The sequence below is a fragment of the Dolichospermum sp. UHCC 0406 genome (assembly GCF_009712025.1).
GTDB classification, from domain to species: Bacteria; Cyanobacteriota; Cyanobacteriia; order Cyanobacteriales; family Nostocaceae; genus Dolichospermum; species Dolichospermum lemmermannii.
The window spans coordinates 1-56085 of the sequence record NZ_VILA01000035.1 but is presented as its reverse complement, the minus strand read 5'-3'; the positions used below and the strand labels follow the sequence as shown (position 1 = coordinate 56085).

Annotated in this window: 62 protein-coding genes, 1 tRNA gene and 4 pseudogenes; 34 read left to right on the top strand and 33 right to left on the bottom strand. The window is 38.3% G+C overall.

What is annotated here, in order from left to right; translation table 11 throughout:
- Positions 1–88 precede the first annotated feature (88 nt).
- From FJR09_RS24185 to FJR09_RS24150, 8 genes are all read left to right on the top strand, one after another.
- Positions 89–1210, top strand: a complete 1122-nt coding sequence (locus FJR09_RS24185; protein WP_168652595.1) for an SUMF1/EgtB/PvdO family nonheme iron enzyme — start codon at positions 89–91, stop codon at positions 1208–1210.
- 502 nt (positions 1211–1712) lie between these two features.
- A complete protein-coding gene (locus tag FJR09_RS24180) occupies positions 1713–3302 on the top strand; it encodes an AAA family ATPase (RefSeq protein ID WP_168652594.1) in 1590 nt (529 codons plus the stop codon).
- 85 nt (positions 3303–3387) lie between these two features.
- Positions 3388–3762, top strand: coding sequence for a DUF1257 domain-containing protein (locus FJR09_RS24175; RefSeq protein WP_168632997.1), 375 nt, complete (start codon positions 3388–3390; stop codon positions 3760–3762).
- Positions 3763–3853: 91 nt separating this feature from the next.
- A complete protein-coding gene (locus FJR09_RS24170) occupies positions 3854–4066 on the top strand; it encodes a DUF2997 domain-containing protein (protein WP_015079055.1) in 213 nt (70 codons plus the stop codon).
- Positions 4067–4253: 187 nt separating this feature from the next.
- Complete coding sequence (locus FJR09_RS24165; protein ID WP_168650632.1) at positions 4254–4805, top strand: nucleotide exchange factor GrpE; 552 nt, start codon at positions 4254–4256, stop codon at positions 4803–4805.
- Positions 4806–4979: 174 nt separating this feature from the next.
- Positions 4980–6566, top strand: coding sequence for an Hsp70 family protein (locus FJR09_RS24160; protein ID WP_015079053.1), 1587 nt, complete (start codon positions 4980–4982; stop codon positions 6564–6566).
- A 207-nt stretch (positions 6567–6773) separates the two neighbouring features.
- Positions 6774–7610 carry a 4-hydroxy-tetrahydrodipicolinate reductase gene (gene dapB / locus FJR09_RS24155; RefSeq protein ID WP_168652593.1) on the top strand — a complete coding sequence of 279 codons (837 nt, stop codon included), beginning with the start codon at positions 6774–6776 and terminating at the stop codon, positions 7608–7610.
- A gap of 193 nt (positions 7611–7803) precedes the next feature.
- Positions 7804–8487, top strand: coding sequence for a phosphate ABC transporter permease (locus tag FJR09_RS24150; RefSeq protein ID WP_168650636.1), 684 nt, complete (start codon positions 7804–7806; stop codon positions 8485–8487).
- On the opposite strand, the gene FJR09_RS24145 is transcribed toward FJR09_RS24150, so the two are convergent.
- The 8 genes and pseudogenes from FJR09_RS24145 to FJR09_RS24115 all read right to left on the bottom strand — a co-directional run bounded on the left by FJR09_RS24145 (position 8391) and on the right by FJR09_RS24115 (position 12721).
- Positions 8391–8840 (bottom strand): hypothetical protein, encoded by a 450-nt coding sequence (locus FJR09_RS24145; RefSeq protein WP_168654217.1) that lies wholly within the window; start codon positions 8838–8840, stop codon positions 8391–8393. The two genes, FJR09_RS24150 and FJR09_RS24145, sit on opposite strands and share 97 nt — an antisense overlap.
- Positions 8812–9441, bottom strand: a complete 630-nt coding sequence (locus FJR09_RS24140) for a precorrin-8X methylmutase (protein ID WP_015079049.1) — start codon at positions 9439–9441, stop codon at positions 8812–8814. The genes FJR09_RS24145 and FJR09_RS24140 overlap by 29 nt, the downstream gene beginning before the upstream one ends.
- 130 nt (positions 9442–9571) lie before the next feature.
- Entirely contained in the window at positions 9572–10381 is an 810-nt protein-coding gene (locus FJR09_RS24135) for a TPM domain-containing protein (protein ID WP_148760737.1), read from the bottom strand.
- A 222-nt stretch (positions 10382–10603) separates the two neighbouring features.
- Positions 10604–10969 (bottom strand): annotated as a pseudogene (locus tag FJR09_RS24130) (hypothetical protein); the annotation flags it as partial.
- Positions 10970–10980: 11 nt separating this feature from the next.
- Positions 10981–11349 (bottom strand): YtxH domain-containing protein, encoded by a 369-nt coding sequence (locus FJR09_RS24125; RefSeq protein ID WP_168653659.1) that lies wholly within the window; start codon positions 11347–11349, stop codon positions 10981–10983.
- A 26-nt stretch (positions 11350–11375) separates the two neighbouring features.
- Positions 11376–11570: a hypothetical protein gene (locus tag FJR09_RS24120; protein WP_015079045.1), complete on the bottom strand. Its 195-nt coding sequence runs from the start codon at positions 11568–11570 to the stop codon at positions 11376–11378.
- A complete protein-coding gene (locus FJR09_RS25655) occupies positions 11515–11658 on the bottom strand; it encodes a hypothetical protein (RefSeq protein ID WP_254433206.1) in 144 nt (47 codons plus the stop codon). Before FJR09_RS25655 ends, FJR09_RS24120 begins: the two co-directional genes overlap by 56 nt.
- 88 nt (positions 11659–11746) lie before the next feature.
- Positions 11747–12721: a sucrase ferredoxin gene (locus tag FJR09_RS24115; protein WP_015079044.1), complete on the bottom strand. Its 975-nt coding sequence runs from the start codon at positions 12719–12721 to the stop codon at positions 11747–11749.
- Positions 12722–13446: 725 nt separating this feature from the next.
- Here FJR09_RS24115 and FJR09_RS24110 point away from each other — a divergent pair.
- Entirely contained in the window at positions 13447–14415 is a 969-nt protein-coding gene (locus FJR09_RS24110; protein WP_041457733.1) for an ROK family protein, read from the top strand.
- A gap of 54 nt (positions 14416–14469) precedes the next feature.
- Here the strand turns inward: FJR09_RS24110 and FJR09_RS24105 are convergent, their stop codons facing one another.
- Entirely contained in the window at positions 14470–17073 is a 2604-nt protein-coding gene (locus FJR09_RS24105) for a type I secretion system permease/ATPase (RefSeq protein ID WP_015079042.1), read from the bottom strand.
- Positions 17074–17105: 32 nt separating this feature from the next.
- On the bottom strand, positions 17106–17864 hold the full coding sequence (locus tag FJR09_RS24100) for a peptidylprolyl isomerase (protein ID WP_015079041.1): 759 nt from the start codon (positions 17862–17864) through the stop codon (positions 17106–17108).
- A gap of 445 nt (positions 17865–18309) precedes the next feature.
- On the opposite strand from FJR09_RS24100, the gene FJR09_RS24095 reads away from it, so the two are divergent.
- A complete protein-coding gene (locus FJR09_RS24095) occupies positions 18310–19650 on the top strand; it encodes a 16S rRNA (cytosine(967)-C(5))-methyltransferase (RefSeq protein WP_015079040.1) in 1341 nt (446 codons plus the stop codon).
- 227 nt (positions 19651–19877) lie between these two features.
- On the opposite strand, the gene psb35 is transcribed toward FJR09_RS24095, so the two are convergent.
- Both psb35 and FJR09_RS24080 read right to left on the bottom strand, forming a co-directional pair.
- Positions 19878–20072 carry a photosystem II assembly protein Psb35 gene (gene psb35 / locus FJR09_RS24085; RefSeq protein WP_015079039.1) on the bottom strand — a complete coding sequence of 65 codons (195 nt, stop codon included), beginning with the start codon at positions 20070–20072 and terminating at the stop codon, positions 19878–19880.
- Between the two features lie 83 nt (positions 20073–20155).
- A complete protein-coding gene (locus FJR09_RS24080; RefSeq protein ID WP_371416386.1) occupies positions 20156–22531 on the bottom strand; it encodes a transglycosylase domain-containing protein in 2376 nt (791 codons plus the stop codon).
- 263 nt (positions 22532–22794) lie between these two features.
- On the opposite strand from FJR09_RS24080, the gene folK reads away from it, so the two are divergent.
- Positions 22795–23283 (top strand): 2-amino-4-hydroxy-6-hydroxymethyldihydropteridine diphosphokinase, encoded by a 489-nt coding sequence (gene folK / locus FJR09_RS24075; RefSeq protein WP_168652902.1) that lies wholly within the window; start codon positions 22795–22797, stop codon positions 23281–23283.
- A 99-nt stretch (positions 23284–23382) separates the two neighbouring features.
- Positions 23383–23931, top strand: a complete 549-nt coding sequence (locus tag FJR09_RS24070; RefSeq protein ID WP_015079036.1) for an NUDIX hydrolase — start codon at positions 23383–23385, stop codon at positions 23929–23931.
- Positions 23932–23968: 37 nt separating this feature from the next.
- On the opposite strand, the gene FJR09_RS24065 is transcribed toward FJR09_RS24070, so the two are convergent.
- Complete coding sequence (locus FJR09_RS24065; protein WP_041457730.1) at positions 23969–24748, bottom strand: phosphate ABC transporter ATP-binding protein; 780 nt, start codon at positions 24746–24748, stop codon at positions 23969–23971.
- Between the two features lie 153 nt (positions 24749–24901).
- Between FJR09_RS24065 and FJR09_RS24060 the strand changes: the two genes are divergently transcribed.
- Entirely contained in the window at positions 24902–26128 is a 1227-nt protein-coding gene (locus tag FJR09_RS24060; RefSeq protein WP_168652901.1) for a lipopolysaccharide assembly protein LapB, read from the top strand.
- A 442-nt stretch (positions 26129–26570) separates the two neighbouring features.
- Here the strand turns inward: FJR09_RS24060 and FJR09_RS24055 are convergent, their stop codons facing one another.
- From FJR09_RS24055 to cysT, 3 genes are read right to left on the bottom strand one after another with little or no spacing between them, the layout of a single operon-like run.
- Positions 26571–26837 (bottom strand): NIL domain-containing protein, encoded by a 267-nt coding sequence (locus FJR09_RS24055; RefSeq protein WP_148760713.1) that lies wholly within the window; start codon positions 26835–26837, stop codon positions 26571–26573.
- A gap of 52 nt (positions 26838–26889) precedes the next feature.
- A complete protein-coding gene (gene cysW / locus FJR09_RS24050) occupies positions 26890–27729 on the bottom strand; it encodes a sulfate ABC transporter permease subunit CysW (RefSeq protein WP_168650888.1) in 840 nt (279 codons plus the stop codon).
- Positions 27716–28585 carry a sulfate ABC transporter permease subunit CysT gene (gene cysT / locus FJR09_RS24045; RefSeq protein ID WP_015079030.1) on the bottom strand — a complete coding sequence of 290 codons (870 nt, stop codon included), beginning with the start codon at positions 28583–28585 and terminating at the stop codon, positions 27716–27718. Before cysT ends, cysW begins: the two co-directional genes overlap by 14 nt.
- A 201-nt stretch (positions 28586–28786) precedes the next feature.
- Here cysT and FJR09_RS24035 point away from each other — a divergent pair, with 201 nt between their 5' ends.
- Complete coding sequence (locus FJR09_RS24035) at positions 28787–28936, top strand: hypothetical protein (protein ID WP_168650918.1); 150 nt, start codon at positions 28787–28789, stop codon at positions 28934–28936.
- Here the strand turns inward: FJR09_RS24035 and FJR09_RS24030 are convergent.
- A complete protein-coding gene (locus FJR09_RS24030) occupies positions 28920–30032 on the bottom strand; it encodes a sulfate ABC transporter substrate-binding protein (protein ID WP_168652904.1) in 1113 nt (370 codons plus the stop codon). The two genes, FJR09_RS24035 and FJR09_RS24030, sit on opposite strands and share 17 nt — an antisense overlap.
- Before the next feature lie 484 nt (positions 30033–30516).
- Between FJR09_RS24030 and FJR09_RS24025 the strand changes: the two genes are divergently transcribed.
- Positions 30517–31407, top strand: coding sequence for a sulfate ABC transporter substrate-binding protein (locus tag FJR09_RS24025; protein ID WP_174782881.1), 891 nt, complete (start codon positions 30517–30519; stop codon positions 31405–31407).
- Between the two features lie 599 nt (positions 31408–32006).
- On the opposite strand, the gene FJR09_RS24020 is transcribed toward FJR09_RS24025, so the two are convergent.
- Complete coding sequence (locus FJR09_RS24020) at positions 32007–32780, bottom strand: class II glutamine amidotransferase (protein ID WP_015079027.1); 774 nt, start codon at positions 32778–32780, stop codon at positions 32007–32009.
- A 252-nt stretch (positions 32781–33032) separates the two neighbouring features.
- Between FJR09_RS24020 and msrB the strand changes: the two genes are divergently transcribed.
- Both msrB and FJR09_RS24010 read left to right on the top strand, forming a co-directional pair.
- Positions 33033–33527, top strand: coding sequence for a peptide-methionine (R)-S-oxide reductase MsrB (msrB, locus tag FJR09_RS24015; RefSeq protein WP_015079026.1), 495 nt, complete (start codon positions 33033–33035; stop codon positions 33525–33527).
- A gap of 136 nt (positions 33528–33663) precedes the next feature.
- A complete protein-coding gene (locus FJR09_RS24010) occupies positions 33664–34002 on the top strand; it encodes a hypothetical protein (protein WP_015079025.1) in 339 nt (112 codons plus the stop codon).
- Positions 34003–34248: 246 nt separating this feature from the next.
- Here FJR09_RS24010 and FJR09_RS24005 read toward each other — a convergent pair whose 3' ends face one another.
- From FJR09_RS24005 to FJR09_RS23995, 3 genes are all read right to left on the bottom strand, one after another.
- Complete coding sequence (locus FJR09_RS24005; RefSeq protein WP_015079024.1) at positions 34249–35010, bottom strand: phycobilisome rod-core linker polypeptide; 762 nt, start codon at positions 35008–35010, stop codon at positions 34249–34251.
- 207 nt (positions 35011–35217) lie between these two features.
- Entirely contained in the window at positions 35218–35946 is a 729-nt protein-coding gene (locus FJR09_RS24000) for a phycobilisome rod-core linker polypeptide (protein WP_015079023.1), read from the bottom strand.
- Between the two features lie 140 nt (positions 35947–36086).
- Entirely contained in the window at positions 36087–36830 is a 744-nt protein-coding gene (locus tag FJR09_RS23995; protein ID WP_015079022.1) for a phycobilisome rod-core linker polypeptide, read from the bottom strand.
- 80 nt (positions 36831–36910) lie between these two features.
- Between FJR09_RS23995 and FJR09_RS25650 the strand changes: the two genes are divergently transcribed.
- From FJR09_RS25650 to FJR09_RS25640, 3 genes are read left to right on the top strand one after another with little or no spacing between them, the layout of a single operon-like run.
- Positions 36911–37054 carry a hypothetical protein gene (locus FJR09_RS25650; RefSeq protein WP_168654215.1) on the top strand — a complete coding sequence of 48 codons (144 nt, stop codon included), beginning with the start codon at positions 36911–36913 and terminating at the stop codon, positions 37052–37054.
- Between the two features lie 32 nt (positions 37055–37086).
- Positions 37087–37230, top strand: coding sequence for a hypothetical protein (locus FJR09_RS25645; protein ID WP_158310545.1), 144 nt, complete (start codon positions 37087–37089; stop codon positions 37228–37230).
- Positions 37175–37351, top strand: coding sequence for a hypothetical protein (locus FJR09_RS25640; RefSeq protein WP_235081952.1), 177 nt, complete (start codon positions 37175–37177; stop codon positions 37349–37351). The genes FJR09_RS25645 and FJR09_RS25640 overlap by 56 nt, the downstream gene beginning before the upstream one ends.
- Here FJR09_RS25640 and FJR09_RS23975 read toward each other — a convergent pair whose 3' ends face one another.
- The 8 genes from FJR09_RS23975 to FJR09_RS23940 form a co-directional block, all read right to left on the bottom strand.
- Positions 37352–38188, bottom strand: a complete 837-nt coding sequence (locus tag FJR09_RS23975; protein WP_015079021.1) for a phycobilisome rod-core linker polypeptide — start codon at positions 38186–38188, stop codon at positions 37352–37354.
- A 37-nt stretch (positions 38189–38225) separates the two neighbouring features.
- A complete protein-coding gene (locus FJR09_RS23970) occupies positions 38226–38825 on the bottom strand; it encodes a HEAT repeat domain-containing protein (protein WP_015079020.1) in 600 nt (199 codons plus the stop codon).
- 85 nt (positions 38826–38910) lie between these two features.
- A complete protein-coding gene (locus tag FJR09_RS23965) occupies positions 38911–39741 on the bottom strand; it encodes a HEAT repeat domain-containing protein (protein ID WP_015079019.1) in 831 nt (276 codons plus the stop codon).
- A 16-nt stretch (positions 39742–39757) separates the two neighbouring features.
- Positions 39758–39997 (bottom strand): phycobilisome linker polypeptide, encoded by a 240-nt coding sequence (locus FJR09_RS23960; protein ID WP_015079018.1) that lies wholly within the window; start codon positions 39995–39997, stop codon positions 39758–39760.
- Between the two features lie 49 nt (positions 39998–40046).
- On the bottom strand, positions 40047–40907 hold the full coding sequence (locus tag FJR09_RS23955; RefSeq protein WP_015079017.1) for a phycobilisome linker polypeptide: 861 nt from the start codon (positions 40905–40907) through the stop codon (positions 40047–40049).
- A 313-nt stretch (positions 40908–41220) separates the two neighbouring features.
- Complete coding sequence (gene cpcA / locus FJR09_RS23950; protein WP_015079016.1) at positions 41221–41709, bottom strand: phycocyanin subunit alpha; 489 nt, start codon at positions 41707–41709, stop codon at positions 41221–41223.
- 82 nt (positions 41710–41791) lie between these two features.
- Positions 41792–42313 carry a phycocyanin subunit beta gene (locus FJR09_RS23945; RefSeq protein WP_015079015.1) on the bottom strand — a complete coding sequence of 174 codons (522 nt, stop codon included), beginning with the start codon at positions 42311–42313 and terminating at the stop codon, positions 41792–41794.
- Between the two features lie 617 nt (positions 42314–42930).
- A complete protein-coding gene (locus FJR09_RS23940; RefSeq protein WP_015079014.1) occupies positions 42931–43866 on the bottom strand; it encodes an RluA family pseudouridine synthase in 936 nt (311 codons plus the stop codon).
- Positions 43867–44092: 226 nt separating this feature from the next.
- On the opposite strand from FJR09_RS23940, the gene FJR09_RS23935 reads away from it, so the two are divergent.
- The 13 genes and pseudogenes from FJR09_RS23935 to FJR09_RS23875 all read left to right on the top strand — a co-directional run bounded on the left by FJR09_RS23935 (position 44093) and on the right by FJR09_RS23875 (position 53440).
- Positions 44093–45133, top strand: coding sequence for a response regulator (locus FJR09_RS23935; protein ID WP_168653552.1), 1041 nt, complete (start codon positions 44093–44095; stop codon positions 45131–45133).
- Between the two features lie 247 nt (positions 45134–45380).
- On the top strand, positions 45381–45605 hold the full coding sequence (locus FJR09_RS23930) for an AbrB/MazE/SpoVT family DNA-binding domain-containing protein (RefSeq protein WP_015079012.1): 225 nt from the start codon (positions 45381–45383) through the stop codon (positions 45603–45605).
- Entirely contained in the window at positions 45602–45994 is a 393-nt protein-coding gene (locus FJR09_RS23925; protein WP_015079011.1) for a type II toxin-antitoxin system death-on-curing family toxin, read from the top strand. Before FJR09_RS23930 ends, FJR09_RS23925 begins: the two co-directional genes overlap by 4 nt.
- Positions 45995–46190: 196 nt before the next feature.
- Positions 46191–46775, top strand: coding sequence for a Uma2 family endonuclease (locus FJR09_RS23920; protein ID WP_168651033.1), 585 nt, complete (start codon positions 46191–46193; stop codon positions 46773–46775).
- Positions 46776–46784: 9 nt separating this feature from the next.
- Positions 46785–47021: pseudogene (locus FJR09_RS25635) on the top strand (site-specific integrase); the annotation flags it as partial.
- A gap of 318 nt (positions 47022–47339) precedes the next feature.
- Positions 47340–48176, top strand: coding sequence for an EcoRI family type II restriction endonuclease (locus FJR09_RS23910; RefSeq protein WP_015079009.1), 837 nt, complete (start codon positions 47340–47342; stop codon positions 48174–48176).
- Between the two features lie 12 nt (positions 48177–48188).
- On the top strand, positions 48189–49205 hold the full coding sequence (locus tag FJR09_RS23905; protein ID WP_015079008.1) for an adenine-specific methyltransferase EcoRI family protein: 1017 nt from the start codon (positions 48189–48191) through the stop codon (positions 49203–49205).
- Positions 49206–49526: 321 nt separating this feature from the next.
- The gene (locus FJR09_RS23900; protein ID WP_015079007.1) at positions 49527–49844 is read left to right on the top strand and encodes a DUF433 domain-containing protein; all 318 of its coding nucleotides are present in this window, start codon (positions 49527–49529) and stop codon (positions 49842–49844) included.
- A gap of 42 nt (positions 49845–49886) precedes the next feature.
- Positions 49887–50246 (top strand): DUF5615 family PIN-like protein, encoded by a 360-nt coding sequence (locus FJR09_RS23895; RefSeq protein WP_015079006.1) that lies wholly within the window; start codon positions 49887–49889, stop codon positions 50244–50246.
- 519 nt (positions 50247–50765) lie between these two features.
- Positions 50766–51694 (top strand): annotated as a pseudogene (locus tag FJR09_RS23890) (IS982 family transposase).
- Between the two features lie 202 nt (positions 51695–51896).
- Complete coding sequence (locus FJR09_RS23885; protein WP_015079005.1) at positions 51897–52136, top strand: hypothetical protein; 240 nt, start codon at positions 51897–51899, stop codon at positions 52134–52136.
- Positions 52123–52548: a type II toxin-antitoxin system VapC family toxin gene (locus FJR09_RS23880; protein WP_015079004.1), complete on the top strand. Its 426-nt coding sequence runs from the start codon at positions 52123–52125 to the stop codon at positions 52546–52548. Before FJR09_RS23885 ends, FJR09_RS23880 begins: the two co-directional genes overlap by 14 nt.
- Before the next feature lie 79 nt (positions 52549–52627).
- Complete coding sequence (locus FJR09_RS23875) at positions 52628–53440, top strand: Rpn family recombination-promoting nuclease/putative transposase (RefSeq protein ID WP_015079003.1); 813 nt, start codon at positions 52628–52630, stop codon at positions 53438–53440.
- 204 nt (positions 53441–53644) lie between these two features.
- Here the strand turns inward: FJR09_RS23875 and cobA are convergent, their stop codons facing one another.
- Genes cobA through FJR09_RS23860 form a run of 3 tightly spaced genes read right to left on the bottom strand, consistent with a single transcriptional unit; the run spans position 53645 to position 55569 of the window.
- The gene (gene cobA, locus FJR09_RS23870) at positions 53645–54400 is read right to left on the bottom strand and encodes a uroporphyrinogen-III C-methyltransferase (RefSeq protein WP_015079002.1); all 756 of its coding nucleotides are present in this window, start codon (positions 54398–54400) and stop codon (positions 53645–53647) included.
- Positions 54393–55205, bottom strand: a complete 813-nt coding sequence (locus FJR09_RS23865) for a sirohydrochlorin chelatase (protein ID WP_015079001.1) — start codon at positions 55203–55205, stop codon at positions 54393–54395. Before FJR09_RS23865 ends, cobA begins: the two co-directional genes overlap by 8 nt.
- The gene (locus FJR09_RS23860; RefSeq protein WP_015079000.1) at positions 55189–55569 is read right to left on the bottom strand and encodes a DUF4359 domain-containing protein; all 381 of its coding nucleotides are present in this window, start codon (positions 55567–55569) and stop codon (positions 55189–55191) included. Before FJR09_RS23860 ends, FJR09_RS23865 begins: the two co-directional genes overlap by 17 nt.
- 120 nt (positions 55570–55689) lie before the next feature.
- Here FJR09_RS23860 and FJR09_RS23855 point away from each other — a divergent pair.
- Positions 55690–55762, top strand: a tRNA-His gene (locus FJR09_RS23855).
- A gap of 33 nt (positions 55763–55795) precedes the next feature.
- On the opposite strand, the pseudogene FJR09_RS25630 reads toward FJR09_RS23855, so the two are convergent.
- Positions 55796–55963 (bottom strand): annotated as a pseudogene (locus tag FJR09_RS25630) (RNA-guided endonuclease TnpB family protein); the annotation flags it as partial.
- Positions 55964–56085 lie beyond the last annotated feature (122 nt).

Sequence of the window (56085 nt, the reverse complement as noted above, 5' to 3'; positions counted from 1 at the left end):
CAATATTAAAATTATGTAAACAAATAACAAAATTATCCAAATATGCTATTTTATATACAGCATACATGAAACCAACGATTAACGAATCATGAATAATCCACAACAACCGCGAGAATACGATGCTGTGCTTGGTGGTAATAGTCCATCACTAGAAGGTGCTGCCGTTTTAGGTGGTATTGAAGGGGTAAAATTACGGTTACAAAATCCAGATGCACAGGTGAAAATCGCTGCACTTGAGCAAGCTGTGAATTATGGAGAACAGGGTTTAGATTTGGTGATTGCAGGTTTAAAAGATAAATCTTGGGATATTCAAAATGCGGCTTATTTAATATTAAATTCTAGAACAGAACCAAGAATTAAGCAACTATTACAAAATCCTTATCAACAAGGTTTAAAATTAGAACAAATTGAAGTAGTAACAGTTAATAAATCTGGTAGAATCATTCAGCGTCAGCAGCGTATAGCCAGATATTTTATAGAAGATTTGGGTAATGGTGTAACTTTAGAAATGGCTGTAATTCCTGGTGGTACTTTTATGATGGGTTCACCAGAAAATGAGGAAGGAAGATGGACTGCTGAAAGTCCCCAACATCAAGTGACTGTTCCTAGTTTCTTCATGGGAAAATATCCAGTAACACAAGCACAATATCAAGCTATTATGGGAACTAACTCTTCTTATTGCAATGGTAGTAATCGCCCCGTTGAAAGCACTAATTGGAATAATGCGGTGACTTTCTGTCAAAAGTTGAGTAAAAGGACAGGAAAAACCTACAGATTGCCAAGTGAAGCCGAATGGGAATATGCTTGTCGAGCAGGAACTACCACACCATTTCACTTTGGAGAGACGATTACAACGGATTTAGCTAACTATAGTGGTAACTACACTTATGGCGGTGGGATTAAAGGAATTTACCGAGGCAAAACAACAGAAGTAGGCAGCTTTGAAGTAGCGAATAATTTTGGCTTATACGATATGCACGGCAATGTCTGGGAGTGGTGTCAAGACAGTTGGCATAGTAGCTATAAAGGTGCGCCGACAGATGGAAGCGCATGGCTAGATACTGATACCAATGTAAGGCTGCTGCGCGGTGGTTCGTGGAACAACTATCCTGAGAATTGCCGTTCTGCTTATCGCAGCAACCACAATCTCGGCTACAACGACTACAATATTGGTTTTCGGGTTGTGTGTAGTGGTGCGGCGAGGACTTAATAGCACTATGCGCTTTTGCCCTCTTGCTCTTTTCTTGTCTTATCCCTCTCGCATAGCGAGAAAAATTTTTTTGTCTGAATCAGGATATCCAGGATTAAAGGATTGACAGGATTGTTATTTGATGGTTGATAGATGAGATTCATATATTTATTCTTCCATCTCACTTCATAAATATTTCACTTTTCTCTAAACTAATCATCAACAACTAACGAATAATCAAACAATCACATCCTGTACATCCTTAAATCCTGGACATCCTGATTCTGACAATAATCTTCCATCTCACTTCATAAATATTCAATTTCCTCTATACTAATAACAACTAACCAATAATCAAACAATCACATCCTGTACATCCTCAAATCCTGGGCATCCTGATATGGCTTACGCCACGCTACGCTATCAGACAAAAAATTTTCTTCTTTGCGTCTTTGCTCCTTGGCGACTTTGCGCGAAATAAAAACCCCAATAAACTAACAACTAACTCCCTTATTTATACATAATGAATAACCCCCATCAACAACTACTCCAACAAATAGACCTCATGCTTCGCGCCCGCTATCCCCTACTATATATAGTCGGAGTCGAAGAAGAACCAATAGAACAAGTCCTCCAACAACTCACCCAAATATCCCAGACACCACGACAACTATTATTATGGGATATCGTCACCGGTTGGGATGACAACGGAACTGATAAAGGTTCAGTCATGGGTGCATTATCAAGAATTACCAAAACCCCAGAAAATACAACCACAATATTTGTATTGCGAGACATCCATTTTATCCTCAAAAACCCCGAAACAGAAAAAAATGCTCCCGTAATTCGGGCTATCAAAAACCTCACCCGTCAACTCAAACGCACACGTCAAACCCTCATCCTCACCAGTCATACATTAACCATTCCCCCAGAACTACAAGAAGAAATTACAGTAATTGATTTTCCCTTACCCAACATCCAAGAAATTGATTATTTAATTCAGCAATTAATAGTACCTGAAAAACTTAACTTAAATGGACTAGGAAAAGAACAATTAATCAAAGCCTGTCAAGGATTAAGTCGCGCCAGAATTAGAAGAGTTTTAGCCGCCGCTTTAGCAGCCAAAGGACAAGTCAACGAAACAGATATTGATAGAGTTTTAGAAGAGAAAAAACAAGCAGTTCGCCAAACCGGAATCTTAGAATTTTACACCGCCAATGAATCATTAAAAAACGTCGGTGGCTTAGAAAATCTCAAACAGTGGGTGCGAATGCGTCAAGATGCTTTTACCGAAGAAGCACGACGTTATGGAATACCCAACCCCAAAGGCGTTTTATTAGTAGGAATCCAAGGAACAGGTAAATCATTATCAGCTAAAACTATCGCCCATGAATGGCGTTTACCATTGTTACGTTTAGACGTGGGCAGATTATTTGGGGGAATAGTCGGAGAAAGTGAAAGTCGCATTCGCCAAATGATACAATTAGCAGAAGCAATATCACCCTGTGTATTATGGATGGATGAAATAGATAAGGCATTTGGTAATATTAATAGTGGTACAGATGGTGACTCTGGCACATCGCGCCGGGTATTTGGTACACTCATTACCTGGATGCAAGAAAAAACCAGTCCGGTGTTTATGGTGGCTACTGCTAATAATGTGCAAATATTACCAGCGGAGTTATTAAGGAAAGGGCGATTTGATGAAATTTTCTTTTTAAATTTACCCACGGAAAAAGAACGCCATGATATTTTTAAAGTCCATTTGCAAAAAATCCGTCCTTCCCGACTGCGAGATTTTGATTTACAGAAACTTGCAAGTCATAGCGAAAATTTTAGCGGTGCGGAAATTCAACAGGTAATTATTGATGGTATGCACCGCGCTTTTGGTAGTTTAATTGATGGTAATAGGCGTGATTTTCACACTGAAGATATTTTAGCGGCGGTGTCGGAAACTGTTCCTTTGGCGGCTATTGCTAAGGAACAAATTACTAGTTTAAAACGCTGGGCTGCGGAAGCTGGCGCAAGAACTGCTTCTGTTGATACGCTGTTAATTGAGGAGTTGAAGGTTTATTCTCAGCAGCAGGGTTTGGGTCCTTTGGAGGTGGATTAAATAATAAAAGAAAACGAACCGCAGAGGCGCGGAGGACGCGGAGGGAAGAGGTTTTGGAGAGATTTTTCGTAGGAGTTGATTTTTTATGTCTCATTTTACAACTATCAAGGTGCAAATTAAGCAGGGTGAAGTTTTGCTTCAAGTATTAAAGGAGTTGGGTTATCAGGTTGAACAAAATACTCAGGTTCGGGGTTATATGGGTGATACAATTAATGCTGAATATGTGATTAAGCAATCTAATGGTTATGATTTGGGTTTTCGTCAAAATGGAGAAGGTTATGAGTTAGTGGCTGATTTTTGGGGTGCGAAAATTAATCAGCAGGAGTTTATTAATAATATTAGTCAAAAGTACGCCCATAAAACTTTGATGGAAACCATACAAACTGAGGGTTTTAGTGTGGAAGAAGAGGAAGTTTTAGAGGATGGTACGGTGCGGGTTTTAGTTGGTAGATGGGTTTAAATAAGATCCCCGACTTCTTTTTAAGATTTTATCAATAAATGATTAAATAAGGTAAGAAGTCGGGGATCTGAGGACAAAAGGAAAAATCATTATGGCTGAATATCAAAAAGTTGAATATCGCATTGGTAAAGATGGTAAAATTGTGGAACGGGTTTTAAATGCAATCGGTTCTAGTTGTGTGGAAACAACAAAAGGGTTAGAAAAGTCCTTGGGAGAAATAGAATCTCAGGAATTGTTACCGGAATATTATCAAGATGATGAGTTAATTACCACTTCCGAAAATCAATCCTTACAACAGCAGTAAACCATAAATACTCGTTCCTTGTCTCTGACAAGGAATGCAGTATAGAGGCTCTGCCTCTTCTGATAAAATAGAGGTAGAACCTCTAGGATTGCATTCCCAGTCTGGAGACTGGGAACGAGAAACGAGAATTGCATTCCCAGTCTGGAGACTGGGAACGAGAATCAAACCAGCTACATAAACAAATAATATGCTAGAACAAATTAATCAAGTTGCTTTTGCTGTAATTCTCGTAATCATTGTTTATATCATTCTGCGGTTTTTATTCCCAGCAAATAATCAAAATACATCTATTAATAATCAACCTGTAACTTCTCCAGACACAGAACAGAAAATCAAAGATTTAGAAATTCAATGTCAACGACTCAGGGAGGAATTAAAACAACAATCTCAACAATTACAAACTGATTTTCAACAGGAAACTTTCACCCAATTACAAACTTTACTCAGCAATTATCCCACAGTTAAAAAAATGGCTTTAGCTAAACCTGAATTACCTGCTAAAAACCTAACTTTCCTATTTACATCTTTAGATAATTTAATTACCAATTGGGGTTATACTGCTATTGGTGAAACTTGGAAACAGGTTAATTATAATCCCCAATTACATCAAGCTGATAGTGATGATATTCAAGAAGGGGAATTAGTATATATTCGTTTTATTGGTTATCAAAATGGTGATAAAGTTCTCTATCCTGCAAAAGTTAGTCGCACTCTACCCGGAGGATTTGATAATAATTAAATATAAATCTGTTAGCTTCCTTACCCGCCCAGAAATGAATTTTTGGGCTAATAGTTAAAGTAAACTAAAGTTTACTAAAAATTTTTGAGCTATTTAGTCATCTTTAGATGACTTTAGCTATGAGACTGGGAATTCATTCCCAGGCGGTATTTCTGACTCCTGACTCCTCAAATTATGACAACTATCGCAATTGATTTTGGTACAAGTAATACTGTAATTAGTATTTTAGAAGCTGATACTCAATTACCTAAAAGTTTACGTTTTCCTAATTTATCCCGTTTGTTTTTGGGTGTCAATCCTCAAGGTGAAAGATTAGAATATCCCGTTATTCCTAGTTTAATGTTTATTAAATCAGGTAATAATATCATATTAGGTGAAGGTGTGAGAAGTCAAAGATTAGGACTTTCTCAAAGTTATCCTCCTGAAAGATTATTTAAAAAGTTTAAACGCGATTTAGCTGGAGATTATCAACCACCAGCAATCCAAATTGATGGGATAAATTATAATGCTATTTCTGTTTCTGAGTTGTTTATCCAAACTATTTGGACAGAAATAAAAAGGCAAAATATCCAACCTAGTCATTTAATTTTTACTGTTCCTGTTGGTGCTTTTGAACGTTATTTAGATTGGTTTCGAGATTTGGGGACAAAATTAAATGTTTCTCAAGTATCAGTTATAGATGAATCTACAGCAGCAGCTTTAGGATATGCTGTAAAACGCCCTGGTAAGTTAATTTTAGTAGTAGATTTTGGTGGGGGAACTCTCGATTTGAGTTTGGTTAAAACTGTGAATAATTCTCATGAAAATAACAGTTTACGCGCTGAGGTTTTAGCTAAGTCGGAAGCTTATGTAGGTGGTGAAGATATTGATGTTTGGATAGTTGATGATTATTTACGTTCTCAAAATCTAACACCAGAACAAGTTGGGAAAATTGGTTATCAAAATTTATTAGAAATTGCGGAAAGGTTAAAAATTCAATTATCAAAAAATCAATCCGTGGCTGAAAGTTGGTTTGATGATGAATCTTTTATGTCTTATGAATTAAAAATCAATCGTGAAAAATTAGAGGAGATTTTAGAATATAGACAGTTTTTACAACAGTTACGAGATACCTTAGATGAAGTTTTAGCTTCTGCTTTGCGAAAGGGTATTAGTAAAAATGATATTGAACAAGTTTTATTAGTGGGAGGAAGTTGTTTAATTCCCGCAGTTCAACAATTAATTATTTCCTATTTTGGTAAAAATAAAGTAAAATTAGATAAACCTTTTGATGCTGTGTGTCATGGTGCATTAGCAATAACGCAGATTACCGAAATAGATGATTTTCTCCGTCATAGTTACGCGATTCGTTTATGGGAAAATTATAGCAAAAGTTATATTTATCATCGCTTATTTACCAAAGGTGAAAAATATCCTTGTCAACGTCAAGAATGGTTAAATCTGCAAGTTGCAAATAATGGACAAAAAGAGATTCGTTTAGATATTGGTGAATTAGGTGATATGTCACAAACAGAAATTGCGTTTGATGCTTCGGGAAGAATGACTTCTAGCACTCTCCAACATCAAGAAAGTTACCGTTCCCTAGATAATCAAAATCAACAGGTTTGTGTGGCAAAACTTAACCCACTAGGTGAAGCAGGAATGGATAGAATATCGGTGTTATTTGAGGTAGATTCTCGACGGATTTTATTAGCAACTGTGAAGGATTTATTGACGGGAAAAGTTCTAATTAATAGGGGAGAAATTTATAAGTTGACATAAATAAAATAATACAAGTGTTCCTATGATAAGAAATGCAATGCTTCTATAATTTTAATCATATCTATAATAATATAATTATATTGTTACTTAACTTTTTTGACAAGATCAATTACTATTGATGGTTGCGTAGTCGAAAACAAATCAATTTTATAAAACTTGCATTTGTGAGACAATTTCTCTGTTCAATTAAAAATAATTGTTAAATCTATGAGCAATCAAGGTTCTATTCCCGTTATCGTTAACGGTGCTGCTGGTAAAATGGGACGTGAAGTAATTAAAGCAGTAGCCCAAGCGTCTGATTTGATTTTAATGGGTGCAATTGACACAACTCCCGAACATCAAGGTAAAGACGCGGGGGAATTAGCGGGTTTAAGTGAACCCTTGGAAGTACCAATTACCAATCAATTAGAGCCAATGTTGGGGTATGTGGCTGGGGAAAGACAGATGCAACCGGGGGTATTAGTTGATTTTACCCATCCTGATGCAGTTTATAATAATATTCGCAGTGCGATCGCCTATGGAATTCGTCCAGTGGTGGGAACTACAGGTTTAAGTCCCGCACAACTGGAAGAATTAGCCGATTTTGCGGAAAAAGCCAGTACCGGTTGTTTAGTTATTCCTAACTTTTCCATTGGTATGGTACTACTCCAAGAAGCCGCTGTGAGAGCTTCCCAGTATTTTGATCATGTAGAAATTATCGAACTCCATCATAACCAAAAAGCAGATGCTCCCAGCGGTACAGCCATTCAAACCGCTCAACTATTAGGTGAAATGGGTAAAACCTTTAACACTGCTATTGTGGAAGAAACGGAGAAAATAGCCGGAGCTAGAGGCAGTTTAGCAGATGAAGGGATTAGAATTCATAGTATCCGCTTACCGGGACTCATTGCCCACCAAGAAGTGATTTTCGGTGCAGCAGGGCAAATTTACACCTTACGTCATGATACCAGCGATCGCGCCTGTTATATGCCAGGAGTAATATTAGCCATCCGCAAAGTTAATCAGCTAAAGTCATTAGTATATGGATTAGAAAAAATACTTTAAAAGCAAGGAGTCAGGAGTCAGGAGTCAGGAGTCAGGAGTCAGAATAATAATAAATATAGAGAGAAGTGAAATTTTCTCAACCTCATCAAAGTTGACTCCAAAAGCCATTATTATCTTGACTTCCATATTCTCTATTCTGAATCCTTACCTTGAAAATTGCGATTTTTCCATCTCCAAGCCAAAAGCCAAAAATATGCTCGTTCCCCTAACTCGCCAAAAATTTGAACAAATCATTCCCCTGGTTGCCTCTGGACCACAATATAAATACTATTGGGGAAAGTTAAGCAATTTTGTGCAGCGGATACTAATTTCTGTAGTTACCTTAGCTGTGCTATTGCTCATGCAATTCTTGTTTAGATTGGAATTTGGGTTAATCTTCTTTTTTGGAGTATTTGGTGCTTTCTTTTGGCTTTGGTATCCCGTATTTCAAGCAAGTATCCGCAATGGAAAATGCCGCCGTTATAAATACAGTGGCTTTTTCCGGGGACGAGTGCTAGACTGGTGGATTACAGATAAGTTAATGGGCAAACAGGAAACCGTTAACGGCAAAGGTGAGTTAGTCATCATCGAAAACCGTGAAAAGCGCATTAACTTAGAAATAGGCGACGACACAGGATTTAGTGTGGAGTTTGAAGCCCCATTACGCAACGCCCACAAAGTCATTTCTCGTGGTCAAATAGCTGAAATGGTGGTTATGTCAAATAGTTCTGATTTAAGCACAATTGAAGAATTCAGCGATATATATATTCCTAGTCGTGATCTATGGGTAAGCGATTATCCTTATGTCCGCAAAGACTTTTTTAATGAAGTTAGTGTCCGCTTGCGTGCAAACCAGGAAAGAAAACCCCGCCGCCGTTCACCGAAGACAGGGAAGTAGGTGATTGGTGATTGGTGATTGGTGATTGGTGATTGGTGATTGGTGATTGGTGATTGGTGATTGGTGATTGGTGATTGGTAATTGGTGATTGGTGATTGGTGATTGGTAATTGGTGATTGGTGATTGGTGATTGGTGATTGGTGATTGGTGATTGGTGATTGGTGATTGGTCATTGGTAATTGGTGATTGGTGATTGGTGATTGGTCATTGGTGATTGGTAATTGGTGATTGGTGATTGGTAAAAATCTTCTCCCTACTTCCCCAACCTCCCCAACCTCCCCAACCTCCCCTACCTCCCCAACCTCCCCTACCTCCCCTACCTCTTCAACCCCCTCCAGTTCTATCCTGTCCATAGGCTTGCCAAGCCAAGTCTACTAAGCCGTCAACAATGGCAGCAGCTACGACAGCGTTACCCTTGCGACCTTCAATAGTGATGTAAGGAACTAGAGATTCTTGTAATCGTGCTTTTACTGGTTCTAAATTGGCAAAACCTACGGGGGTAGCAATGACTAAAGCGGGTCTAATTTCTTCGGCTGCAATTAATTCAACCAGTGCAGTTAATGCTGTTTGTGCTTGACCAACTACAAATATTCCCTCTGGATAACGCCTAGCTAGGGTTTCAATCCCCCAAGCAGCAAGGGTTTTTTCTTTTTGGGGTCGTGTTAGTGCTTCCATACTGCAATACACTGGATTAGCAAATGTATTTTGAATATCATGGGCTATGGCTGCTTGTACCATTGGTGCATCTACGACAATGGTAGTACGTGCTACTAGGGCGGCTGCTCCAGCTTGTAATGCTTGTTCTGAAAACCGGATTAAGGATTTATACTCTAAATCTGCTGTAGCATAAACTACGCGGCGGACGATTTCATACTCTGCTGGTGAAAAAATATGATCACCAATTTCAGTATCAATAATTGCCAAACTTTGAGCGTCAGTTACGTGCCATTCCATTGTTATTTAATGTATTAGTTTTTAGCTTATCAGTTTCCGTGCGTAGTCTTTGTTGATTGGTAATTGGCAATTAGTAATTGGGCAGAATTTATTTCTAGTTGCCAGTTACCAGTCAGTATCCTATAACTTTTCAGGATTCAGCGTTAGAGGAAGTCCGACTAAACACGGGGGATAAATAAGCTACTAAAGCACCAATGGCAAAAGCGGAAATATTGCGGACGAGAGGCAACCAATCGCTTGTCCGGGTAATAACTGGAGCAATACCGAAGGCAATAAATAATATTCCCCATAAAGGTGAGAAAATTAACGCCCATTGCCAACCAAGTATCTTTTTGTCGCCGCGCGGTTGGGCAGCAAAACCACAAATAATCCCCCCAACAGCAGAGGTAACAAGGGTGAGTATCCATTGTTCTCTAGGGAGTCCAGGAACGACGTTACAACCGCCTTTGAGTAAGCAACCTTTCACTGAATTTAGAGCCTGGAGAATGGCTTGATCTTCTCCTTCTTCACGGACAAAGTATAAGTTACCAAAGCGGGTTTGTAGTTCAATCCAGAAGGTGCGGGGTAAGAATTCATAAACGGCATCACCAACACTAAAGCTGAGGATGTTACCACCACGAGCATCTGCTACTAGGAGGATGCTTTTATCATCTAAACCCCAATATTTGATTACTGCTCTCCCTGGGGTGCGGTCGTATTGGGTTAAAACGCGCAATTTCCAACCAGTATCAGTTTCAAACTGCTCTAATTCTTTAACTAGCTTTTCTTCTTGGGGGTCAGGGAGAGTTTTTGCTAAATCTACTACTGGGGTGACAAAGCTGGGTAGCAAATCGGGATTTTCATAAGCTAGGGCAGATGGAGAATTAATTGCCCAAATTGAGCCAATAAAGCCAAATACGGCAATTGATACTAAAATTCGTCGCCAAAAACACAGGTGCATGAACGTTCTTATACTATTATCTAGGGGAGAATGTAAAAAGTGCTTTTCAAAGATTAATGTAAAAGTGATACTTCTTTACACTTCTTTACCTTACTCTAATATTAGATATCTCAGCAAAATCTGATGGAGAAATTAGGAATTGGTGACTACTCGCTGTTGATCAGTTTTGGCAGTGTTTAATCCCGTTCTCAATGATCAGCGTTTTCGCATTTCTCCTGGTTTTTTTTTGCGAGCGAAGCTTGTCCAAGCTGCTTTAAAGCCGACGAAGACACTACGGGTGCTAATTTGTAGATTTTCTGCTTGTTTTTTGGCGGTATCTAGACTTTGATCAAATTGTTTGACAACTTGACCGGCACTTTTAACACCTTCACTAACATCATCGGTTAATTCGGTTATTTCTAAGGTGGTGTTGCGGATAGCGTTGAGAGTGGGTGGCAACTCCCGTGAAAGGGTATCAAAGAATTTTTCGGCACTGCGAGCAGCATGGGCTACTTCCTGCAAAGCGGGTATGGCTGCCACCAAAACGGCTGTTAGACTAGCAGCAACTAGGAGGATGGATAGTCCCAGCCAAAACAAAGGATCAATCACGGTTATGCCACTTATGAACGTTCTAGTTTTTCGGTCAAAGGATCAGTATCGTTTGTGATGCTGCTGACATCAACAGTATTTTTTTTGTTTAAGTTTTGGCTTTCGCGCTGGGTAGCGTCTATGCCAACTGCGATCGCATCCCGCAGTCTGTCTACGGTTTCATCCCAGTTTTGCAGGGTGCTATTAGAAAGACGATCTGCCTGAATTTGCACGCTGGTCGTGATATCTTCTGCTAATTCGGGGATAGCATTGGCAGATTTTTTGACAAGTTTACGGGTTTCCAGTCCTGTGCGGGGAGCAACTAATAAACCTGCTAAAGTGCCAATAGCTGCTCCTAACATCAAACCACCAATAAAGATTCCAGAACGGTTGTTAGACATTTTTTGATTTTTCTACTCCATAGAATTTATCTTATATCTTGCACTGGGTATTGAGAAGTTGCGGTGACACAATTAAAACTTCTTCTTTCTTCTTTCTTCTTTTTGACAACTGACAACTGTACGGGCGAAGCATTTGGAGAACTATTTTTGGCAATGACCGATAATTTATCTTCCAAATGCTTCGCCCCTACTGACAACTGACAACTGTACGGGCGAAGCATTTGGAGAACTATTTTTGGCAATGACCGATAATTTATCTTCCAAATGCTTCGCCCCTACTGACCACTGACAACTGTACGGGCGAAGCATTTGGAGAACTATTTTTGGCAATGACCGATAATTTATCTTCCAAATGCTTCGCCCCTACTGACCACTGACGACTGACTCTTAATATATATTAGCTATAAGTTGCTACTTTTTTAGCTACAAGCCAAAGATTAGATACAGCATATTTCACATATACTACCTCTCTTGAAGCATCACAAGAACCTTTGAGGGTTTGTGTTTTTATATCATCTTTTACAAGTTTGGCCTGGTAAGTATAGAGAGTTCCAGAAGGTTGTTCAAAACTTAACTCACCTAAAATTGTCTGATTATCTAGGCTTTTCTCCAGAATTTTCCCTGTGACTTTATAGTTAAACCAATCCCAACCTAAACGCAGCATGAGTTCTCTTTCCAAAATTTGCAAGGGATTTGGTAAAATTCCCCAACCGCGATAAACTTTATTTAAACATTCTATATTTCCAGTTTGGGTAAGAATTGATTTAAAGGTATCTTGATCCAGAACTCCGTAATATCTGCCTTGGGGAAAATCTATGGCTGTGGGTGCAAATCTATGTCCACCAAAGTGACTTGATCTCCAAATTCTGAGATGATTTAACTGTAAATCAAAGATGGTATTTTGAGCATGAAAGTAAAAAGGATTGCCATATTTTGCACAACATTGATCATGGCTACCATGGGTACAAACTAATATATCTCTTGTGGTATTGGATGCTATTTCATCATCAACACTGACTCCAGTTAACCATTTCCTGACTACTCCTGCTACTTGTTCAATATTTGGTAATTTAAATTCTTGTTTTCGGTATCCGTTACTTGATCCCTTTTCTTGCTGATAAATTAATAAAGTTGTTTGTTCTTCCCTGTGTGTTTCATCATTAGCAATTAATAGAAAATGAATTGATAATTTAGCACGTTTGACATCTGCAACCAAAATCCGTAAATTATCTGGAACCCATTTAGAATTAAAGGCTTCAGAAACCCAAGGGGTAGGACATTCTACTAATATATAGGTTTGGTGGTTGGTAGCACTACCAATAACATCTTCTTGTATTTCTCGTGAATGATCAGCACAAAAAAAATTATTCATTGACACTTACTCAAATATATATTTTATGAACAATTGTTAACAAAAATCTAGGTAGACACTTTATCAAATTCTGATTTTTCCCAGTCTTTCCGGTTAAATAAATGCTCTTTCCCAAAATGTTAAGAATTCAAAATATCATTTTTTTTACATTTAACAGGGAGATTTTCGAGAATATCTGGAGCTAATTTATCGCTTTTTCGATTAGTATTCTTCATCCTTAGTCTTAATCGCTGAATTCTGAGATTTAAACTTTTCCCTAAATGATCTAAATAGAAAATCCGATCCTTTGTCTGTATACTTAATGACATACATTCACTAGCTTTTAAATTATAGCTAAATTTATCCATATTGCGAAATATTCTCAATTGATTGTGAAAAAAATATAAAGGCTACAAACTTTCTTTTGATCTAATCACGTATTTTGACTCTAACCCAACTCAATTGCTAAAGCAACTATTTTCTTAAATAAATTCTACAAAAATATATCTTTACATTAATTTATCCTTCATAAAAATTAATAATATTCATAATCTAACAAAAACCGATCATAAGTATCATTGGATTTACAAATGTAATAAATAAGATTATACATAAGTTACAAGAATAATTAATACAGAAATATTTTTATGCAGACAGTAAAGATGGTTTCATCGTGAACTACAACAAAATTGTGATTAAGTAATAATGGTGAATGGTTGTTTTGTCAATTCCCTATTTTTAATTATATGACATTAATTTTAGCTCTGGATTTTGGTGGCACAAAATTGGCAGCAGCAACAGTAAAGGGTGGTGCGAAGGAGTGGTTGTACCATGAATCACGGTTTTCACCCGCAAATGGTGATGCTTTGACTGATTTAGAAATTATGCGATCGCTCATTGATTCCGTGCTAAAAGGAAGGAAACCGGATGCCATTGGTGTCAGCTTCGGTGGTCCAGTAGATGCAACCACAGGCTTAGTCCGCTTATCTCATCACGTTCCTGGCTGGGAAAATGTTCCCCTCAAACAAATACTCGAAGAAGATTATTATACACCTGTCAGTATAGATAATGATGCTAACGTTGCTGCTGTTGGTGAACATCGCTTTGGGGCTGGACAAGGATATGATAGCCTATTTTATATTACAATTAGCACTGGTGTCGGTGGAGGGTGGATACTTGACGGCAAGCTTTGGCGGGGTGCATTAGGCATGGCGGGAGAAATTGGACACATGGTAGTAGATCCTAGAGGTCCCTTATGCTTATGTGGAAAACGGGGATGTGTAGAACGTTTAGCTTCGGGTCCCTACATGGCGCAAAATGCCCGGGAAATGCTGGAGAAAGAACCACCCAGTGCTAACGGCAAAGTCAGGGGAGACGTACTTAGGTATTTGACAGGTAATGATCTCAACTTACTTACAGGCAAAGTCATTAGTACCGCCGCAGCCAACGGAGATGAAATAGCACAAGAGGTATTATATCGGGGTGCTTGGGCGTTGGGAGTCGGTATTGGTAATGTAGCCAATTTGATGAATCCCCAACGGTTTGTTTTGGGTGGTGGTGTCACCAAAGCTGGGGATAATTTCTGGACTGTGGTGCGGAAAGTAGCTAGGGAAACCGCACTCCCAGAGGTGAATTTTGAGATTGTGCGGGCATTGTTGGGTGATGATGCACCTTTGTGGGGGGCTGTGGCTTTGGGTTTGAATGTGTTAGATTAAATTCTTTTTCTCACGCAAAGGCGCAAAGACGCAAAGAATAATCAAGAGTTTCCTTTAAATATTCGCTTGTTGTCTTTGATAAAGTGACCAGTACAAACCTTTTTGTTTTAAGAGTTCTAAATGTGTTCCTCGTTCGGCTATTACTCCTTTTTCCATGACTAATATTAAATCGGCTCGTTTGAGGGGGGCAAAACGGTGGGCAATTAAGAATACTGTGCGGTTAGAGGAAACATTTTTGAGGTTTTGTAATACTTGTTGTTCGGTTTCACTATCTAAGGCGCTGGTGGCTTCATCTAATATGAGAATTGGTGCAGACGTTAGAAATAATCTGGCTAATGCTATGCGTTGTCTTTGTCCTCCAGATAATGCTGTTCCTCTTTCTCCTACGTTGTTTTCATAACCGTAAGGTAGTTGACTAATGAAGTCATGGGCTACTGCTAATCTGGCTGCTTCGACAACTTGTTCGGAGGTAATATCTGGATTTCCTAATGTGATGTTTTCTAAGATTGAACCATTAAATAAAAAGTCTTCTTGGAGAACTACACCTATTTGTTGTCGTAAGGATGCTAAGTCAGCACTTTTGATATCAAATCCATCAATTAGAATCCGTCCTGATTCAATTTGATAAAGTCGTTGAATAATTTTGGAAAGGGTACTTTTTCCTGAACCACTTCTGCCAACAATGCCTACAAATTGTCCGGGTTCAACATTAAAAGAAATTCCTTTTAATACTGGTTCGGTGTTGGCATTATAGCGAAAGAAAACTTGATCAAAGTTGACTTCACCTTTGAGGGGTGGTAATACTAATCCTGTTCCTGCTTCTGTTTCTGGGGCAGCGTTGAGAATATCACCAATTCTATCTACTGATAATAGAACTTGTTGGAGATTTTGCCATAACTGCACTAGCCGTAATAGTGGGCTGGTCACTCTTCCTGATAACATTTGGAAGGCGATTAATTGACCAATTGTTAGTTGATGATCAATTACTAATTTTGCCCCAACCCACAGGATGATTAAGGTGGAAAAGTTAGTCAGAAAGTCACCAATATTACTACTAATATTGGATGTAGTTGAGGCTTTAAAACTGGTACGAATAAACCGGGCAAATAAACCTTCCCAGCGTTCTCTTGCTATTGGTTCGGCTGCATGGGCTTTAACTGAATGAATGCCGGTGATTGTCTCGACTAAAAATGATTGACTGTCCGCACTGCGGTTAAAGGTTTCATTTAGCCAATTTCGCAAAATTGGTGTCGTGACGATGGTTAAAGTCGCAAATAATGGTAATACGGCTAAGGCTACAAATGTCAGGGGAATGTTGTAATAAAACATCAATCCCAGGTAAACTACAGCAAAGATACTGTCAAGAATGACGGTTAAGGCTGTACCTGTGAGAAATTGGCGAATTTGTTCTAATTCCTGGACTCTAGCGACTGTATCGCCCACTCTCCGCGACTCAAAATAAGCTAAAGGTAAACGCATTAAATGGCGAAAAAGTTGGGCGGATAAACTCAAATCTAAACGCCGGGCTGTGTGGGTAAATATGAATAGCCGCAGCATACCCAGAATAGATTCAAATGTCGCCACTAGCAAGAGAGCGATCGCCATCACATCTAAGGTGGCTAAACTCTCCTGTACCATCACTTTATCAATGATGACTTGAGTAATTAATGGTGACGCTAATCCCAATAATTGCAAGGTAAATGAAGCTATTAAAACCTCACCTAACAAACCCCGATATTTCCAAACTGCGGGAGTAAACCAAGCTAAATTAAATTTCTCTTGTTGGGAAATTAATTCAGCTTGCCATAATGTCCCATTCCAACAATTTTCTACTACAGATTGCGGTAATTGTTCACAACTATAATCAGGATTTTGGGGATTAGCAATAATTAAATAATTGCCTTTCATTTGATATGCTACTACCCAATTTAATTGGTTATTTTTACCTTCCTGATTACTTTGATTCCACAACAACAAAGCGGGAAAAGTTAATTGGCGTAAATCACTCCAACTAACCTGCAATTTCCGCAACACTAACCCTACTTTTTCCGCAGCTTCTACCAGATTTTTGGGTTTTTGTCCCCGCAGTTGGCGTTGTACCCATTCCAATTGCACAGGATTTTGTAAATGTTGTGCCACCATTGTTAAACAAGCTGCACCTGTATTCCCACTTCCCACAAAGGGATAATTGGAAATTATCGGTGGAGAAGGTGGGGAAGGAGGTAGAGAAATGGGAGAATTAGCAACTGGTAAAATGGCTTCTGTTTCCTCTACCTCTAGTGAATTTGTCCAAAATTCATCAATTTGAGAATTGACAAACTTTTTCCATACAGCCGAATTCCAACACACTACTACTACTTCCTTGCTGGTAGCGATAGCTTTACAATCAGCAAATATTTGTTGACAGTTACCAAACCAATCTCCTGTTTGTAAAGTAGCTACAGTTTTATTTTCTTCTTCTTCTCGTAACCGGACTTTACCAGTGACAATGAAGAACTGATAACTTCCCTCGTCAAAGGCATCACCACCTAATTTTTGTGACCAAATTTTTTCGCCAAGTTTGTAATTACGAATTTCCGCTTGCTGTTTTAATTCGCTTTTTTCTTCAGCATTTAGCCAGGATAGCGGCGGTTCATTCCAGGGTAAATTGTTTAACACATTTATTAGTTAAAATTGATTATTGAAATGTTTTAATCTACTTGAATTCTGACTGTAAGATCCTGAATTTTATCCCCTAGCCATTTCTCAAATAGCTCATTTTTTAGTGATTGTTGTAATTGAGGATCTTCTAAAGATGCTGGGAGAATTTGTTCTAATCTAAATAAGGCAAAACGTCCTTCTATGTCTATGGGATTGATCAATTTTCCTGGGGTGGTTGCGTCTACAGCCGCACGTAATACATCTGGGATAGTTCCCCGACTAATTGGTCCCATCATGCCATTGAATACTCGTTCATCTGCTAATGAATACTCTTTTGCTAGTTGTTCAAAACTACTTCCTTCTTCAATTTGAGTTTGTAGTTCTTCGGCTAATTCCCGACTATCAACTAGAATCCGTGAAAGGATGACTCTATCTAAGTAAATCTTCCTTTCAATAAAGTATTCTGGTAATTTTGATTCTGTGACTAATGCTTTGAGTTTCTCTAATTGAAAGCTAAAGGTAATAGATGTATGAAAAGTTGTATAATCTGTACTATTACTTATTAGCCATTCTTGAAATTTTTGTGGATCAGTTAGTTGATTTTTTAAGCGAAAATCAATAATTGTCTGTTCAATTAATGCCGAACTAATTTCGATATCTGTTCTGGTATTAATTTCTTGTACAATTACGTGCTGACGCAAGACATCACCAATAAAATTCCCCAGTTTACCCGATATTTGTAGATATTTAACTACTTCAGCGAGGGCAATTCCTTGGTCATTTACAGTCAAAAAAGATGAAGATTCCATGAAGTAATTCTGAGCATAAAACTAAAACATCTATAAGACTTTCCATTAAATAATAGAGAAAACAGTAGGGAATGATATCTAGGAATAATAAAGATTCGATAAATTAAATATGTAATTAATATTTGGTGATCAAATATTCTAATTTTTTGATTAATAGTGAACTCAATGATTTTAGATGATTACTATTTTTTATCTGTAAGCAATATGACCAAAATCAAAATGATTTTGCTGTCACTCAATCCAACATCAGACATTAGAGGTATGTTAAAGAAAGTGCTAAACTATCTCTATCTGGGTATATTTTCTTCAACTTACAACCAATTTCCATATAAAGTTTTACTATCGTTTTTATACTTCCAATCTTGTTTGGTAATTGTGATAAAAATATCTTGTATTCCTGTAACCTTTTAGCTAACCTGCAACTTACTTAATTTAAGTTAATTTCATGACCAATCCCCGTCAAGTGGCTTTTATTGCTCTCAAAGAAGTTCATAAAGGAGCTTATGCTGATGTTGCTTTAGATAGAGTGCTACAAAAGTTTAAGTTACCCGACAATAATCGGCGGTTAATGACAGAATTAGTTTATGGGAGTGTGAGAAGACAACGCACCCTTGATGCTATCATTGAGCAACTTGCTACTAAGAAAATTCAGCAACAGCCAAAAGACCTCCGCACCATTTTACATTTGGGTTTTTACCAACTGCGTTATCAAGAAAGAATTCCCGCTTCTGCGGCTGTAAATACTACTGTTGAATTAGCAAAGGAAAATGGTTTTCCTGGTTTAACTGGTTTTGTCAATGGTTTATTACGTCAATATCTCCGACTTGCAGAAAAATCTTCAGAACCGCTAAATTTACCGGAAAATCCGGTCGAAAGATTAGGTATTTTCCACAGTTTCCCTAATTGGATTATTGAAGTTTGGTTAAAAGAATTGGGTTTTGAAGAAACAGAAAAACTCGCTAATTGGATGAATCAAACCCCGACAATTGATTTACGGGTAAATATTCTTCGCAGTTCTTTAGAAGAGGTACAATCAGCTTTTGAATCTGCTGGTGTTTTAGTCAAACCCATTCCCCATTTACCCCAAGCTTTACGATTAATTGGTCATAACGGGGCAATTCAAAATCTACCTGGTTTTAATGAAGGTTGGTGGACTGTCCAAGATAGTAGCGCTCAATTAGTTGGTCATTTGCTTGACCCTCTGCCGGGGAATGTAGTGATTGATGTTTGTGCGGCACCAGGGGGAAAAACTACCCATATTGCCGAATTAATGGGAGATAAAGGCAAAATTTGGGCTTGTGATCAAACTGCTTCCCGGTTACGCAAATTAAAAGAAAATGCCCACCGTCTAAATTTACAATCTATCGAAATTTGTGCAGGAGATAGTCGCAACTTACCGCAATTCTACGATTCTGCTGACCGTGTATTAGTTGATGCTCCTTGCTCCGGTTTGGGGACTATGCACCGTCACGCTGATGCGCGTTGGCGACAAACACCAGATTCTGTGCAAAAACTTTCCCAACTCCAAAAAGAACTCCTATCACATAATGCAGGTTTTGTCAAGGCTGGTGGTGTTTTAGTTTACGCAACTTGTACGCTGCATCCAGCGGAGAATGAACAGGTAATTACGGAGTTTTTAGCCGCAAATCCCCATTGGCAAATTGAACCTCACTCTTTTGATTTATTTAATGATACTGCTCCTGGTTGGTTAAAAGTCTGGCCTCATCAACAGGATATGGATGGTTTTTTCATGGTGCGCTTAAGAAAAACTCAGGATTTCGAGTGAATACCAATACTGATTGTAAGATTTAACAGTTTTGCGTAATTCCCCACCCTCAATGTACTCCTCTCCCAATTGGAAGAGTTGAGCAAGTCTAGTGCAACTAATCCAGTAGCCTACACTACACTGCTCAAACAAATTCAAACGCTTTACCGTTTTTGGGTTGACCTACAGAATTAGGGAGGCAGGAGGCAGGGGAGAATATTTCTTGCCTATTGCCTATTGCCTATTACCTACTCTTTTTCAACCTTGGGGATAATGTTGGGACGATCTTTATTTTCCCAACCGGGGGGACGTTTGGAGTTGTACCAAGCAATTGAACCGATGGTGACAGCAGCGATAAAACCCACCACATACACCAAAGTAAACGCTAAGGGAAAGTGATTTCCAGTGTCTAGCACTGGGACTTGGAGCAATAAATAACTCATGATTATATTCGGCTAATGTAGGTTACAGTTCTTCATAAAGTATAAACTCAGCGAATCCCCTACATCTACCCTAGGAAAAATCTTTACGGTGAAGAATTGGGCTTGAGTCTTTCCCTCCAGGAAGGTTGTGATGATGAAGATCCTTGAGAATTATTCTCTACAGGGGAAGATGACTTTACCTGACCTGATTCTTTGCTGCTCCTGCGTCGTGAACGAGATGATTTAGGAGTAGAGTCGCTATTAGATTCTTTCCTGCGATTGCTTCGTCTTCTGCTCGAGGAAGCCAGTGGATCATTATTTTGTTGACTATAGCGTCGTTTCCGTCTTGGTCTACGTTCTGATGAATTTGCCGAATCTTCCGACTGATTATTGGTTCTTCTGCGTCTGCGTCTGGTTGATGAATCAGAATTGTCGGTATTGTCCTCATCTGATTTTTGATTATAATCATCAACCGATTTATGGAGAATTTTTTTCGGTTTGAGAGGTTGGGCTTTGATAGTACCTTTGCGATTTTCTAAATTAGGTCGGGGTGGAAATTTTTCTACCGGCATTCCCTCTACGGCTTTTTCCATAAACTCATGCCAAGCATAAGCTGCACTACCACTATTACCATAGGTAGGGGTGTTATCATCATTCCCTAACCACACCCCAGCCACTAACTGAGGAATATAACCAATAAACCATAAATCACGGGATTCATCGGTAGTGCCTGTTTTGCCGGCAACTTGTCTATCATCTAATTGAGCCGCAGCACCAGTGCCATCGGTGACAACATTTCTTAACATCCAAGTCATGATGGCGCTAGTATCAGGATCTAAAACTTGCTTAGATTCATATTTGGCTGACCAAATGACATCTCCTTCGCGGTTGAGAATGCGCCGAATGCCATGAGCTTCTATATAATTTCCTTGGTTGGTAAATGTACCATAGGCGTTGGTTAATTCTAATAAGTTGACTTCATTAGAACCAAGAGCCAAGGAATAGTTAGGTTTGAGTTCTGACTTAATGCCCATGTCATGGGCAAGTTTAATGGTGGGTTCAAAACCTATTTCTATTAAGAGTTTTACCGCAATTGTATTGATAGACTTGGTGAGAGCGTCTCTGATATTTAACCAACCAGAGAATTTGTTATGGGAATTTTTTGGCTCATAACCATCTATTGATAAAGGTTCATCTAAATAACTATCGTAGGGACTTTTACCAGTAGCGATCGCTGTAGCATAGACGAAACCCTTAAAAGTAGATCCTGGTTGTCGTTGGGCTTGAGTTACACGATTAAACTGGTTTTTGCTAAAGTCTTTACCACCTACCATGGCCTGAATTTCCCCACTCCGAGGATCTATGGCAACCATGGCCGCTTGTTTAAAGTTTTGCCACTGACCTTCATTTTTTAATATTTTAGCAACTGCGGCTTCTGCTGCTTGTTGGGAAATGGGGTTTAAGGTTGTTTCTACTACTAAACCACCACTAGCTAAGACATCAGCGCCCAGGTACTTGGGCAATTCTTTCTGAACATAGCTAGTAAAGTAGGGAAAATTAACTTGTAACCGTTTGGGTAAACTGCTGTTAACTATTAATGCTTCTTGTATAGCTGCTTGTTTTTGTTCCGGTGTAATTATGCCATCTTCTAGCATCCGCTGTAACACCAAATTTCGCCGTTCTGTAGCTATTTTGGGGTTTTTATCGGGGCCATAGACGTTAGGTGCAGGAGCTAAACCAGCCAGGGTGGCCATTTCTGATAAAGTCAGTTGATCTACGGATTTACTAAAGTATACCCAAGCCGCATCTCCGACACCGTAAGCTCCAGAACCTAAATAAACGAGATTTAAATAACGTTCGAGAATCTGATCTTTAGTCAATTGTCGCTCTATTTTTTGGGATAACCGGACTTCTTTGAGTTTACGCCAAAAGGTTTTTTCTGGTTTAAGGAAGAGAATTCGCGCTACTTGTTGGGTGATGGTACTACCACCTTCTCCTATATTTTGCGATCGCAAATTATTGATAACTGCTCTGGCAATTCCTTGGGGATCAAATCCATTGTGTTGATTAAATCTTCTGTCTTCTGAAGCAATAAAAGCTTTTTTTAAAGTATCTGGTATTTGCTCTATTTTCAGCACTTCTCTGGTAGCTTCTCCCTGCTGTTGTAGAACACTACCATCACCAGCTTTAATTGTCAGAGTTTGCTCTCGTACCAATGCTCTGAGTGCAGACTGATCTGGTAAATTTTTATCTATTTCTAAGATTGTGTAATGGAAAGCAATGATCCCACTACCAACACCTAACCCAGCCCAAAACCAAAAACGACGATAAAAGGGTTTATCGCTGCTGGCAATTTTGCCCAAGATTCCCGATGATAGAGTTGTCATCTGGGTGATTAACTGCTTTGCCTTCACCTGCATTCTCGGTAGTAAGTTTTCATTTGTGGACTCGTCATTTTGTTGATGATTACCTAATGGCAATGGCAGTTTCTCCTGTTTGGTTTGAACGCAACATTTCTGCGTTAATATAATAACCCATATAATACCTCATAAATCATTAACTTAATTCAGTGGTAATATATGTTTTCTACAAAGCTATATTATTGATATTAATATCATTTATGACAATTAAATCATGCAATTTTTGCATAAGAGAACTCCGAAAATCACAGAATCATCATGAATTTTCCTCCCTGTGTCTCCCTGCTCCCTTCAGTTCAACAATTAACTAGGAGTCCGATAGAATGCTAAACAATGCGGCTAGAACTGCGATCGCTCTCGGTAGTAACATTGGCAATTCCCAAGGCATTTTAGCAGGAGCTTTAGAAGCTTTAGCTCAAATATCAGGCATAACTATAGAAGCCAAATCGAGTTGGTATCGCACTAAAGCCATAGGACCAACTCAGCCTGATTACTTAAATGGTTGCGCGATCTTACTTGTGCAAATGTCACCACAGACTTTATTAGAACAACTACTAACAATTGAACAAAAGTTTGGGCGTGAGCGTCAGGAGCATTGGGGGCCACGCACCCTAGATTTAGATTTGTTATTATATGATGACTTAATTTTACATCAGCCAAACCTGCAAATTCCCCATCCCCGCATGACTGAACGAGCTTTTGTTTTAGTTCCTTTAGTCGAAATTGCTCCAGATTGGATAGATCCTATATCTCAAAGAGTAATTCGAGATTTACTGCTAGAGATAGACACGAATGATGTACATTTATTGTAGCGGGTGAAAAAATTACCATTTTTGCCACCCAAAAAGAACTGATAACCACAAAAAACCCCCGTATACGTTCTCTGTATTCACAGACGGTAGAATTTTACTATGCCATTAGGTAGAGAATTACCACAGTTGCTGAAGCAACACTTATTTTATAAAGGACGCAAATTTAACTTTGAAGTTAATCGTTTGCGTTTACCCAACAAATCTGAAGGGGAATGGGAATGTATTCGTCATCCCGGCGGTGCTTTGGCTATACCCATAACCGCAGAAGGTAAGCTTGTACTTGTGCGTCAATATCGGTTTGCAGTCCAGGGAAGACTGTTAGAATTTCCGGCGGGAACTGTAGAACCCAATGAAGATCCTTTAGAAACAGTTAAACGGGAAATTGAAGAAGAAACTGGTTATCATGCTCGTCAGTGGGATAAGTTAGGAGAGTTTTTTCTTGCTCCTGGTTATTCCGATGAAATTATCTATGCTTTTATTGCTAGAGATTTAGAAAAGCTGGAAACACCACCAGAACAAGATGAAGATGAAGACATAGAAACAGTATTACTAACTCCTGAAGAATTGGAAAAAGCCATTTTGACAGGAGAACCTGTAGATGCTAAATCTATTGCTAGTTTTTTCCTGTTGCGTTCATTTTTAAAGTAGGGAACAGGGAACAGGGGGCAGGGAGAAGAGGCTATAATTATCGAGAATAACTACCAGCGTAATCGCGGATACGATAATCTGTGGCTTGAGCTAAAACTTTTTTAGTTGATGCAAATTCTCGTAATTGTCCCACATGATTTTCATTGTATTGAAATAAAGCTGTAAAATCTGCGAGACGAGAGACTTGCTGGATGTTTTGAGAGATAAATATAATTGTCAGTTCAGAACGCAAACACTCAATTAGTTCTTCAATTTTTGTGGTGGTAATGGGATCAAGTCCACAACAAAGCTCATCCATCAGAATAACTTGAGGTTTAACGGCTAAAGCGCGAGCAATGCACAACCTTTGTTGTTGTCCACAAGAGAGTTCCAAAGCTGGTTTATAGAGCTTATTTTTGACTTCTTCCCAAATATCCGCAGATTTAAGAGCTAACTCGACAATTTCATCTAATTCTGATTTTGGTCGCCAGCCAATTAATTTTACACCGTAAGCAACGTTATCATAACTGCTCATGGGAAAAAGATTGGGTTTGGAGTAAATTGTACTAATTTGACGACGGAGACGATTGAGATTAATCCGCCGTTCATAAATATTTTGCCCAAAAAATTCGATTTTTCCTTGGGTTTGGACTTCTCCCTCTAAGTCACTCATGCGGTTGAGAGACTTCAAAAAAGTAGATTTCCCGCAACCACTAGGTCCCATAATGGCAATAATTTTATTTTGGGGAATATCCATTGACAGATTTTCCAGAATTTTTTGCTTATTGTAGTAAAAACTAAAGTTTTTGACACTTATGGCGGGAATTATTTTACTCATATTCAAGAAGAAGGATTTAAGAGGAAGAAAGAAAAAAGCCGAAAATTTGGCATCAGAATACTTGTAAAACTTGATATTTGCCTATAACCTAAATTATGCCCTCTATTGATCTACAATGCTGCGTTTAATTAATGTAAAAAAGGTAAATTAACCATGATACAGCGGTTTATTTTCATCATTACTACTATCATTGTCTGGCATTTGTGTATTTCTAACACATTAGCCAAAGAAAAAAAAATTGAAGATTTGGATAAGTTCCCTCCTAGTCCCTTAGAAATAACTATAACTGACCCGATATTGCCAAATTTACCAGATAAACGGGAATTAACATTAACAGAATTGGAAAAATTAAAGACGGATTTAGATGGATTAAATCAAGAGGCACAGGTGACACTACAAGGAGAAGATAAAAAGAAAGCCTTTGAGATTTGGAATCGTGAACTAAGATTGAGACGCTTTTTAGGCACATTGTCTGAGGTAGAAGCGTTATCAAGAGTGGGAGAAATCGCTTGGAATCAAAATGAACGGGAACAGGTGCGATATATTAGTCAGCGATTACAAGTAATTCAAAGCGAGATAGGAAAACAGAAAAGTACCGATTTACAATTATGGCAATCCCTGGGGAAAGCTTATCAAAAAATCCGGTTTCCTAAATTGGGAATATTGGCTTATGAACAAATTTTGATCTTAGTAAAACAACAACAAGATTCATCTGGAGAAATGGAGACTTTAAAAAATATTGGAGAATTACATTTAAGTTGGTTTGATTATCCCCAAGCTGCTAATACTTACCAAAAACTGTTAAATTTAGCAATTAATCAGGGTGATAAAACTAATGAATTAGGATATTTACAACAGTTAGCTTATATCTATTCCCAAGGAAAACAACCACAAGCAGCAATAGATATATTAAATAAATTAGTCCAAGTTTATACTCGTGAACAAAATTTGAGTCAAATTCCAGCTTTGAAATTAGCGATAGCTGCAAATTATGAATCTCTAGCTCAAAAAGATCCCAATTTAAAACAACAGGCTTTTGATAATTATCAAGCAGCTTATACTGGTGCATGGCAATTAGAACAATACGCTAAAGCTGGAGAAGCATTAGAGAAATTAATTACTTTTTATCGTTCACAAAAACAGATAGATGCGGCTTTACAAACTAGCCAAATTCTCATAGAAACACAAACATTAGCTAACAATTCTTATGGTTTAATGTCAGCTTATGACCAAATTGGTGACTTATATTTAGAACGCCGAGAATCTACACAAGCATTAACAGCATTTCAGAAAGGATTAGAAATAGCTCAACAACTTAAATATCAAGAATTATACTTTACTCAAAAAATTGAAAAGTTAAAACCTGAGATAAAAATGTAGAGAATATCAAGATAAATAAAAAAGTCCGCTAACGCGGACTCTGGACATTGGATAAGGTTAAGTTGTCACCAAGAGAGCCTACAAGATGTTAGACTTATTTATATTTTTACTAATTGATTTGAGAAAATCAAGTGGTTTGATTTAAGAATTAGGACATAATTCCGATATTTATGTCTGAAAAAAAAGGAGTTTATTGATGATTATTTTTACAGATGGATATCTCCCATTGCTTAAAAAGGTGAGGAATCTGAGAAATTGCGGACATAACTAAGATTGTTTTGTCTAAGAGGATGCTTGAAAAGTCTTTGGTCATGTATCCAAAATCTTGATATCCCCCTAAATCCCCCTTAAAAACGGGAGTTAGGGGGGATATTGATACAACTGAGCGATAATTCTCCTCCATCTCCTGTGGCTCTGTTGCTTAACCTAAGCTACAATTTTTTCACCAATCACTAATGCTATTTTCATCCCAAACTTGCAATTTCAATTCTTGTAAATAGGTTAACCCATTGTGAATTTGTCCATTTGTTCCTTGTAAATCTAAATCAAACCAACCATCACCTACAGCATCCTGTCCGAGAATTGCGGCTTTGATATTCACAGTCAAGCCATATTCTGAAACTAGGCGAGAAATTACAGGTTCTTGATGATGATCTTGGGGAATTCTGACGCGAATTCGCTTGTTTATCAGGGTATTTTCACTACTCATAACCACCTCTAAGATGTAATTTAATAGTTGTCTAGAAATTACCTATTACCCATTATTCAACTTCTTTAATTTCAGTTTTTCGTTCTATGATTTCCTTCAGAATCAAGGTGATAACTGCCAGAAATGCTAACAATACAGCAGCAGAAAAAGCAGCTTCTGTTTCATATTGTTTGTAAGCATCTTCCACAAATAATGGTAAAGTCTGGGTTGTATTGGCAATGTTACCAGATACCACAGAAACTGCACCAAATTCACCCATGGCTCTGGCATTTGTCAAGATTAAACCGTAGAGTAACCCCCAACGAATACTCGGTAAAGTTACCCGCCAAAAAGTTTGCCAATCGTTTGCACCTAATGTTCTGGCAGCTTCTTCCTGATCTTTGCCAAATTCTTCTAAGACAGGAATTACTTCTCTGGCCACAAAAGGCATACTCACAAAAGCGGTAGCCATAAGCATCCCTGGAAAAGCAAAGACAATTTTAATATCATGGGCTTGTAACCAAGGACCAAACCAGCCCTGTCTCCCGTACAATAAGACTATCATTAGCCCAGCGACGACTGGGGAGATGGAAAAGGGCAAATCAATGATACTGAGAACTATAGCGCGTCCAGGGAATTTATGTCGAGCGATCGCCCAAGCCGCGCATAATCCAAATACTGCATTTACAGGGATAGAAATCGCAGCTAGTAATAAAGTTAACCAAGCTGCGTGGAGAAATTCCGGTTTTGCCAGGTTAGATAAAAATGGTCCAGTTCCCTTTTTGAAAGCTTCAAAAAAAACATTAATAGCTGGAATATATTGAACCAGAAATAGGTAGGAAATTGCCACGCCAATTAAAACTGCCGGTACCCAACTCTGTTTTTTTGGTTTTCTGATTTTATCTATTGTCATATCTTCTTGCCCAAGCTTGTAAGAAATTAATTGCTAATAACATTACCAAAGAAATTCCTAATAAAACCACACCAATTACAGTTGCACCAGCATAGTCATATTGTTCCAACCGCTGGAAAATTAACACAGGTGCAATCAAATCTTTATAGGGTGTATTAGAAGAAATAATTACTGTTGAACCATACTCCCCAACTGCGCGGGAAAAACCCAAAGCTACACCAGTTAAAATTGTCGGAAATAAAGGCGGTAAAATCACTTTCCAAAAAGTTTGCCATTCAGAAGCACCTAAACTCCAAGCAGCTTCTTCAATTTCCGATTCCATTTCTTGCAGAACAGGTTGCACAGTTCTTACTATAAAGGGTAACGATATAAATATCATTGCCACTCCTACCCCCAAGCGAGTAAAAGATACCTTAATCCCCATTGGTGCTAACAATGAACCCAACCAACCATTCTCACTGTAAACTGTTGCCAGTGTTAAACCTGCTACGGAAGTTGGCAAAGCAAAGGGTAAATCTACTGTGGCATCAATAATCCGTTTCAAAGGAAAATCGTAACGCACTAATACCCAAGCAATCAAAGTTCCAAACACACCATTCAGCAAAGCTGCAAATAATGAAGTAACAAAGGTAACATTATAAGTTGCTAATGCTAACTCGCTGGTGGCAATTTCCCAAAACTTCGCAGGAGCTACCGTACCAGCTTTGAGAAACATGGCCACAATGGGAATAAATAACATCACAGTTAGATATCCCAAAGTAATCCGCCAAGTCCAAGGAAGATGAATCAAATTATCTACAAATACCTTCCAAATGGGAGGTTTAATATTAGTTTTTACAGCCGCAGATTCAGTCATAATTTTGTTAGTTGTCAGTTGTCAGTTGTTAGTAGGGGCGAAGCATTTGGAAGATAAATTATCGGTCATTGCCAAAAATAGTTCTCCAAATGCTTCGCCCGTACAGTTGTTAGTTGTTAGTAGGGGCGAAGCATTTGGAAGATAAATTATCGGTCATTGCCAAAAATAGTTCTCCAAATGCTTCGCCCGTACAGTTGTTAGTTGTTAGTTGTTAGTTGTCAATTACCAATTACCAATTACCAATCACCAATCACCAATCACCAATCACCAATCACCAATCACCAATTACCAATCACCAATCACCAATTACCAATTACCAATCACCAATTACCAATTACCGTTTATTTTTAGCTTGAATTTGGTCAAAAATTGCCCCATCATTAAAGAACTTTTTCTGAACAGCATCCCAACCACCTAATTCTTGAACTGTACCTAAAGTTTTTATTTGGGGATATTTGTCAGCAAATTCTTTAATCTTAGCTACTGTTTCATCTACAGGACGAAATCCTACTTTAGCAAATTCCCGTTGTGCTTCGGGGGTAAACAAATATTTAACAAAAGCTTCTGCTACTTCACGATTACCATGTTTATCAACATTTTTATCCACAACAGCAATAGGATTATCAATGGAGATATTTATATCAGGAAGAATGTAATTTGTTTTTTCGCCCTTGTCTTTTGCCAAAACAATTTCATTTTCATAGTTAATCAAAGCATCACCTTGACCTTGTTTAAAAAATGCGTCTGTAGCTTCACGAGCATCTTTGGTTAATACAGGGACATTTTTATAAACTTTGGTCACAAAATCAATAGCTTTAATTTCATCTCCACCAGTTTTAATGACTGAATTCCAAAGGGCGAGAAAATTCCACCGCGCTACCCCAGAAGTTTTGGGATCTGCGGTAATTAGTTTAACATTATCTTTGGCTAAATCAGCCCAATTCTTAATCCCTTTGGGGTTGCCTTCACGAGTGACTAAAGCTGCAACAGACTTAGAAACAATACCATTATTAGGAAATTCTTTCTCCCACCCAGGTTGAATTAATCCCGCTTTTTCAATTTTCTGCGTATCTAAAGCCAGGGCTAGATGAACAATATCTGCTTCTAAACCATCAACCACCGCACGAGTTTGCGAACCGGAACCACCATAGCTCTGTTTAAATACTACAGTTTGGTTATGTTCCTTTTGCCATTTTTCCACAAATTTGGGAATAATAGTAGCGTGAGCAGCTTTAGTAACAGCAAAGGATACAAGGGTTAATTCTACATTCTGTTTTTTACTCGTATCAGTAGTTGCATTCGGGGAACTACTGTTGTTTGTTCCAGTGCAAGCAGCAAGAGATACACTCAATACTGTCCCTACTAAGAAAAGTGATACAAAGCCTTTGAGCGAATTTGGACTAAACCTCAGTTGTAGTCGTTTTCGTAATTGTTGCCACAAATTCATCTTTTGTCCTTCTGTGAGACTACGGTTAATTAATGAAAATACCATTATTGCAGGTATCCGGTTATCAAAACTAGTAAAAACTGCATATTGACGATAGGGAATATGGTGATTTTACCAGTTTCAAGAAAAATTACAATGCCTTTCAATGACAAGTATCAATTTTTAATTATCTTTATGGAGTTACGATGGGAAATTACTTAATTAATTTTCAGTTTTTAATACTTTACTTAAATAAATATTTGAAAATAAATATAGAGTTTAATCTGTTAAAAGATTTGCCATATAAACTTTATAGGCATTAAAAGCCGAAAAATATATTTGCAATATTTAATACATACAATACCCGATGGGAAAATAGTTGTTTTTAAGTGCAAAAACTATTGATTTTATTTATGACATCTGGTACGCTCTTTCTCTAGAGGTTAAATACGTTATCTTTACAGAGTTACCGTAGATTATATTTAAACCAATTTTAGGACATCCCATGACAGATAATTCTGCCAACACCGCAAAATTTGTTCCCATAACAAAGCCGTTTTTTCCGGCTTTATTCTTAGCAACAGGTTTAAGTATAAGCACTATTTTGCCTGTATTTGCAGGTACAGCCCAAAAGACGCAACTAATCAGTCAAAGTGGTAAAAAAGTTGAACTTACCTTAGTCACTTACGCAGTCACCAAAGCGGCTTACTCAAAAATTATTCCCGATTTTGTGGCAAAATGGAAAAGAGTAGTTACCCTGGAAACTCGCGCTGGTAATCCCAAAAATATCAAAAATTGGACTGATTTAACAAAGCCTGATGTTAAAATTATTACTGCAAATCCCAAGACATCTGGTGGGGCTAAATGGAATTTTCTCGCTTTATGGGGTTCAGTAGTTAAGAATGGCGGAAATGATGCCCAGGCGTTAAAGTTTGTAACAGATGTGTTTAAAAATGTAGTTGTATTACCCAAAGATGCCAGAGAATCAAGTGATGCTTTTTACAAAAAAGGTCAGGGTGATGTATTAATAAACTATGAAAACGAAGTCATTTTAGCTGCACAGCAAGGCAAAACAGATACTTCTTACATAATTCCTCCAGTAAATATTTCGATAGAGGGACCTGTTGCAGTTGTGGATAAAAATGTTGATAAGCATGGAAATCGTGAGGTTTCTGAAGCTTTTGTCAAGTTCCTTTTCACTCCAGAAGCACAACGTGAATTTGCTAAAGTTGGTTTTCGTCCAGTTGACCCAACTGTGTCTAAAGAAGTAAAAAGTAAATTCCCTTATATTGCCCGACTCTACACTGTAGCTGATCTTGGCGGTTGGAGTGGTGTCCAGAAGAAATTCTTTGCAGATGGTGCGATTTTTGATAAAATTCAACGGGGAAGACGCTAAATATAGCAATTCTTGATTGATTGTCATATATTCTTGGGTCACGGTGTAGACAAAGTTTTTGTAGCGATGCAGGATTTTTGCAACCGTGATTTACAGCACTTTCCGGTGTTATGAGGTACATATCCAGCGGGCAAGATGCCCGCACTACAAGAGTTTCATAATTCAAGTTTGTACCTCATGAGAGCGAAATCTGCTGTAAGAACAATTACGACGGACTTCTGTTTTTTCCCAAGTGCCAATTATTATATTAACTAGTAGTGATGGAGCTTTTGATCGAGTTCGGGCTAAGAGGATGTTTTAAAAGTTTTTAATGTGTAAACAGACCCCTCTCCAAACCTCTCCCCTGGTAGGGGAGAGGCTTTAAAAACCCCCTTCCCTACAAGGGAAGGGGGGAAGGGGGGTTAGGTTTTTGGAGATTATGGGTTTCATATAATACTTTTCAAACAACCTCTAAGGTATTTGGGGCAACTGATTTTATTAATAAACCTATCAAAAAGGAGCAGATATTTACAATATTAAATAAGCATTTACTAACAAGTTCTAGAAATGAATATCTCCAGAATTTTGCTTTGTCTTATTAATAAAATAGTTGTCAAAAATTAGGCAAATTTTAGGGGTAAACCATCCTGAAATATGAGTAATTCTCCGGGTTGTATTTGTGTCCAAACTTCGTTATCAGTTAGGGGTGTAGTCACAATCACAGCCACGCGATCTTTAGATGTAGTCAATTCACTAAAATCTACAGTCATCTCTTCATCAATTAAATGAGCCGCAGCAAAAGGCGCTTGTCTAATAATGTAGCAAAGTTTAGTTGAGCAATAGGTGAAAAAATGCTCACCATCTGATAATATGTAGTTAAAAGATCCAAAGGCTGCTATTTCTTTGGTAATTTCATGTAATGTCTGATAAAGTTCCTTTAGCGGTGGTTGTTCTTGAGGAAAATGCGATCGCAAAGTATTGAGAATTAAGCAAAATGCTTTTTCGCTGTCCGTAGTCCCCACAGGTTGAAAAATACCATTATTTTCCGGGTTAAAGTCTGGTAAATTACCATTATGAGCAAATACCCAATATCTTCCCCACAGTTCCCGACGGAAAGGATGACAGTTTTCCAAGGCTATTTTGCCTTGAGTAGCTTTGCGGATATGGGCAATTACATGAGTAGAATGAATGGGATACTGACGGATAAAATCGGCAATTGGTGACGCGATAGAGGCTTCAGCGTCTAGAAAAATTCGACATCCTTTGCCTTCAAAAAAAGCAATTCCCCAACCGTCGCTATGTTCATCTGTTTTTCCTCCCCTGGCAGAAAAACCTTCAAAGGAAAAGCAAATGTCTGTCGGTACGTTGCAATTCATTCCTAGCAGTTGGCACATTAGTTTTGTAGTTGTAAAGATCAACTAAAGAATAACTGATTATTTTTGATGGAACAGGTACAATTTGGACATTTAATTATCAAATATTAATAAAAACCTGTTTGGAGAAACTCATCGTGGTAATTAGTATTACATATTCTTTTTCACTAAGCAAGACGTTTTTAGGTGATTTTCATCAATTTCTCCTGGAGGATTTAGAAATTTATGGGAGTTTCTTGGTCATGGAAGCAAAAAATAGCAAATAATAGAATAATGAACAAACGCCATTTTTTGCAAATCAGTACAGTTTTAATCGGTACAGCCTTTTTTTCCCGTTATATCAATTGGAGTTCAGAATCTATGGCACTTTCTAATCCAGAGTTTACAGTGACAAAAACAGAGGAAGAATGGAAGAGTATCCTCACACCAGAACAGTTTCGGGTATTGCGGAAACATGGTACAGAACCCTCCCATACCAGTTCTCTCGATAAGCAATATGAACCTGGTACTTATGTCTGCGCTGGGTGTGGACAAGCTTTGTTTACTGCTGATACTAAGTTTAATAGTGGTACTGGCTGGCCAAGCTTTTTTAAACCCATAGAGGGGGCGATCGCTACTACTACAGATAGAACATTTTTCATGACCCGAACTGAAGTCCATTGTAGTAATTGTGGTGGACACTTAGGCCATGTTTTTAATGATGGACCAAAACCAACTGGTCTCCGTTACTGTATGAACGGTGTATCTTTGCAGTTTACACCTGCGTAGATCACTAATACGGTTCACTTTTTAAACTCTCTCAAGGGGTGCAAACCCCTTGTTTTATTCTGTCAAAAGCAGGAAATTGGAATATAGCAGGTAGAGTTTACATAAAATTGTCGAAAACAAGGATAAGGATTAGATAATGCAAGTTCTCAAAAGATCCATCAAACCAGAAAGTTATATATCGTTTCTCCACATTTACCAAACTACTTGGGGGACTGCTGGTGATATTTGTTTAGTTCGGGAATCTGTAGCTGAATCTAGTGCATCTAAGTTTGTGGGTCGCAGAATTAAATTAGCTCTCCCTAAAGGTATGGAACGTGATTACTTAGTGAATATTCCCATCATTAAAATTGCAGGTTACGTAGGTGAAGGGCATCCTAAAGATCCCCAGTCTGAATGGGAGGCTTATGATGGTATAGATCCAGAAATAGCGATCGCAGTTTTAAAAATTTGGGACTTCAAGTTAATTGAGTTATAGGAGATTCTACCTCAAGGTACATCTTTAAAGGCAAAAAAATTCCTGTTTGCAAAAACTATGGGAAGCAGCGCAAAAAATTGAGAGTGCGTCAAGAATTATCTTCCTAACGCACCCTATAAATTGAAATTTTTTTGGTAGACTTAGTACACAACAGCGGAAGTTAACTAACTATTAAAAATAACTAAAAGCAGATATTACCAGCTTTTTTAATTTTTAATAATTAATTTTTAATTCCGCCTTGCGCTACTAGCGTTTACCACGGTAAGGAACAGCATTGAGGTAATCAATGTCAAAAGAAGATAACTTTTGAGCATAGTTACCTTTACCAGATACAGAAGCAGCCATATCTGCAAATTTAGCAGGATCGCCTTCTTTTAAACGCTTTGCTTTTGCCTTAGCAGTGTAGAAGTTTTCCAAGGTAAAGCGCCAGTCGGTTTTGACTGTACCGGCTGTTTCTTGGAAGTCGGCACCGTAACGAGGAGTTACCAAGTTAAAAGGACGATCTACAAACCGCTTGCGTTGGTAAGGTACGGTATTATCACCAAAGTTTTGGGTGTATTCTGCGCTGTCTAATAAAACATCAACAAAGCCGCCAAAGCCCTTGTTACAAATAACAATTGACCAAGCAATTTCTTCTTTTTTATTGTAAGCACAACGACCCAATAAACGCTTGAGGGTGATGTCTACTAAACGGTAGTTGTTGTTAACAGAGACAACTAAACGATAGAAAGCTTCAGATTTAGCTAAACCCCGGATAAAGTCACGAACTGACAAAGAACCGTTTTTAAGTTGAGACTCTAAAGTAACTTGACGGTTAAACTTGAGAATTTCATGTTCGCTGAAAACTTGACGATAAGCAGCCCAAATGATGTTTGTCATGTCAGTGTAAGAACTAACATCTTCAATCCGATAGATATAAGGTGTATCTTCATTTTGGTCAGCAACGCCAAAGCTGGCCACCCGGTGATTTTGACTACTTGGATTGTATTGAAGTAATGGCAATGCCATATTAATTTTCTCCTTTTATGATCAAATTAAACAAAGAAAGATTTCGTTCTAGAAATACCCCGCCCAGAACTGAAGTTTAGGGCTAATAACTAAAGTCCGTTAAAACGGACTATAAACTTTTTTTTCAGTCGTCTTGAGACGACTTTTGCTATTAGACTCAGAATTCATTCTGAGGCGGGATTACTTACTTATTTTCCCCTCAAAAGGCTAGTAGATATCACTAATTCCTAACCAATTGAGAATCAACAAGAAAGTAATGCCTGCGGTTATTACCAGTAATACAGCAGACAATGCCCCCAAATCAACATTTTGCCCAGAGCCTGGGTAGAAACCTCCACGCCATTGACGAAGATACGGCCATTTTTGGACAATACCTGCCCGGTCACGATAATCAGCACCATAGCGGGGAGTAAAACTGATTGGGCGGTCTGTGGTCATCCGTTTGCGTTGATAGGGTACGGTATACTCGCCAAAGGCTTGTTCATACTCACTACTATCAATCAAAACATCCACAAATTTTCCCCAACCTAAAGTAGCAATTTGAATTGACCAGGCAATTTTTTCTTGCTCATTGTAGGGAGAACGACCTAAGATCCTTTTCAGGAACATTTCTACCAACCGATAGTTGTTATTTGGTGTCACAACTAGCTGATAAAATCGCTCTGATTTCACCAAACCACGAATGAAGTCTTTAACCGTAATTGACCGATTTTTGAGTTGAGTTTCTAAGGTAATTTGGCGGTTAAATTTGAGAATCTCCTGTTCGTTGAAGACTTGGCGATAAGCAGCCCAAATTAGTTGTTCAATTTCGCCGGCAGAGTTAGCATTTTCAATGCGGTAGATATAAGGATTGTCCTCGTTAATATCTGCCGTACCAAAGCTGCTAACTCTTTGGTTTTGAGTTGTAGGTTTGTATTCAAGTAAAGGAATTGCCATTTTAAAGAACCTGCCTTTTGGTAAATTTGGCATTTCAAAATGCTCTAATACTTAGCAAACTAACTAAAATTAAAATCCTTAAAAAAATACAAACGTTATCACTTTTGTAACCGAGATTACCCAGCTAGTTAAAAAACTATCTAGCGTCCGGGAAACCCAGCACTAGGACTAATAGAAACAGGGATACCTGTTGATGTCGTTTCCTTGGTAGTGTTAGGAATTTGGATATTGGCAGTGCTAACTGGTGTGTAAGTCACTGTTTTAATCTTAATGGAATTTGCCATATCCAAAAAGTTTTTAATGTCACCCCATTTATAACGAGCTTCTTCAAGTTGGTCGCGCCAGTAATCGCTGTATCGTGGTGTTACCAAATTAAAGGGTCTATCCTTATAACGTCGTCTTTGGTAGGGAACGATATTTTCCCCAAAGTTGCTTTGATATTCTTCAGAATCGAGCAAAGCGTCAACAAAACCACCCCAACCTTTGGTAGCAATCACAATTGACCAAGCGATTTCTTCTTTGTTGTTGTAAGGTGCGCGACCTAATAACCGTTTCAGCCCAATTTCTACTAATCTGTAATTAGAATTACTCTGAATTACCAAACTTTGGAAAGCGTCAGATTTAGCTAAACCCCGGATAAAATCGCGGACGGTAATAGCTTTGTTTTTTACTTGGGATTCTAAATGAACTTGGCGATAAAATTTGAGAATGACGTGTTCGCTAAAAAGTTGCCGATAAGCAGCCCAAATTAATTCTTCTACTTCTCCACCAAAGGCGTAGTCTTCGATGCGGTAAATTGTGGGTGTATCTTCGTTGGGAACTTCATAACCAGAAACGCGCTGGTTTTGAGAACTGGGTTTGTATTCTAGTAAAGGTATTGTCATGTTTGTCAGTTGTTGGTTGTTAGTAGGGGCGAAGCATTTGGAAGATAAATTATCGGTCATTGCCAAAAATAGTTCTCCAAATGCTTCGCCCGTACAGTTGTTGGTTGTTAGTAGGGGCGAAGCATTTGGAAGATAAATTATCGGTCATTGCCAAAAATAGTTCTCCAAATGCTTCGCCCGTACAGTTGTTAGTTGTTAGTAGGGGCGAAGCATTTGGAAGATAAATTATCGGTCATTGCCAAAAATAGTTCTCCAAATGCTTCGCCCGTACAGTTGTCAGTTGTTAGTAGGGGCGAAGCATTTGGAAGATAAATTATCGGTCATTGCCAAAAATAGTTCTCCAAATGCTTCGCCCGTACAGTTGTCAGTTGTTAGTAGGGGCGAAGCATTTGGAAGATAAATTATCGGTCATTGCCAAAAATAGTTCTCCAAATGCTTCGCCCGTACAGTTGTTGGTTGTTGGTTATTTTTACCAATTACCAATTACCAATTACCAATCACCAATCACCAATCACCAATAACTAATTTTTGGCGTTAGCAGGAATATAACGATAAGGTAAAGAAACTGCTACAGGTTTAATTGTGGGTTGTTCTTGATGATCTCTGCTTGTATCAGGGATTTCGCTGCTACTAACAAAAGATTGGGCAGTGGCCAAACTCCGTTGGTAGTTGCATTCGTTGGTAATAATAGACCCAGCCATAATGAAGAAGTTGGCAGGAATTGCCCGACGGATATCTGCTGTAGTTAGTTGTCCTGATGTGCGGATGCTATAGTAGGAACGGCCAGCCATTTCGCGAATGTTTTGGGTATCGCGCCAGTCAGAACCATAACGGGGGTTAGCCAGGTTAAAGGGGCGTGAACCAAAACGACGACGTTGGTAGGGGACAACATCATCACCAAAGTTATCTAAATACTCGTCTGATTCTAATAAAGCATCTATAAAACCGTGTAAACCTTTGGTCGCAATGACAATTGACCAAGCGATTTCTTCGGCTTTGTTGTAAGCAGCCCGGCCTAAGAACCGTTTTAAGGTGATGTCAACTAAGCGATAGTTGGAGTTGGTATCTGCTACTTGGGTGCGGTAAACCTCTGATTTACCTAAACCCCGGATAAAATCACGCAGGGTAATTGCCCGATTTCGCAGTTGTGATTCTAAAGCGGTTTGCTTATAGCTGGCTAAAATCAGGTGTTCGCTGAAAATTTGGCGGTATGCAGCCCAGATGATGCTATCAATATCTTGATCTGAGGTAGCCCGATCTAAGCGATAAATAGTTGGGGTGTCTTCGTTGGGGACTTCATAACCTTCTACTCGCTGGTTTTGCGATTTGGGCGCGTATTCTAGTAGTGGTATTGACATCTTTACTTTTACCTTGTTATATGGTATATAAATCAGTTTACTGGCTACAGGCCAACTGAACGCGAGCGCGAACTGCTTTTTCAGGATCGTTAGTCAGCATTAATTGAAATTTAGCAAGAATAGGCGATTGGACTAGAGCTACTTTTGCTAAAGCTTGTAATCCAACAATAGCAGCATAACGAATTGACCAGTCTGTATCTTCACAGATAAAGAGAAGTGTCTCTAGGGCGCGGTTGATGGCTATTTGACTGGCGGAAATGTCTAGCTTCTGCCAATGTAGATTTCCTAGTCCCTTAGCAGCGGCACGGCGAACACTGGGGGCAAAATCAGTGAGTGTTGTAGAGATGAGAATATCCAAAGCACGGGGATCTGCGATCGCTGCGAGAGTGCGAATCGAATAAGCCCGTGCGCCATAGTTATAATCATCAATTTGGTCTAGCAATTGTGGAACTGCTATTCCTCCCAACTGCGTCAATGCTGCTGCTGCCACTATGGCTGCTTCTGGATTGTTATAACCAAAGACAGCAATTAAGGTCGGAATTGCCGATGGATCTTTGGCTGCTGCCAGATTTTTAACTGCTGTCACCATCTGGGAAGGTGTGTCTGCTACGGTAATAGCCCGAATTAGTTCATCCATTTTTCCGTTGTCAGTGGTCAGTGGTCAGTGGTCAGTGGTCAGTGGTCAGTAGTTTTACAACTGACAATTAACAACTGACTACTGACTACAAGAGTGAATCCATGAGATTCATGACTCGGATAGCTTGTTCAGAAATACCAAAAGTATCAGACTGTTTTGGCAGTTGATACTCTAATAATCCTTTCAAAGCGATAAGTTTAAAGCTATTTTCCACTTGCGCTTGGGCGATCGCTTCTGCTGCGGCCAAATACCCAATTGCCCCCAAGTCCCCCAAAACAACGCGGCGCATTTTCAAATCACCTGTGGCCAAAGTTGTCACTAATAACTCACCATAAATAGAGTCTTGTGTCAGTTGGTACATGGCTCTGGCGGCGGAGCATTGCAATCGAGGAACTGAATGCTTGAGAAAAGGCTGAACAAGGGAAGTAGCCTCAGTTGCACCCATAGCTCCCAAGGCTTCTATTACTGCTGTATAGGGCTGGGTAAGGTGGGGAAAACCAGGTACTTGTACAGCAGCCTCAACTCCCCCATCTAGCAGTTTTATCAGGGCTGGTAATGCGGTTTTATCTCCAAGCATAGCTAAAGATTGGGCTGCTGCTTCGCGGACATAAAAATCAGCACATTCTAAACACCTAATCAAACCTGGTACGGCTTTTAAATTGCCTAATTTACCAAGCGCCCTGGCAGCATTACGCCGTAAGGGATAACCACCCAGTTCGGTTCTGTCAGATTCATCCTCTAGCGCAGCAATGAGCGCGTCTATGGCTTCTGGCTGACGAACTCGGAACTTACCCAACCACCAAGCAGCATAATAGCGGAGACTTAAATCTGATGATTGCAGGTTAGCAATAGCTATCTCTGGTGTCAGATTTGGTGCATTCTGGGCAGAATATTCTTCTCCACTGGTTTCTATCATTGCCAGGAAGTTATACTTATTCTGCTACTGTCAAAGCTTCAATTTTGACGATTCTGCCACCTAAACGGCTAATCCGCTGCATTTCTTCAGTCATGCGTCCGTAGGGTACGGTAATAAATACGCTACCACTGCGGCGAATGTCGAATTTATTTTTGTCGGTTTCTTGGTTTTGCTTTAAGCCGACAACTTCGTAACGAAACACGCGGCTGGCAGATGAAGAAACACTACTAGCACCAAGTGTGGTTTGACCGAACATTACTTCTATATCTCCTATGATGAGTTTTGTCGTTGAATAGCACCGGATCTTACGTAGAAATTACGCTGACAATTTTGCCGCCAACTCTCTGAATTTGCTGCATTTTGTCTAGAAGGCGCTCGTAAGGGACAATAAATACTGTGCTGCTACGGCGCACACTGGGGTATCCAGGATTGCGAATGCCTGTAACTTCAACACGGTAAGTGCGATTCGATTGTCCTACGGCATTACCGAGATTTTGCTTAGGAGCGTTATCCGCAGATACACGGAAACCCCAATTATCGTTACTACCAGATGGGCCAACAACTGAGGAAGATTTATTACTAGCTAATTCCCGCGCTAAACGAGATTTAGAACCTTCTACTTGAGCAGTATCGCTGTTGGCATAACCACGATATAAACGGAACATCCGCGTAAAACCAGCGGCACTTTGTCCTGCTTGAAAATCAAAACCGCGATAGTAGGGAACAACACTTTCCCCAAAGCTGTTTTGATATTCTTGAGAATCAATGTAGGAGTCAATTTCCGCGTCGTAACCTTGGTTAATATATAAGTCTAAGTGATAAGTTACTTCGGACTCATTGTATGGTGCGCGACCCAACAAATGTTTATAGTTGAGTTCAATTAACCGAGTTTGGAAACTGTTGTAGAAGAATTTAGCTTTGTAGAGTTCTGATTTAGCCACGCTGCGAACAAACTCGCGCACGCTTAAATTCCCATCGCGGAGAAGTGATTCTGCACCAATCAAACGATCTGATGCCAATATATAATCATTCCCTAAGACTTGCCGATAAACGGCACGAATTACCGCTTCGACTTCTTCGCGGCTGGGGTTAGGGCGCAGTTCAACTCTGCGTGCGTCACTAAAAGGCTCTGTTCCCAGTCTGGAAGCTGCTGTTGTAATTGCCATATTTTTCCCCTTTATTGTGCCGAATTTTGGCTGAATAAAGCTTGGTCAGTGGTCAGTGGTCAGTTGACTATTGCCTCTTGCCTCTTGCCTCTTGCCTCTTGCCTCTTGACCTATTTTATTTGTAGATAAAACTATGCCCGGAGCTAGATCCAATTGCTAGGTGAACCAGAGTGATCATGTACGGTCTTAACGTCACTTAATTCCCCGTCGGAATATTTTCCAACTTACGCAGTGACTCCCCATGAATAACTGGCAAACCCCTTGAGGGGTAACTCCATCTAACAATTGTATCCCTCTCCGGGCATGACGCTATCTAGCTAAGAGCGTTGATTGCGTAGTCAATGTAGGTATTAGCTTCGTTAGCAGCTTGACCGCTCAAACCATGACTAGCTTTGATAGATTTCAAAGCTTCTACGTACCAGCTAGGAGATAAGTCGAAAGCTGCGTGCATTTCAGTCAAACCAGCAATCAAGAACTCATCCAAAGGACCTGTTCCACCAGCAACTAGGCTGTAGGTGATGATGCGGAGGTAGTGACCAACGTCACGAGCGCATTTAGCTTTACCACGGCTATCAGCTGCAAATTGATTGCCTGGTGTAGAGGTGGTGTAAGGGAATTTGCTGTATACAGCACTGGTAGCGCCGTCAATTAATTTTTGAGCGTTAGCTGTCAAACCACGAGCAGCTTCCATGCTGGCAGCAGCACGAACTAGACGACCATTAACTGCTTGTAATTCGGTGTTGCTTAAAAAGCGTCCTTGGGTATCAGCAGATGCGATTGCTTCGGTAATTGGTGTTTTCATTGGTGAAAATCTCCTAGATAGTTTCTTGCTTGTTTTACTGGGAAAAGCTCAATTAAGATTCGAGCTAATTTGTAATGAATTGTTAGGCAACAGCAGCCGCAGCGCGGTCGAAGTAGCTTGCAACTTCAGAAACCAAAGAACTGCAATCACCTTTGGTGATACCGTTAGGATCGTTAACGATAGCGATCGCTGCTTCTTTCATTTTACCAACACCAACTGCTACGGAAGAACCAGGAGTACCCAAAGCTTGGTATGTTTCGCGCAAACCATTTAAGCAACGGTCATCAAGAACACTAGCATCACCAGCGATCGCTGCGTAGGTTACATAGCGTAAAATGATTTCCATGTCGCGGAGACAAGCAGCCATACGACGGTTGGTGTAAGCGTTTCCACCAGGAGCGATCAAGTTGGGTTGTTCTTCAAACAAAGAACGAGCCGCGTTGGTAACGATAGCGGAAGCGTTGCTGGTAATGCGGTTAACAACATCTAAACGCTTGCTGCCGGAAGCTACAACTGCGGTTAAAGCATCTAGTTGTTCGGTGCTGAGGAATTCGCCTCTAGCGTCAGCTTGGGAAACAACTTTGGAAAATACATCTAATGTCATGGACTCTAATCTCCTAAATTACTTAGTTGAGAGATGTCTAAATTAAAACTAATTTGGATCTGTTCGCAACGGAGTCAAATCAAAGCGTCTCTCATTCTGTCCTCTCATCTACTAGTTTACAGTTTACAAACCAGAAATTATGAGAGTCAAGGGGAATTTTTTGAGAAACTGGCAAACCTGCTGAATTGCCTGCTTTTTTCAACTTTCTCCTGTTGTTTAACCCCTACAGTTTATGTTTATACAATGCCATAGAGCCATTATTTGTTACAAATTATGAATAAATAAGATCATCGCCTACAAACTAGCTCAAATCCTTTATATACAAGGATTACATCTGATAAAAAGTCAATATTTTTGTTGCACAACTTTACATTTTTTGACAACAATCGCAATATTCAGCAGTTAAAGATTGTTTTAATTTTCCAGAAACTCACTATCATAAATGGATTACAGCAGTTTTTTGTTGTATAAGTTTTAGCTAAGTTTTGTTAAGAATTGTTAAATTTACATTCTTAAATATTTGGAAAACCTGCTACTTTTTCCCCCCAGGGGGGATATAAATACTAAAAAAGCTATATTCACAAATTGAGAATAAATGGCTATTTTTGCAGAAATTCTTAATAAAGACCACTACGACGGCGCAACACTTCCAGTAAAGTTGCAAAGCTGCGGGGAAGGGGTGCTGTCACTTCCACCAAATTTCCAGCAACGGGATGTTGTAGCTGGAGTTTCCAAGCGTGTAATGCTTGTCCTGGCAAATTTACGCCGAGGGAATGACCAGAACTATAAATGGGGTCGCCAACGAGAGGATGACCCATTTTGGCACTGTGGACGCGAATTTGATGGGTCCGGCCTGTTTCTAGTTGAAAGTGAATTAATGTGTAATTTCCAAAGCGTTCTTTTACTCGCCAATGGGTGACAGCATTACGTCCACCATCTTCTATAGAAACAATGGCCATTCTTTTGCGGTCCTGGGGATTGCGACCAATGGGTAAGTCTATGCTTCCGGTTTCTGTTTTGGGGACTCCGTAAATTAAACCTAAATATTCTCTTCTGGCGGTTTTTGCTTGTAGTTGTGCTTGTAGATGTTGATAAGCCAGGTCTGTTTTAGCGATCGCAATCGCTCCCGTTGTATCCTTGTCCAAACGATGGACAATTCCCGGACGCTGAATGCCACCAATTCCCGGTAAATTGGGACAGTGTGCCAAGATAGCATTAACTAAAGTTCCGTCAGGATGGCCTGGTGCGGGGTGAACAACCAAACCGGCGGGTTTATTGATAATAATTAACTCGTCGTCTTCATAGAGGATGTCTAGAGGAATATTCTCGGCGCTTATTGCTAAAGGTTGAACGGTGGGAATTTCGAGGGTAATGAGATCGCCTGTTTTCAGGTTAATCTTCTTAGATGTGCAGATGAGATTATTAATTTGGACATGACCCTGTTCTATTAACTGCTGGATGCGAGAACGGGATAAATCTGATAACTCTTGGGATAGGTAACGATCTAGGCGATCGCTATTTTCGGTAACTTGGATATTATTAATTGCAGACACGATTAGGTATTGGGTGATTTAAGAAACATTGAGCTTAAAAATTAGAGGTGTTCGGGTCAAACCTCTAGACTTCATTTTTTCATATTATGTTTAACATACTTTTTTATTTCTCTAAAAAATCTATAGTAACCTAAAAGTAAGAATTCAAGAATTAGAATTTAAAACCTTTGTAAAATCCAGTAATTAAATGATCATGAGAGAAAATTTTAATGATCAATCTCAGAGTATGAATACAATTCCGATTAGTAGATATAGATTTTTCCAAAAGCTACAACCAATTACTCTATTAAAGAAGATTACTAATAATTCTTTTACTGGTTGTTTACAAGTCTTTAGCGAGTCGGGTGCATGGTCAATATATATGGATCAGGGTAAGTTAATTTACGCTGGTTACTCTGAGGAAATGTTTGAACCTCTTTACCGAAATTTACAGCAATTAAGTCAGCAAATTTCTACTCTTCCTTTGGGTATCAACGAACAGGTACGGATGATTTTTGAAAAAGATATTGAGAATCAATCAATCCCCAATCCAGATTACTTAGCAATTTGTTGGTTAGTTAATCAAAAATATATTAGTCACGTCCAGGCTGCTTTGCTGATTGAAAAATTGGCGCTGGAGGTTTTACAACCATTACTGAATTTAGAATATGGCAGTTATGAATTTGTTCCTCATACTTTTTTAGATAATCTCCCTAAATTTTGTCATTTGAATTTAAGAACTTTAGTGGAACAATCTCAATCAGGGGTTAAGGTTGATGTTCAGAAAAATTTGAATTTTGAAAATCATTATCAGTCAGATTCACATAGCAAACATCAGGAACAATTACCCAAAGATAATTCTGAGCAAGTTGATTCTGAACCACATATAAATCAGCCGATTAACCCTCAAGTTACTGCTAGAAAGAAATACAGTATTTTGGGTGTGGACGATGATTATAGCATATTAAATGCTGTGGAAAATTTTTTAGATGAGCAAATATTTTCTGTGCTGAAATTCATGGATTCTTCCCAAGCTTTAATGGAAATTCTGCGAGCGCAGCCAGATATAATTTTACTAAGTGTAGAAATGCCTAATTTAAATGGCTATGAAATCTGTTCTTTATTACGGAAGCACACGCATTATAAAAATACTCCTGTGATTTTGATGACTGAAAGAATGGGATTAAGAGATAAAGCCAAAGCTAAGTTTGTGAAAGCTAATGGTTATTTAGAAAAGCCTTTTTCCCAAGGAGATTTACTGAAAATAATTTTTCAACATATTGTGTGAAAATTCAGTATTCAGGTTAATAAACCCTGACAGGATGACAATACCTATCAATAAAAGGTTATCAAATTTAGCTGCGTAACAGCTTACAATCGGGAAATATTGAGGATTACATTTATCCAGTGTAATCTTCATCTATCACTAAGTGACTGACTAAAGTAAAAAACCACATCTTCAAGGAACTAATATGGGGTGGTTCATAAAATATGTTATTACAATAGTATTACTCTGATAAAGAAGCTATTAACTTATGTACACCTTAAAAATTCGTAGAGTTGGAAATTCCTTGGGCTTAACATTACCTAAAGAAGCCCTGGAAAAACTTAAAGTTCAAGAAGGAGACAGCGTATTTGTCACTGAAACCCCAGCAGGTGTTATGATAACTTCTTGTAATCCTGATTTTGAAAAAGCAATGGAAGCCTACAAAAAAGTCAGCACAAAATACAGAAATGCACTTCATGAGTTAGGGAAATGAATGGAATTTTCTGGTTAGATGAAATAATTGTTACAGCTATACATGAAGACCAATTAATACAGCATGGTGGTCTTGCAGGTGTGCGAGATAACAGTTTGTTTGTAGCTAGTTTAGATAGACCAAAGAATTTACTTGCTTATGGTCAACCTACACCCAGTATATTTGATTTAGCAGCGGCTTATGGTTATGGATTTGCTAAAAATCATGCTTTTATAGACGGTAATAAACGGGTAGCTTTCGTAGTAATGGCTATCTTTCTGGAATTAAATGGATATTCGTTGGATGTTCCAGAACCGGAAGTTGTTTTAATAATGGAACGACTAGCAAACGGCCAAGAAAGTCAAGAAACCATATCAGAATGGCTTCAAGAAAATTCTATTCAATATTAAAGGGTATTTGTAGTTTACCAGACTATTATTTCCACATTTCCGGGGGGGTAAATTCACGGGTTCGGTAATCAGCAAGTTACCAGATTGATCAATTTTTCCTTTGAGTTTGTATGCTTGCATGATGTTTTTCATAAGACTCTGTTTTTATATTATCTCCCGTTGAGCAAAATTCAATCTCTAAATTTGGGTTTAAATTATGATAACTACACTCATTGAACGAGAAGCAGAACCAATTTTAATTAGCGACTTAACCTGGAGAGAATTTAAAGCTGTTGAACAGCTAATTGAGCGCCCAGGGGTAAGGTTATCTTTTTTAGATGGAGTCTTGGAGATTCGGAAAAACCCAAGTAAGAAATATCAAATTATCAAAGAACGTATTGGGGCTTTACTAGAAATTTATTTAGAATTTTTGGAGTTAGATTTTACTCCTACTGGTTCTGTTACTTTAGAAAATGAATTTGAAAAAGTTAAAAAAGAAGGTGATGAATCTTATGAATTGGGAGCGAATAGAAAACGCCCTGATTTAGTGATTGAGGTGGTTATTAGTAGTGGAGGAATTGATAAACTGGAAGCATATAAACGGTTACAAATTCCTGAAGTTTGGTTTTGGATTAATGATGAATTATTGTTTTATAGTTTAGGAAATGAGGGGTATGAAGCTGTTAGTAAATCGCAACTTTTACCGAGTTTAGATGTAGATTTATTGATGGGTTGTATTAATATAGAAAATCATGCTCAAGCACTGCGGGAATTTAGAGCAGGGATAAAAGTTACAGGATAAAAATAACAGAATCTTCAGGGAATAGCGATGAAAGCAGCAGCAGATAATTTAGGTCATACTGTTGATGAACATACAAAGACTTATCAAAGATGATTTGGGATGGAAAATAGGAAAAAAGCCTTTGGTGAGGTAATTAGTCAAAAGTCGTTAATTGAGTTGCAGAAAAATGAAATATTGGCGTTAAGGATGGAGAATGAAAGGTTGAAGTTGGAGGTGGAAAAGTTTAAATTTTTGGAGAATGTCTAACAATCCAATAGTGCTTGAGCCTGATCACATCTTGTACCTGCTCTAGCAGTTTTTTAGGACGTTGTTCCATAGGACATTATACAGAAAAATTCTGGATAATACCAAGGGATATACGGAAAAATTCTATATAATCTCATTACACGGGTGTATTATGCAGACAAATTCTGCATAACTTGACAAGAATCGCCTGTAATGTTTACTAGATACCTGTATTCAAAAGTGTTATACAGAAAATTTTTGTATAATACATAGTCATACATAAAGAGAACAAAGTACCAAAAGTTTTAAGTAAAAATGAGGTAATAGTAAAGAAACAATATGTCTAAAAAAAATCAATCAAAAAGATTAACGAATCAACATAAAGAGTCTCAAGGTGTAGTTGGTATATTTGGAAAGGAAGCAAAGTCCCACGATATAGCAGTTGGACAAATTTCACGCCTTGTAATTAAACAGCTTGAAAAGGAATTTCCTCAATTATCTTTTAAATACAAAACAAGCATAAGTAAAAAAGAAATAAACGAAGCGTTACAGAAACTTGATTCACAATTAGGACAAACACTTTTTGTGCCAAATTCACGTATTAAACCTGATGGTGGAATAATTCAAGTAAAAGACGATAACGGTAATTGGAGGGTGGTGCTTGTAACGGAAGCTAAACATCAAGGGAAAGACATTGAAAATATCCACAAAGGAAAACTAGTTGGTACAGATAATAATCAAGACTTGATGGCTGCTGGTAATGCAATAGAAAGATCTCATAAAAACATATCAGAAATTGCTAATTTTATGCTATCTAAATCCCATTTTCCCTACATCTTATTTCTGGAAGGGTCAAATTTTCTAACTGAAACTATTTCAATTAAAAGACCTGATGGAAGGGTGGTAACTCTTGATTATGATTCAGGGATGCTAAATAGATTAGATAGATTGACCTCTGCAAATTATGGAATGCCAATTAACACTAATTTGTGTAAAAATAAATTTGTTAAGCATCATGATAAAACAATTATGCTTCAAGCAGCTTCAATTTATACACAAGGAAATGGAGAAAAATGGGATGCAAAAAAAATGTTTGATATTATGATTGAAGTGTCTAAGTCCTCTCTTAAGGCATTAGGTAGTGAAATATTTAACCAAATTACCAATAACGAATAATACGGGTTGATAATGGCAAGAAAAGTACAGCACTCTTTGTTGAAAAAAGCAAAACAAAACAAAAATGACGAGTTTTATACACAGCTTTCAGATATAGAAAATGAGTTAAAACATTATAAAAGTCATTTTAAAAATAAAGTAGTTTTTTGTAATTGCGATGATGCTCGGATTAGCAATTTTTTTAATTACTTCGCATCAAATTTCGCAGAATTGGGTATTAAAAAATTAATAACAGCTTGTTATAGAAAACAAGAAAGGGATTTGTTTAATACCGAAGAAGTTGAAAATGGTTTTTTCTTTGAATATACAGGTGTAGAGGGAGAAAGAATTAAACCAAGTTCAACTGACATCGTTCATTTTAAAGGTGATGGCGATTTTCGTAGTGCTGAAAGTATCGAACTATTAAAGCAATCCGATATTGTTGTTACTAATCCTCCATTTTCATTATTTAGGGAGTATGTGGCTCAATTAATTAAATACGATAAAAAATTCTTAATAATTGGCAATATTAATGCTATCACCTATAAAGAAATATTTAAGTTAATTAAGGAAAACAAGGCGTGGTTAGGAATAAACCTTGGTAGAGGTATTTCAGGTTTTATTGTCCCCGAACACTATGAACTCTATGGCACAGAGACTAGGATTGATAGCTCTGGAAATAGAATAGTTTCTCCAAACAATTGTCTATGGTTAACTAATTTAGACACTTTTAAACGACACGAAGGTATTACTCTCACAAAGAGATATTTTGGAAACGAAATTGAATATCCCCATTATGACAACTATGATGGTATTAATGTGAATAAAACACAAGACATACCATTAGACTACAAAGGATTTATGGGTGTACCTATAACATTTCTACATAAATTCAATCCCGATCAGTTTGAAATAATTAAATTTAGAAAAGGGAATGATGAAAAAGATTTGTCAATAAATGGAAAATGTCCATATTTTAGGATTCTAATCAAGAATAAACGAATATTGACTGAATTATCTAACAATAGAGGAATACCACAAGTGCGATAGCGAAGCGCTGCTGCAAGCAGTTCACTTGATCCTGTAGGGTGCGTTAATGAAATGTAACGCACCTTACAACTTCACCGTTAAACATCTTTGGGAAAAGCGATCTCGCTCAAAATCCATTGTCTTGTGCTTCCTTAACTGGGATTAACTGCGATCGCTAATATTAGTGCGATCGCAGATCTTGTAGGTTGGGTTGAGGAACGAAACCCAACATTGATATAATAATATTAGTCGGTTTTAGTATTGGCGATGCCCTTGGCAACCACTTTGTGGTATCGCTTATTTTCAAGTTAGGATGAAATAAGCGAGAGAGATTTTGTTGTCATGAATAAGAGGACTCAACTGCTCGAAGTAATTGCAGCTTTACCAGAGGAATTAGTTGACCAAGCATTGAATTACGTGCAAATGTTGCAACATCCAATTCAGATTACACCTGGAGTTTGCGGGGGACAAGCGCGAATTAGAAATACACGAATTCCCCTATGGACTTTGGTATCATATCGTCAACAAGGTGCGCCGGATGAAGAATTATTGGCAAATTATCCTGGATTGACTGCGGAAGATTTAAGTGCAGCTTGGCATTACTACGAACAAAATCCCGAACAAATCGATCAAGAAATTGCCCAAGATGATTTAGTTTAATGGCATTACAATTTTACAAAACATGAAAATTTTCCGATCGCAATGGTAAACTTACTCAGATCGGAGGGACACGATGTATTAACTTCCTACGAAGCAGGTCAAGCAAATCAAGGGATTCCTGACGATGTTGTTTTGCAGTATGCCACAGCGACAGGTCGCATTTTGATTACGGAAAATCGCCAAGATTTTATCGATCTACATCGCACTGCACCAAATCATGCTGGCATGATTATTTTTAAACACGATCGTGATTATGCGGGGAAAGTCAAGACAATAATTGATTTTTTGGATGAGGATAGTCGAACCTTAGAGAATCGTTTGTTGCGGGTTATGAAGCAAAATATAAAAGCAGTCGGACAGATTTTTTTCGTACAAGAGTATGGTAGAAATGGTGAAGATTAAAATTAAAATGTTGGGTTGCGCGATCGCTTAACCCAACCTACGATTTTTGACTAATTGAAGTTCCAAATAAAACCTGAGTGCGATCGCTGATCTTGTAGGTTGGGTCGAGGAACGAAACCCAACATTAACGATATAATATCTAAAAAAGAACTGAAAACTATAAATTAACTGAAAGGGCGATAACATCTTACACCGGCTCTAATAACTTTTTGGGGCGTTGCTCCATATCGTTGGTGTTTTTTCAATATCCGTTCGCGCCCCTGATGGCGAAGCTGTTATGCTGAACCTACCTGAGTTCGACGTAAGAGAATAACTTACAAGTGTTGACTGGAAAGAGTTTCAGGATTAAATAAATTTTTAGCGGTTGTCAATAATTTTCGGTTGTTGACAATTGATTGGGAATAAATAATATAAATTGTAAATTTTTCTTAAAAACCATTAAATAACATTATTAATCATTCTCAAGATTGCACCAAAGATTTAAGAATAAAGTAGTTGTTTGAGCAAGGAAAATGGACAATGGAATTAGAACAATTATTTTGTGCAATAGATGATTTCTGTTGGGATTTTGAAGCAAAATTGAACTCAGAACTAATTTCGAGCCAGTCACAAAAAAGAAAAAGAAAAAGTCGCTTATGTTTAAGTGAAGTCATGACTATTATTGTTCATTTTCACCAATCAAGTTATCGTAATTTTCAGGACTATTATCAAAAAAGCATTTTAACAAACTACCACAGATATTTTCCATCTTTAGTGAGTTATAATCGCTTTGTTGAATTAATGCCTGATGCTTTACTGCCTTTAATTTGTTATCTTAATAGTCGAAAAGGTCAATGTAGTGGCATCTCTTTTATTGACAGCATGGGTATATTTGTCATAATAAAAGAGCAAAAAGAAATAAAGTTTTCCGTGGCTTATCGGGCTGGGGCAAGAGTTCTGTGGATTGGTACTTTGGATTTAAACTTCATTTAATTATTAATGAACAAGGCGAATTATTAGCTTTTCAAGTTACTCCCGGAAATGTTGATGACCGGAAACCAGTTCCTACTTTGGCACAAAATTTATGGGGAAGACTTTTTGGAGATAAAGGATATATTTCTAAAAGTTTATTTCAGAAACTATTGGAAAATGATGTGAAATTAATTACTCCTTTTAAGAAGAATATGAAGAATAAATTAGTTGAATTGTGGGAAAAATTTATGTTAAGAAAAAGAGCTTTAATCGAAACTGTCAACGACCAACTATGGCTACGCCACGCAGGCTATCAAAATATTTCCCAAGTTGTTCATTCTCGTCATCGCAGTATTTCTAATTTTATGGTTAATATTATTGCGGTTCGGCTTCGCTCACCGACCACTGGTTTAATTGCTTATACTTGGCAAGATAAAAAACCTTATTTAAAATTAGATAAACATGAAGTAACTTCTCTACCAGCTTTATTAATTTAATTATTTTCATGCAATTAAATTATGAGTCCAAAATATTCAATTTTGGATTGTTTTCTCTTGTTTATTTATTGTCAACAATCATTGCTAATTGAGAAAAGCCTGATATAATTAGTTTTCAGGATGATTATTTATATCGAACTCAGGTGGTTTAGTAAAAACATTTGTTGCTAAACTATAATCAGGGAAACACCAAAATCAAATTATGAACTTAAATACAATTCAACAAGATATTGCGTCTCTTCCTCCCGATGCACAACAAATCATAGTCGAACTCGTAGAAGTCCTAAAAAAACGCTACCTTCAGAATCAACAGAAATCCTCAGAAAATTCCTTGCAAGACTGGTCAGATTTTATCGGTTGCATAGGAGCTGAAACAGACCTCTCTAAAAACCATAAAAACTACTTAGACCGTGAACTTAATCAAAAATATGATCATAGTTGATACAGGCTTTTGGTTAGCTCTTGCTAATAAAAAAGATGCAGTTCATATATCCGCCAAAAAACGATTTCAAGATTTAGCTAATCAGAAATTTATTACAACCTGGTGTGTCGTCACAGAAACGTGCTATCTATTAGAAAAAAGAGTAGGAATAGATGCTCCAAAAATCTTTATTAATAAAATTTCCACAGGAAAGCTACAAATATTTGATCTCAAACAACATCATTGCCAGCGTATTGAAGAACTAATGGAAAAATATAAAGATTTACCGATGGATTTAGCCGATGCCTCTCTCGTTATTCTGGCAGAAGAATTAGGTCATGGACAAATTTTATCAGTTGATTATCGAGACTTTAACACCTATCGCTGGAAAAATACAGAACCCTTTGATAACCTATTTCATGAGTTTTTATGACTTAGTACCTACATCTCGAACATGAAGCGATCGCTAATCCTGTAGGCTGCATTAATAAAATGTAATAAACCTTTTTAAAATGAAAACAGACAGCATATTTTACCGATTGTTTCAAGAAATACCTAGTATATTTTTTGAACTGATTGGTAACTCTCCCCAACTAGCCGAACTTTATCAATTTTCATCAGTTGAAGTCAAACAAACAGCCTTGAGAATAGATGGAGTTTTCTTACCTAACCAAAATACAGATAACCCCATCTACTTTTTAGAAGTACAATTTCAATCAGACAAGGATCTCTACCATAGACTTTTTAGCGAAATATTTCTTTACATTCGCCAAAACAACCCCAAAAATCACTGGAGTGCTGTAGTTATCTATCCAACCCGCAGCATAGATACACAAGATATTCAGCATTATCAGGAATTTTTTACGAGTCAACGAGTTAGAGTTATTTATCTCGATGAATTAGCAGAAACAACATCTTTACCCATTGGTATTGCTACAATAAAACTAATCATCGCTAACCCAGATAATTCCATTACCCAAGCTAGAGAATTAATCACCAGAACTAAACAAGAAATAGATTCTCAACTGCAACAGCAACAAGTATTACAAATCATCGAGACAATTTTAATTTACAAGTTTCCAAGAATGAATAGGGAGGAAATAGAAGCCATGTTTGGATTAAGTGAGTTAAAACAAACCCGATTTTATCAAGAAGCAAAAGAAGAGGGAATAGAAGAAGGTGAACACAAAGCCAAGTTAGACGCAGTTCCTGGTTTGATAGCATTGGGTTTAACTAGAGAACAAATCGCACAGGTTTTAAATTTAAGTTTGGCAGAAATTAGCGAGATTATTCAACAACAGAATATCAACACAAAGGACAAATAAAAAGGATGTGTAAGAGGATGTTTGAAAAGTTTTGAATGTATAAATTGACCCCTCTCCAAACCTCTCCCCGACGCGGGGAGAGGCTTTGAAAACCCCATTCCCTGGTAGGGAAGGGGGGCAGGGGGGTTAGGTTTTTGGAGATTATGGGTTTCATCTGATACTTTATGGCTAACGCCACGCTTCGCTATCAAACAACCTCTAACCCTAACCAAACTTTTCCTGTACAGAATCAGATAATATACCGTGCATTTTAACGACTGCACCAATTACAGCTATTGCCGGTGCAAGAAATCCCTTTGCTTCCACTTGTTCTACAATTGTCCCCAATTCACCAATTAATTCTTCCTGTTCTGGCCGAGTTCCCCAGCGAATTAAAGCAATAGGTGTATCTAAACTCAACCCAGCTAGAGTAAACTGTTCAATAATGTAGGGTAAATTGTGAATACCCATATAAATTACGATAGTTTCCGAACCGTGCGCTATGGCTTGCCAATTTACCTGGGGTTTATACTTACCGGCGGATTCATGCCCAGTTACAAAAGTAACAGAAGAACTATAAAGACGATGGGTTAAAGGAATACCAGCATAGGCCGCTGCGGCGATTCCTGATGTAATCCCTGGCACAACTTCCACGGAAATCCCGGCGGCTACTAATTCCGCCATTTCTTCACCACCACGACCGAAGATAAAAGGATCACCACCTTTAAGCCGAACAACTATGGCATTATTCTCCGCTTTCTCAATCAGTAATTGGGTAGTGACTTCCTGTAACAGTGAATGTCTACCCATGCGTTTACCCGCATTGATTTTTTCTGCTTCAGGATTGATCATTTCCAGCACTTCTGGACTTACCAAAGCATCATAAATAACCACATCTGCACAGGCTAATAAACCCTTTCCTTTGAGAGTCATGAGTCCAGGATCTCCAGGTCCAGCACCAACTAAATAAACTTTACCCAAAAACTTTGTCCTCTTCTTTGATGAAATTCTCGATTAAATTCGCAAATTCTCGACTTGTTCCTAATGGTTGTGCGAGTTGAAAACTGACTGATGGAAATTGTAATTTTAGCGTTTCTACTGCCAGAGCGATCGCATCAGTTATCCCACCTGTAAATAAAAAATAGGGGAAAATCGCAATTCGTCCATAACCAGCGGCTATCAATTCCTGTACTCTGACTTCTAAACTGGGAGGGACAGACCAATAAGCTGTAACTGCGTCCACCGTAGCTGCTATATTTTCCACAGGGGTATGAGAACCAGCCCGTCGGCTACCATGAGCCAAAATAATAGATACATCTGCTTTAATCGTAGTCATCATCCCCGCGAAAAACTTTTCTAAACCAGGATAACTACCAATATAAGGACGCAATTCTATTGTCATTCCTTCAGTTATAGCCTGTTCTGCAAGGGCGATTTCTGCGGGAATATCAGTCATGACATGAAATCCCGGTAACAAAAATAGGGGGATAATTTGCACCCTTTGACAACCAAAAGCCTGAACACGATGAGCAAAATCTTGAATTTGCAGGTGTAAAGGTTGGATATTAGCCTCTAGGGTAGCAACACCTACGAAATTTTCACCTTGGGGTAATATCTCACTTAACATTCCCGCTAATTGCTGCATAGCAATATCTGGACGAGGATCACGACTCCCATGAGACACTAAAAGATAAGCTGTAATTTTATTAATTTGCATATTTGGGGATTGGGGACTGGGGGACTGAGAAACACAGGAGAAAGATGCTAATTTATTTTTCTTCAGCATTGTAAGTATAAAATTGATTCAATGCTCCCACTGTTTCAAATTTGTATCCTGGTATCCAAGAATCAAGTTTGATTTCCGTGCGGTAAATACTAAAGATTATATAGTCTTGTCGGTTAGTTGTGGTGGTAATCAGTTCTTTGATGTGTGGTGTGGCGGATTGAAGCAATTCTTGACAATTAACTTTGATTAATTTTTCCAAGAAACTTGGTGTTTTGTGACAGACATCAGCTTCTAAATATGTTGTCAGCTTTTGAACTGCATATTGTTCATATTCACCCTGATTGGGGTTAGTTTTCGCCATAATTGCTCCCAGGACGGTAACGCTCGCTGCTCCTACACATATAAGAATAGTCAAAGGTTTCATATTCTAGCCTGAACTGGTATATTTATTAGTCTTTTAAACACTACCAAGAAAATTATCTAATTTCTGCTAAAAAAAGCTTGATTATTTTCTGGAGGTAATGCTATACTCACAGAGTGAATGGCGAGCGTAGCCAAGTGGTTAAGGCAGTGGTTTGTGGTACCACCATTCGTGGGTTCGATCCCCATCGTTCGCCCTATTAAATTATGACTCTTTGACACTCCCCGGTCTAAAGACACGGGGATTCTTTGTTCAAGGACATGACTTGCTCATCCAGGATTTCTCCAGCACGAGTAGAGGTCTTATCTCCCAAAGCGTTGCTCATGTCTAGCATGAAAGTTCCGGTATGCCCTACCGTACTCAATCCTCGACTCAGGATATTTCTAGCTGCATTTTGGTAGAGTCGAGGGGGAATATTATTTCCCGCCCCTCTCTGTTAAATCTGGGCGTGCAGCTTTCACCGCACCCAGCTTCCGATGTTCTTAGCTTTTGCTTTTGCTCTTATGGATATAATCGTGG

Excerpts from the sequence above, each read along its gene's own strand:
- dapB (WP_168652593.1), top strand. The coding sequence starts at position 6,774 with ATGAGCAATCAAGGTTCTATTCCCGTTATCGTTAACGGTGCTGCTGGT.
- FJR09_RS23960 (WP_015079018.1), bottom strand. The coding sequence starts at position 39,997 with ATGTTCGGTCAAACCACACTTGGTGCTAGTAGTGTTTCTTCATCTGCC.
- FJR09_RS23965 (WP_015079019.1), bottom strand. The coding sequence starts at position 39,741 with ATGATAGAAACCAGTGGAGAAGAATATTCTGCCCAGAATGCACCAAAT.
- FJR09_RS23930 (WP_015079012.1), top strand. The coding sequence starts at position 45,381 with ATGTACACCTTAAAAATTCGTAGAGTTGGAAATTCCTTGGGCTTAACA.
- FJR09_RS24025 (WP_174782881.1), top strand. The coding sequence starts at position 30,517 with ATGACAGATAATTCTGCCAACACCGCAAAATTTGTTCCCATAACAAAG.
- FJR09_RS23975 (WP_015079021.1), bottom strand. The coding sequence starts at position 38,188 with ATGTCAATACCACTACTAGAATACGCGCCCAAATCGCAAAACCAGCGA.
- FJR09_RS24115 (WP_015079044.1), bottom strand. The coding sequence starts at position 12,721 with ATGAATAATTTTTTTTGTGCTGATCATTCACGAGAAATACAAGAAGAT.
- cysW (WP_168650888.1), bottom strand. The coding sequence starts at position 27,729 with ATGACAATAGATAAAATCAGAAAACCAAAAAAACAGAGTTGGGTACCG.
- FJR09_RS23920 (WP_168651033.1), top strand. The coding sequence starts at position 46,191 with ATGATAACTACACTCATTGAACGAGAAGCAGAACCAATTTTAATTAGC.
- FJR09_RS24030 (WP_168652904.1), bottom strand. The coding sequence starts at position 30,032 with ATGAATTTGTGGCAACAATTACGAAAACGACTACAACTGAGGTTTAGT.
- FJR09_RS24110 (WP_041457733.1), top strand. The coding sequence starts at position 13,447 with ATGACATTAATTTTAGCTCTGGATTTTGGTGGCACAAAATTGGCAGCA.
- FJR09_RS24170 (WP_015079055.1), top strand. The coding sequence starts at position 3,854 with ATGGCTGAATATCAAAAAGTTGAATATCGCATTGGTAAAGATGGTAAA.
- FJR09_RS24120 (WP_015079045.1), bottom strand. The coding sequence starts at position 11,570 with ATGCTTCGCCCGTACAGTTGTCAGTTGTCAGTAGGGGCGAAGCATTTG.
- FJR09_RS23970 (WP_015079020.1), bottom strand. The coding sequence starts at position 38,825 with ATGGATGAACTAATTCGGGCTATTACCGTAGCAGACACACCTTCCCAG.
- FJR09_RS24100 (WP_015079041.1), bottom strand. The coding sequence starts at position 17,864 with ATGGAATCTTCATCTTTTTTGACTGTAAATGACCAAGGAATTGCCCTC.
- FJR09_RS24150 (WP_168650636.1), top strand. The coding sequence starts at position 7,804 with ATGCTCGTTCCCCTAACTCGCCAAAAATTTGAACAAATCATTCCCCTG.
- FJR09_RS25640 (WP_235081952.1), top strand. The coding sequence starts at position 37,175 with ATGCTTCGCCCGTACAGTTGTCAGTTGTTAGTAGGGGCGAAGCATTTG.
- FJR09_RS23895 (WP_015079006.1), top strand. The coding sequence starts at position 49,887 with ATGGTAAACTTACTCAGATCGGAGGGACACGATGTATTAACTTCCTAC.
- msrB (WP_015079026.1), top strand. The coding sequence starts at position 33,033 with ATGAACAAACGCCATTTTTTGCAAATCAGTACAGTTTTAATCGGTACA.
- FJR09_RS24095 (WP_015079040.1), top strand. The coding sequence starts at position 18,310 with ATGACCAATCCCCGTCAAGTGGCTTTTATTGCTCTCAAAGAAGTTCAT.
- FJR09_RS24180 (WP_168652594.1), top strand. The coding sequence starts at position 1,713 with ATGAATAACCCCCATCAACAACTACTCCAACAAATAGACCTCATGCTT.
- FJR09_RS24140 (WP_015079049.1), bottom strand. The coding sequence starts at position 9,441 with ATGGAATGGCACGTAACTGACGCTCAAAGTTTGGCAATTATTGATACT.
- FJR09_RS24005 (WP_015079024.1), bottom strand. The coding sequence starts at position 35,010 with ATGGCATTGCCATTACTTCAATACAATCCAAGTAGTCAAAATCACCGG.
- FJR09_RS24020 (WP_015079027.1), bottom strand. The coding sequence starts at position 32,780 with ATGTGCCAACTGCTAGGAATGAATTGCAACGTACCGACAGACATTTGC.
- FJR09_RS24010 (WP_015079025.1), top strand. The coding sequence starts at position 33,664 with ATGCAAGTTCTCAAAAGATCCATCAAACCAGAAAGTTATATATCGTTT.
- cpcA (WP_015079016.1), bottom strand. The coding sequence starts at position 41,709 with ATGAAAACACCAATTACCGAAGCAATCGCATCTGCTGATACCCAAGGA.
- FJR09_RS24125 (WP_168653659.1), bottom strand. The coding sequence starts at position 11,349 with ATGTCTAACAACCGTTCTGGAATCTTTATTGGTGGTTTGATGTTAGGA.
- psb35 (WP_015079039.1), bottom strand. The coding sequence starts at position 20,072 with ATGAGTTATTTATTGCTCCAAGTCCCAGTGCTAGACACTGGAAATCAC.
- FJR09_RS24060 (WP_168652901.1), top strand. The coding sequence starts at position 24,902 with ATGATACAGCGGTTTATTTTCATCATTACTACTATCATTGTCTGGCAT.
- FJR09_RS23935 (WP_168653552.1), top strand. The coding sequence starts at position 44,093 with ATGAATACAATTCCGATTAGTAGATATAGATTTTTCCAAAAGCTACAA.
- FJR09_RS23910 (WP_015079009.1), top strand. The coding sequence starts at position 47,340 with ATGTCTAAAAAAAATCAATCAAAAAGATTAACGAATCAACATAAAGAG.
- FJR09_RS23865 (WP_015079001.1), bottom strand. The coding sequence starts at position 55,205 with ATGCTGAAGAAAAATAAATTAGCATCTTTCTCCTGTGTTTCTCAGTCC.
- FJR09_RS23880 (WP_015079004.1), top strand. The coding sequence starts at position 52,123 with ATGATCATAGTTGATACAGGCTTTTGGTTAGCTCTTGCTAATAAAAAA.
- FJR09_RS23995 (WP_015079022.1), bottom strand. The coding sequence starts at position 36,830 with ATGACAATACCTTTACTAGAATACAAACCCAGTTCTCAAAACCAGCGC.
- FJR09_RS23905 (WP_015079008.1), top strand. The coding sequence starts at position 48,189 with ATGGCAAGAAAAGTACAGCACTCTTTGTTGAAAAAAGCAAAACAAAAC.
- FJR09_RS24065 (WP_041457730.1), bottom strand. The coding sequence starts at position 24,748 with ATGAGTAAAATAATTCCCGCCATAAGTGTCAAAAACTTTAGTTTTTAC.
- cysT (WP_015079030.1), bottom strand. The coding sequence starts at position 28,585 with ATGACTGAATCTGCGGCTGTAAAAACTAATATTAAACCTCCCATTTGG.
- FJR09_RS24000 (WP_015079023.1), bottom strand. The coding sequence starts at position 35,946 with ATGGCAATTCCTTTACTTGAATACAAACCTACAACTCAAAACCAAAGA.
- FJR09_RS23900 (WP_015079007.1), top strand. The coding sequence starts at position 49,527 with ATGAATAAGAGGACTCAACTGCTCGAAGTAATTGCAGCTTTACCAGAG.
- FJR09_RS24175 (WP_168632997.1), top strand. The coding sequence starts at position 3,388 with ATGTCTCATTTTACAACTATCAAGGTGCAAATTAAGCAGGGTGAAGTT.
- FJR09_RS25655 (WP_254433206.1), bottom strand. The coding sequence starts at position 11,658 with ATGCTTCGCCCGTACAGTTGTCAGTGGTCAGTAGGGGCGAAGCATTTG.
- FJR09_RS23955 (WP_015079017.1), bottom strand. The coding sequence starts at position 40,907 with ATGGCAATTACAACAGCAGCTTCCAGACTGGGAACAGAGCCTTTTAGT.
- FJR09_RS23925 (WP_015079011.1), top strand. The coding sequence starts at position 45,602 with ATGAATGGAATTTTCTGGTTAGATGAAATAATTGTTACAGCTATACAT.
- FJR09_RS23945 (WP_015079015.1), bottom strand. The coding sequence starts at position 42,313 with ATGACATTAGATGTATTTTCCAAAGTTGTTTCCCAAGCTGACGCTAGA.
- FJR09_RS23875 (WP_015079003.1), top strand. The coding sequence starts at position 52,628 with ATGAAAACAGACAGCATATTTTACCGATTGTTTCAAGAAATACCTAGT.
- FJR09_RS24145 (WP_168654217.1), bottom strand. The coding sequence starts at position 8,840 with ATGGACAGGATAGAACTGGAGGGGGTTGAAGAGGTAGGGGAGGTAGGG.
- FJR09_RS25645 (WP_158310545.1), top strand. The coding sequence starts at position 37,087 with ATGCTTCGCCCGTACAGTTGTCAGTTGTTAGTAGGGGCGAAGCATTTG.
- FJR09_RS24185 (WP_168652595.1), top strand. The coding sequence starts at position 89 with ATGAATAATCCACAACAACCGCGAGAATACGATGCTGTGCTTGGTGGT.
- FJR09_RS24055 (WP_148760713.1), bottom strand. The coding sequence starts at position 26,837 with ATGAGTAGTGAAAATACCCTGATAAACAAGCGAATTCGCGTCAGAATT.
- FJR09_RS25650 (WP_168654215.1), top strand. The coding sequence starts at position 36,911 with ATGCTTCGCCCGTACAGTTGTTGGTTGTTAGTAGGGGCGAAGCATTTG.
- folK (WP_168652902.1), top strand. The coding sequence starts at position 22,795 with ATGCTAAACAATGCGGCTAGAACTGCGATCGCTCTCGGTAGTAACATT.
- FJR09_RS23885 (WP_015079005.1), top strand. The coding sequence starts at position 51,897 with ATGAACTTAAATACAATTCAACAAGATATTGCGTCTCTTCCTCCCGAT.
- FJR09_RS24160 (WP_015079053.1), top strand. The coding sequence starts at position 4,980 with ATGACAACTATCGCAATTGATTTTGGTACAAGTAATACTGTAATTAGT.
- FJR09_RS24070 (WP_015079036.1), top strand. The coding sequence starts at position 23,383 with ATGCCATTAGGTAGAGAATTACCACAGTTGCTGAAGCAACACTTATTT.
- FJR09_RS23860 (WP_015079000.1), bottom strand. The coding sequence starts at position 55,569 with ATGAAACCTTTGACTATTCTTATATGTGTAGGAGCAGCGAGCGTTACC.
- FJR09_RS24135 (WP_148760737.1), bottom strand. The coding sequence starts at position 10,381 with ATGCACCTGTGTTTTTGGCGACGAATTTTAGTATCAATTGCCGTATTT.
- FJR09_RS24165 (WP_168650632.1), top strand. The coding sequence starts at position 4,254 with ATGCTAGAACAAATTAATCAAGTTGCTTTTGCTGTAATTCTCGTAATC.